We start from the raw sequence: 57,671 nt of genomic DNA on the forward strand, positions 1-57,671 counted from the left end.
AAACACATCCTGGATCTGTTTGATAAGGAACCCGCCGCGTTCTTCAACAACTGTGGTCAGAATGGTTGGCACGTTAAAGACCTTTGCGGCTTTTGCAAGGCCTGCAACAGCGTTGATAATCATAGTAGGCTCGTGGCTGTGCAGGTTAGCGAACTGGAATGGCTGGTGATCGATCAGCACAACGATACTGTCCTCGGGACGCAACAGAGCTTCAAGGCCTTTTTTCTGAATGTTTGACATGTTTGGATAGTTATTTATGGTTAATAATTTTTAATTCCTGACATAGAATCAGGAGGGCATCAATCCCTCGCCGAAAATATTTACCGTGAGCAAATTGGGCCCGGCAACAGGATACAGATGCATAGATGATCCCGCCGGGTTATAGGATTCATGTATGAGCCCGGCCCTGTCTCGCATCCTCGATTTAGATGGTGCAATTCTAACGATCCTGTGAAATCGAAAAGATGATATATGTTTTATAAAATCGTAGACATTCGTCTATTAAATTCTTAGGGTGCTTGTGTTTTATTGAGTATATAACTTATAACTATCTAATTTACAGCCACTTAAAAAATATTTTACAAGTTTAAGTTGATTAAAAAATTCATTTTGATTTATCTTTACGCGACCTTCTACAATATTTAATTCTTAATGAAACCGGGGCCTGCCTATGTATAATGCATTTTTTGACTATCTGAAAAAATACAGCTCCAAACCACTTTCGGGTGAGGACAAGGCAATGATCAGGCGAAACTTTACGCCGTTAAGATTGAAAAGAAAAGAGTACTTTTTACAGGCTGGCGATATCTGTATGGATTATGGATTTATTGTCAAAGGAGCAATGCGTATGTACTCGGTGGATGACAAAGGATTAGAACATGTCGTCAGACTGGGCCTGGAGGAATGGTGGATGGGCGATCGGGAAAGTTTTTTTAACCGCACCCCAAGCCGGTACCATATCGATGCTCTGGAGCCTTGTGAGTTGCTTATTGTTAAAAAGGAAGGGGATGCAGAGCTGATAAACAGTATTCCTGCATATACTGAAATGGAAATGAAGCTGTATCAGGCCGCGGAAATTGCAAATAACAAGCGCCTCACTTCGTCCTTAACCGACACTGCCGGCAAGCGCTATGCCGACCTTATAGAACGTTACCCGGCCTTTGCGGTCCGTTTTCCGCAACATATTATTGCTTCCTATCTTGGAATTAGTAAAGATACGCTAAGCCGTGTTATTCGTAATAATAAGCTTAAATAACACCACTTCACTGCTCGCCTTTCAGATAAAATAGACTTTTATCTACTTCTTTTTTTCACAATTGTCATCTTTTTGATTGATCCCAGGTGCTGAGATTTGTGTGTCGATTATTAGAGCGACTTGCATGCCAGGCTAGACCGGTCATGCCTTGCCTGTTCGTTCGGTAAGTCTGCAGAAACAATCAAAACTATGGAAATCCACGAGTATGCGAACGGAGAAGTAACCCTCCTCTGGAAACCCAAACTATGTATCCACTCAGGCATTTGCGTTCGGACGCTTCCGAATGTTTATGACCCGAAGGCGCGTCCCTGGATAAGGCCGCAGAATGCTACGGCGAGGAATTGTTAGCGCAGATCGCCAAATGCCCTTCGGGTGCACTAAGTATCAAAGGAGAACCCTAAATGATCTATTAGCAAGAAAATGGAAAGTACAAAAGTTGTTTTTACGGGACATGCCCGTGGCGAGGTGCAGTTATTTTCGGATGAGGCTCAGATAGGTAAAATGGATCTTGCCATGACGGGAGGTAGGCTAAAGGTGTTCCATACCGAGGTTGACAAGGGGTTCGAGGGCCGGGGTTTTGCGAAACTGCTACTGGCCGAGCTGGTCGGTTACGCCAGAGAAAAAGATCTGAAGATCATTCCGCTTTGCCCGTATGTGAATGCGCAGTTTCATCGCCATCCCTTAGAATATGAAGACGTGTGGAGTAAAGACTGGCATCAATGAAATACATATTGGCGATCAATTAATAAATACTCGGCTGATGAAAATGAAAATTGTATTATATGTAAGTCTGTTAATACTGGCAAAATTTTCTCATGCCCAAAATTTCAGGCTGATGCGTTTTGATGAGGACTACTCGGCATTAAAGGACAGTGCACGTACCTTTTACAAGAGGCTGAAATACCTACCGCTTTCGGAGAGTGGAAATACCTATGTGTCCTTCGGTGGCGAGCTGCGTGGTGAACTGGACCGGGCAATGCACGAAGATTGGGGCGCAATGAACATAGGCAGAAACATTTTCTTGCTGCAGCGTTATCAACTGCATGCAGACCTGCATTTAAGCGACAGGGTCAGGATCTTCGGGCAGTTACGAAGCGGTCTGGAGAACTGGCGAAAGACAGGACCGCGGCCCATCGATGAAGACCAACTAAATGTTCAGAACCTTTTCATAGACCTGATCCCTTACGAGTTAATGGATCGCAGAATGACTATCCGGTTGGGACGCCAGGAACTGCAATACGGCAGTGGCCGGCTACTCGATGTCCGCGAGGGTCCCAACCTTCGCTTGTATTTCGATGGAGCCAAGGTAGCCTATGCTTCCTCAAAATGGAACTTGGATGCTTTCGTCATGGCGGCCGGCCGTGTGAGGACCGGTGTATTTGATAATCCCATTAATCGAAAATCGAGCCTCTGGGGTGTTTACAGCACTTATGCCGCCACCAAAATGCTCAATATCGATCTCTACTATTTGGGTATCGACCGGGCAGAGGCTGGGTTCGATGATGGCGTTGCCGCTGAATTGAGACATACGGTGGGTTCCCGGTTGTGGGGGAACGCAAATCAACTGCTCTACAATTTTGAGATCGGTTATCAGCTGGGCAAGTTCGGGGCGTCAGATATTCGCGCGTGGGGTGGTTCTATGGATATTGGTTATCGCTTCGCTAACCTGAGCGGGGCACCGACAATGAAGCTCCGGAGCGATTTCATTTCAGGCGACGATGTGAAGGGTGACGGCAAGCTGGGCACATTTAACGCTTTATATCCGAACGGCGGTTATTTCGGCATGAACCCGCAGGCGGGTCCCGGGAACCTGCTTTCTCTTCATCCCAACCTCAACTGGAACCCGGCCAGGAAAGTGCTGATTTCCGCAGAGGCGGTATTTTACTGGCGGCAATCCCTGCGGGATGGTATTTACCGTCCGGATGGTTCTCTTAGCTTGGGTTCGTCAGAATCAGACAGCCGTTACATTGGCACAGCTTACGTTTCAACGGTATCCTGGCAGATCAGCAAGTTCCTAAGCTATAATGCCGGTGTGCAATACTTTAAGACCGGGGGTTTTATTAACGACGTGATCCCGCAGCACAAAGATGGTTTTTTTATCAGTTCTCTCTTAGCATTTAAATTTTGACCGGAAATGCATGAGAACCTGCTTTTTATCCTGGGACTTCTTTTTGTAGCGATGCTGCTGGTCATGCTCGCACAAAAGTTACGTATAGCCTATCCGATCTTTTTGATGATGGCCGGATTAGGCATTGGCTTTATTCCTGGCATACCGTTGTTAAAGTTGGAGCCGGAACTGATTTTTCTCGTTTTTTTGCCGCCATTGTTGTATGAAGCTGCGTGGTATACCTCTTGGAAAGAATTTAAAAAGTGGAGCAGCGGCATTGCCATGCTGGCTTTTGGTTTGGTATTCATCACTTCATTCGTCGTCGCGTATGCCGCCCATTCCTTGATTCCCGGATTTACATTGGCCTTAGGATTTTTGCTCGGCGGCATCATTTCCCCGCCGGATGCGGTAGCCGCTACTACGGTCTTAAAGGGACTTAAAGTACCGCGCCGGACCATTACAATACTGGAAGGCGAAAGTCTGGTGAATGACGCATCCTCCCTCATTGTTTTCCGATTTGCACTGGCGGCCATACTTACCGGAGCCTTTTCCATGCAGCAGGCAACCGGGCAATTCTTTTTGGTTGCGGGTATGGGGATCGTTGTGGGCCTGGCCGGTGCGCATGTAATGTATGTAATCCATCGTTTTCTGCCCACGTCGCCTGCCATTGATGCCACGTTAACAGTAATGACGCCTTACATCCTGTTTCTATCGGCAGAGCATTTTCATTTTTCGGGCGTGATGGCCGTCGTGAGCGGAGGCTTGTTCATGTCTTTCCGTGCGCATGAAATGTTTAAGACTGGTAGGACGAGGGTGAATATGACGGGGGGTATGGCACACGCTTATTTTTGTACTGAATACCCTGGTATTTATCTTGATTGGGCTGGATTTGCCGGAGATCGTGCGTGGCCTTGGACATGTATCCATGGCAGAAGCTATCAAATACGGCATGTTTATTAGTTTCATTGTAATCGGGATCAGGCTTTTGTGGGTATTCTCTAGCGTGCATATTCTGCGCTGGTTCAGCGAAAAGGAAAAGTCAAAGCCATCGCCGGGCTGGAAAAATCCACTCATCATTGGCTGGGCAGGCATGCGCGGTGTGGTATCACTGGCAACGGCCTTATCTATACCGCTGTACATGAATGACGGGAAAGCCTTCGCTCACCGCGATCTGATCATCTTCATCACCTTCGTGGTGATCTTTGTTACCCTCGTTTTTCAGGGATTAACCCTTCCAGCAGTTATCAAATTAACCGGCATTGGTGAACTTGACCCGATACTTCCTGATCATGAGCAACATGCTGGCATCAAGCTCAGGCTGGATACCGTAGCGCTGCGGCGGCTGAACGCGCGACACACCTTGGCCAGCGGCAATAGCCTATTGAAAGGTTATGCCAAGAAACTTGAACGTGAAATTGAAGGACACCAGGAGTACCTGAGGTCTGTCGAAGTATGTATCAACAGGAATGTTGAAAGAGAGGAATTTCAGCAGGTAATGGCCGATATCCACGATCATCAGCGAAAAGAACTATCTAAAATGAAAAACGAAAAAGTCTATACAGACGAAGCGATACGCAAGGCGGAACAAATGCTGGACATTAACGACCTGCGCGTATCTGAAAGTCCGCTTTGATTGATAATTTTTAACTAACAAACCTAATGTTCTAACTGCGTTCGGTACAGTTGACTGGCCGCGCATTCCCGCCAGGGTAGTATCCCTATGTCACCTTGAACTACCGGGTCTGACCGGAATATCATTTTAAATTATGAACGATGAGCAAAAAGAAAGAACAGGTCAAATTTCTTAAAAAAGGTTTCGCAGCCGTCGTTAAGGCTTTTGAAAAAGAGAAAGACAAGAGAAAACGCAACGAGGTTTTCTCGTTCCTGACTGGGCGCATTTCTGAATTAAGGCAATATACAAGTAAGGAAACGGATATGGTTGCTTCCGATCCTGACATGGGTACCGTGGTTGCAGCTCACCCTGCTACCCATTTGGTACCTTCTCCGGCGCTGGTGGAGGAGATCAGGATCGAGCGCCTGCATAAACAGAATTGATATGGAAAATCCGGAAAAGATCCACGAGGAGGCCATAGGCTACCTCGGCAGCTATTATGAGTCCTTCTCTGAAGGGAACTTTAATTTTGGGCTATCTATTTGCAGGCAGTTATCGTTCGCGGGCTCATCGCCCGTAACTGTGAGAATGCGACACCGGCAAATCTGTTAGAGAAAGTAGTCTGGGATGCGCTAGATTACCGCCTCGCTATGGATGATCTGTTCATGCACATATTATATCTCAAAGAGGAGATGAACCGGATTAACGGCGATCATTTCGACGAACTGCTCATCCTGAACAGGCTACGTGAAGAGTTCTCCGGCGAGCATTGCTTTACCGATTACGCAAAACGGCATTACGCAGAGGAAATGGCCAAAAACCAAAGCAAGCTGCTCAAACGCATCCAGCGCCTTTCATCAGGCAATGGTGCGGGCAAGACGAGCGCACTGGTCATGTCGGACCGAGAGACCGAAGACCTGTTCAAGATCGCTTTTCGCAATTATGTTAAACTGGTAGATGTGGCCGATTCCAAAGCAGGGTTGCTTATTCATGTGAACTCCATCCTCATTTCCGTGGTCATCGGGTTCACGATGAGCCGTACTGAGAAATACCCGATGCTGGTCGTGCCGATCTTTATCATCCTCGGAGTGGCCTTCGTTACCATTCTGCTGAGCATCCTGGCCAGCCGGCCACAGCGTAATTCTTACATACAGGACCGCTCGTCCAAAAGCTATCAGACCTTTTTCTTCGGCAGCTTCGACCTGGTCGGGTCGGAGTTCCGTGATGCCGACTATGACACCTATGCGGGTGAACTGGACAGTTTTCTGAAAGGGGGTAAACAACAGGTGTATAGTGAGATATACAAAGAGGTCTTCAATGTCCGGAAGGTGCTGATTAAGAAGTTTACTTTTCTTTCTTACGCTTATATTGTATTCATTGGCGGCCTTGCGGTCTCAATCGCGGCCTTTTTTATCGCGACGAGGTAAACTTGTCAGGATAGACAATTGTCGACGTCATTTTTTACCATATCTCATCGTCTTCCCACGCCTTTCGATAGCATTTTTACAATGTGAATCAATACAACAGTTAGCTCTGCTGATCAGAGATAACTTATACCAATTTAATATCAAACCCAAGAATTTGACTAAATACATTATGAAAGCAGCGGTGCTAAACGAGTTCGGCTCGGTTGAAAAGTTTGAAATATTAGATGTCCCAACCCCAAAACCAGGATCTGATGAAGTACTTGTAAAAGTGCTGGCAACATCAGTGAATCCGCTGGATTTTCAGGTCCGCCGGGGGGATTATAAAAATGAATTGCAGCTTCCGGTCATCACCGGGCATGATGTTTCCGGCGTGATCACAGATATAGGAGCAGGTGTCAAAAATTTTAAGATCGGTGACGAGGTGTATTATACTCCGGAAATTTTCAACGGGCATGGAAGCTATGCAGAATATCATGTTGCCAAGGAATCTATAATCGGTATCAAACCGAAAAACGTAAGCCATCTAGAAGCCGCGACATTTCCTTTGGCAGCCGGTACTGCCTGGGAAATGCTTTATACCAGGGCGCAACTTAAGATCAATCAAACGGTCTTGATACATGGTGGTGCAGGCGGCGTCGGAATACCCACCATTCAAATAGCGAAGGCTATGGGTGCGACCGTTTACACGACAGCAAGAACAGTGCACCATAACTTTCTCAAAGGACTTGGAGCGGATCATACCATTGACTATGAAAAGGTAAATTATATAGATGCGGTCCTAGATCTGACAGATAACAAAGGCGTGGACGTTGTGATCGATACTATTGGCGGTAACACGCTTTCGGACAGCGGTAAGGTTTTAAGTCAAATGGGACAGGTTGTAACATTAGTTGACATTGAACAGCCGCAAAACCTGATACACGCGTGGGGGAAAAATGCAACTTACCATTTTGTATTTACCAGGCAGAGCAGAAACAAATTGGACGAACTTACAAAGCTGATAGAGGCCGGCAAGCTGAAGCCTGTGTTGAACAAAGTTTTCCCATTGTCAGAAATAGGTAAGGCGCACAGCCTGCTGGAATTTAGGGACAGTGATGAAGATTTCTATGGAAAGATCGGTGTAGAGATAGGTAATTAAAATAGTCATTTTAACGAATATCAGGTATGAATAATCAAGATATTTTTATAAAGGCGAACAAAGCTTTGGCGGAAGGAAAATACGTCGAATTCATCACATACTGCACCGAAGATATCAAATGGGAAAACGTCGGCGAAAAAACCTTCAATGGAAAGGCCGAACTTTATAAGTACATAAGTTCAGCTTATGAGGGGATAACATTTACAACAGAAAATCATATCAAGGAAGATGATTTTGTAGTTGAGCTTGGTCAGATAGTAGTCGAAAAAAACGGCGAGTCAAAAAGGAGTTCCTATTGCGACGTTTGGAATTTTAAGGCTGGAATGATCAGTCAAGTAACTTCGTTTGTGATCTGAGAAAGCACGCCAATTGAAATCAACCCTGCGGAGACTGGCGTGGATACTTGAATTTATGGAGGCCTCGTGATATAAAATCACATAAACATATTGTAAAAAAATGTATCACTTCGCAGTCCAGCGCGCATACACAGAAACAAATCTCTATCACTAGTCATTTGTGCCCTTTTCTCCCTTCAAGTATACTTGCTACACACGCTCATTACAGCACATTAACCAATTGGTTTGGGCTAAGCCTAGTATCGACGCCTCCCCTCACAATTGAAAAGGTATATATTTCCACTGTTGGCATATACAAAACACCTGTTCGAATAATATTTTTTTTCGCCTTTGCTTGCCAAGCTACCTTTGTTTAAAATAATAAACATTTAAAATGAAAGTATTAATTCACTTACTGGTCATCCTGTTCATTACTTTATTAACAGCATGCTCCAAGCCATCATATTTTGGGAAGACATATTCGCCAACTCATAATGTAGATATTTATCTTGAAAAGGCAGATGTAAAAAGAAATTACATTACGATAGGTTCTACTAAGCTAGCAAAAGGGTTCGGTTCAATAGACGCTGCGCAGCAAAAAGTGATAGAGTTGGGTAAGAGCAAAGGTGCAGACGGCGTAATTATGGATCTTACCGAAGAGGTGGTATCTACCCAGCAGAACGGCACAGCAGTAGCGTCCAAAACAAAAAAAGAGAAAGTTATTGCTACCAATTCCTCATCAACAACGGATATTAAGCAAAAAAGCATTGTAGCCACATTCATTAAATACGAATAGGATGTTAAAAGCGGCCTTGAACTTTTTTAAAGTGAACTACAAGCGGTTAGTATTATTAGCCTTATTCTCTTTACTGGTTTATGGTTCGTTTTTTTTGCTTTCTTACGTAATAAACCCGGCACAGACCGCACGAAACTTTGCTGGCCGGACCGGGTTGCTTTTCAATACCCTGATTTTCGTTATTGAGTCGGTAATTACGCATTACATTCTCATTTTCATAGTAATACTTCCTGCGATGCGTAAGCAACGTAGTTTTCGCAGCGCTGCGATTATCGGGCTACTGTTCTTTATAGTCAAGTTTGCGTATGACTACATTTTCTTTTTGATGGAGAGAGCAGAGCAAGCCCGTAACATGGCTCATTCTTCCCCGGCTGGTTTGCCGGAAGATAGTATGAGATGGGTGTTGATCATGTCTTATATATTTGTCCTTGTTATAAGTTTTTCAGTAGCACTACTGGTTGAATGGGTCCACAAGGGCAGAGAGCGCATCATGCTTGAAAAGGAAAAGACTGAGGCGGAACTCAAAGCCTTAAAGCACCAGATTAATCCTCATTTTCTATTTAACTCATTGAGCTTTATTTATGGAAAGGTTATCAAACTCGATAAAGAAACTGCGGATTCGGTGCTGATGCTGGCTAACATTATGCGCTATGCTTTGGGAAAGAACACCCGCATCGACGGGACCGTCAATATTATGGATGAATTGGAGCATCTGAAAAATGTGATTGAGATCAATCAGCGTCGTCATAGTCATCAATTAAATATCCGCTACGACGAACAGATTGATGACCAGTCTACCAGCATCGTCCCACTGGTATTGATCACACTCGTTGAGAATGCTTTCAAGCACGGTGACCTGCATGACCCAGCCCATCCCTTACGGATCAGGATTGAAACATGCGTAGATGAATTAACATTTAATATCAGCAATAAAAAGGGAAAAGGATTGAGAGAACTCTCAAATGGGGTCGGACTTCATAACATCGGACAGCAGCTGAATTTGACTTACGGAAACCGATCTGAGTTCTTGATAGAGGATAGTAAAACCCATTTTAATGTATCATTAAAGATAACATTTCCGGTATGATTGATTGCATTATCATTGACGATGAGCAGCATGCCATCGATTTATTGAAAGAACATATAAGCCAAGTTCATTTTTTAAGATTGATAGGCTCAGAGACAAATCCTATAAAAGGTTTGGCAATGATCGGTGATCTCAAACCAGGGCTTGTGTTCTTGGACGTTCAAATACCCAATCTGAATGGAATAGAAATATTGAAGCTGATCAGCAACGATTGCCATGTGATTATGACTACGGCTTATAAAGAATATGCCCTTGACGGATTTGAACATGCCGTAGTAGATTATTTATTAAAGCCGATCCCTTTTTTAAGATTTCTAAAAGCCGTCAACCGTTTATGGACCATGCAAAATAATGTTCGCCCGGTTAATGATCAGGATCATTATGTTTTTGTAAAAACAGAACAAAAGGGCAAGCTTTTAAAAATTGACTCGCGCAGAATAACTTATATCGAAGGGCAAGGCAATTATGCAACAATCCACATGAACGATCAGCGTAAGATTACCGCCTATCTAAAATTAAAAGAGCTGGCCGAGCATCTTTCCTCAATGGGTTTTGTACGCATACATAAGTCTTTTATCATTTCGCTGAGCCACTTAACCGCAGTTGAGGGCAATGTAGTCCGGATCGTCGATGAAGAACGACCTATTACAATTGGCGAATCCTATCGCAAGGATTTTTTTGAAATGATCAATGCCAAATTGCTTTCCATGCCTCCTAGTAATTCAATAGAGTAATTTAATAAAACTAGTAATTTTATGAAAAGTATTAATCTTTTTGCAGCGATTTTTAGCCTCTCACTTGTGCTGCTTTTTGGTTGCAAAGAGATCATAGATCATCCGGTTAATCCGGATTTGCCAGAAGTGGTTCCCACGCCATGTGAAGGTATTAGTCCTTCAAATCTCTGGCTTTTAAAGCAAATCAGTGGTTGGAGTAAAGGGGCCGTAAGCATACTTAGTAATGAGGAGGCGGCGAAGATGGCCATTTTCGTTGCAGTATTCACTGAGGAAGATTCTGAAAATCAATATTATGGTGTGAAAGGTGAGTATACCGCTCAGCTAAAAAAGACCTTTAAAAATCTGCAAGATTTCTGGGACATCAATTCAGACAACATCATTATGGTTGCTGCACATGGCTCTATGTTGCAGGACCGGGATAAGGTGATAAAAGTCTATCAAGCGGAATATGGGTATCGTTTTGAGAAGGCCAATAAATATGCTGATTCGCTGGCTACCTTGTTCAAGACTTATCCGGAATATCTGAACGGAAGTCATCCTTTTTTCACTTTTAATGCATACGCCCATCAGCAGAAAAATTATCCTGTCGTTGGTCAGGTAAAGGATAAAATCATTTTTGGAGATGCAATTTTGCAGCCTTTCGACGCGCTTGGTTACGGAGATATTGCTCCGCAGGCTATTCTGGCTCATGAATATGCCCATCATATCCAGTATGATCTGGGAATAAAAGATTATGGTATCCCGTTGACCCCGGCAGGTAGCCGCCGCACCGAATTAATGGCCGATGCATACGCGGCTTACTTCCTCTCGCACCCTCGGGGAGCAGCTATGCAGTGGAAAATCGTGCAGCGAGTCGCGGAGGTGTTTTCGTATCTTGGCGATTGTGATTTTGAAAGCGAGCTGCACCATGGCACTCCTATTCAGAGAAAGGCTGCGACCGAGTGGGGGTATAAGCTGGCTAACAATGCAGACAATAAAGACCATATTATAAGTAGCCGGGAATTTGCGGTTCTGTTTGATGCAGACTTAAAGAATATTGTCAAAAATTAGCTTACGCGCACCATTCTGTAATATTTTTTCAATTACAATTAACTTCAATTCCATGTCCACATGAAAAACATGATTATTGCGCTGTGTATGCTAACAATCAGCTACGCGGCAAGTGCACAATACGACCCAGCGGTTAGATTCGGAATCAAAGCAGGTGCTAACTTATCCAATATCAACGGCAGTAACGATTTAAGCCTTTCACCAGGCGGTAACGTATTTGAGCAGCGGTGTGTGATACAGGCTGAAGAAAGGAAGACACTTGCTGGAATTTAGCCTGTAAATATTGCGGTCAGATTAAAAGCGTATATAGATAACAGTGATTTTTAACGTATGTGCATATACGCCTCAAAACTGCGAGATAGCATATCATTGCCTCGTAGCTCGTTGTCTATATAATACGCACGCCCTCATAAAGACCAGCACGATTATTTTTTCAACTGTATGGTTTTTGTATTAAATTTATATGACATAACAGTGGATAAATGTTTCAGAAACTAATTAGTTACGTTGAAGGGTATTCAGGCTTACAAGTAAATTGCTCGGAACTAGAATTGATTAAAAGTAAATTTCAAGCAAAAAGCCTACGCAAAAGGCAATACTTGTTAAGAGCGGGTGATGTAGCAAGGTATACTGCGTTCATCACAAAGGGAGCTATGCGCCAGTTCTGCATAGATGAAAAAGGAAACGAGAAGATTGTCCAGCTTTTTGTTGAAAATTACTGGGCAGACGACCGTGCAAGTTTGATCTCGCTCGAAGCTTCGGAATACAATATTCAAGCTTGGGAAGACACAGAAATGCTAGTCATCTCACCCAAAGATATCTATGAGCTTAGAGATAATATCCCTGCGATAGCACAAATGCTAAGAGTGATGGATGACCGTCACGCAATAGGATTGCACCAAAGAATAAATTCAATGATATGCACTACAGCAGAGATGCGGTACCAGGAATTTGAAAGAAAATATCCGCATTTTCTACAACGGTTTCCACAGCATTTCATTGCATCTTATCTAGGGATTACAAAAGAATCATTAAGTAGATTAAGAAGACAAAGCTGCGTTTAGTGTTTGATTAGGATTGCTATCGTCCTGAGGGTGATCTCCAGATTCCGGCATTTGCAGACCTGGTGCAGGTGTTTTTGAATGCCCTTAAACCACATCTCACAAGCTGTTTTCGGAAATTCGGTTACCCAATATTACGAAGTGTAATGGGTAAACCGAATGGATCACTGTCCACCAGCGCTTACCCCGCGGTACCTTGTTGCTTGCTAACGGGGACGTCTGCAGAGAATTTCACTTTTTAGCCTCAGGGCTTGCACGGGTGTTCTACTATAAGAACGGCAACGATGTTACAGCATGGTTTGCCGCGGAAACGGCAATTGCGAGTGCAATAGATAGCTTGTTTTCCGGGAAGCCTTCGATGTATAACATTGAGTTGTTGGAGGATTCAGAACTTTACAGCCTCCAATACCATAAGCTTGAATCGGTTTTGAAGGAACACCATACCGTAGAACGTTTAGGCCGACTTTTGGTTACTCATAACTATTTGCTTTTGGATGAGAGGATGAAATTGTTTGCTTTTTGTTCGGCGGAAGAAAGATGGATCGGCAAGGTCACCAGCAGGCGATTGACCCGGCCGGTTAAAATCAGAAAGCCCTCCGGAATGGACATCGATGGGCTTTCTGTCGGGATTGCCTTTCCCGTTATTAGGGGCTACTGGCCCGCGGGTTTCTGGGGTGGGCAGCTCAGAACGGCATCCCGATGTTGGCTGTCACGTAGGCGTACGACTTGGTATCGACCAGGCTGCTACCAATCAGTTTGTACTGTTTTCGTTGGGTCACGTAGCCATCCGCGTCCAGAACGTAACTGTAATAATCTCCGTCGAGTGAACCCTGCTTGGTAACGAGCGTGACCAGGTGCTTACCCGGCTTACCGAAAATCCGCAGGTAAGCGTCGTGTTCGTTCACCCCTAGCACGTTCAAAGGATATTTATCGTTCATGATCGGGTCGCCTCCTGCCGGAGTGTAGCCAATTTTTGTATTATCACTGCTTCCTATTCCTGTAAATTCACTCACCGAGGTCACATCGCCGTCAGCATTGTAACCATACCCGAATCCACCGACGCAGCTGTTTTTATTTTGGAAATTCAATAACTGGCCTTTCTCATTGTAGGTAAACTTCCACTCCCTTAGGTAAGTTAAGGGAACATTGTTGTTGACAACGGTAATCACTTCTGCTGATTCCTTGCAGCGCCCGCTGGCATCCAGCATAAAGGTTTCATCCCGGAGTTTGACCTTTCCCTGATGCGTAAACGCTCTGATCTTACCGGGGCTGTAGGTGTAATCGGTCTGGATAGCCAGACTGCCACGTACGGGGGTGGTCACGTTCATGAGTCGGCCATCGTTGTTATAAGTCAGGGTTGCCTGACCATGTTTAGTGAGCTTGTGCACCTGGGGAAAGTTAGGTGAGTCAACATCACTTCCGATCCGTGCTGTGGCTGCCGAGGCTGCGTCAGTCGGCATGGGATCCACCGGATTGTCATTCTGGCAGGCAAAGGAGCCAATTGCAAGGGTAATAAAAAGGGTACTTTTGAAAAAATGTGTTTTGTTTAACATGGCTTTGTTGGATTTAAAAAAAAATATTTTTTTGTTCGTTTTTGCCTACTCAATTTCAGGTTTTCGGCGTCCCCTGCTTTACTGTGTTACTACAATGGTTTTGAATAATGAATATTCCGAAGTCCAGTTTGAATGTCTCCCGGAAGACGATACAAACGTAGGCTGGATTAAAACCGCCCGCAATTTTTGGAGGTATACAAAAGGTTTCCGATGAGAAATTTTTAGTGTACAAAAGGTATACAATAGCCGGAAATGATGCCTAAGAGCCTAATATTCCAATACTTTTCCAAGATTATTGATAATTACCTGCCCCATTCTGAGTGTTTGCAGATGAGGATCGCTTTGTTCCCGAGGGGTAGTGGCCGGCTGTGTGGCTAAGTCTGGAAATGCCGGGTTGTTTGTGATACATTCAGAGCGATTCGTGCAGTGCGGCGAATCCGGTTGGGAATGTTTTGTCTGAAATGGTTCGACCAGACAGATCAAAGAGCATCAGCCTTACGGTTTCACCCGCAGCTCCCTGATCAGTGGGCTGGTCCAGTTACTTCCATCAGCAGATTTTGGCTTATTTGATACTATTGACCTGCCTTTTTGCAAAATGTGCTGATTATCAATGCATTGTAAACAAAAAAAAGCACACTTTCGTGTGTCTTCTGTGATCCCGCTAGAAACAATATAAATATCGAAAGCGCTTGATTGTCAACTATTTATATCCCCTCAGAACAAGTAACCGAAAAGGTAACTAAATTGTTTTGCCTGTTTTGATACGTTTTCAGTATATATTCGTCCTTTAGATTTACGAAATGTTTATGAGATTCACTGTCAACTCTTTGCCTGCGTGTCTCCCTTTCTAGGTAGCCCGATTTGAACTGCTTTCAAGGGATGGCCGTGGTTTGTTTTGGCACCACCTGATTCATGATGCTGGGTAGAGACAGACTTGATAGTGGTGCTCTTTTAAAAGTAGTGTGCGTTTTCTTAACCAATCAGGGTATCGAAGACGTTGGTTCCCAGATAAGGTAAATTTACCTATCAATATACCAAGATCGCGGTATTGTTTGGAGGCAGGCAAAGAATCAATTTTGTATCGCTTCGGAAGCGATCTCCATCACCTAGTGTAGCGTTTGTGGCTAATTTGTAAGTCAGTGATGTGCCGAGCAATTTCATCTTGCTATTACCACTGTCAATATCCATTGAACAAATTCAAAGTATACCCATAAAAACAGCTGACAGCAGTACCTATTTCGGGACGACCTACAAAGACCCTTACCGCTGGCTGGAAAATTTCAAGGATACATCAGTGGTATCATGGTTCAGCCAGCAGGCCATCTTACAAATTCCGTTTTAAGCAACCTGAACGGCGGGGACGGACTAGTTGCCAAATAGAAGGAAATGGATAGGTTTCAACCGCCCTGCATAAACGGCCGCAAATACGAAGCGGGTAAACAGACAGCAAAAGCGATGTCGATTTTTCAGTAATGCCAGCTATCCAGAGTTAAAAATAGATAAGAATGTGTACCCAAAACCTGTCTTAGATTATGCAAACGAAACCTTCCTATCAAATACAAAAATTTTTTTGGTTACTATGTTTAGTGCTTCTGTGCTCGGGCAAGCTACTTGCTCAGGAGAAACACGACGCCGCAATCATCGAAGTCCTGACAGCAGCATCCGAGGCATTTTTCAAAGGTGATATTGAGAAATGGAAATCTTGTTTTATTCACGACAGCCTTACAAGCAGATCGATCATTGACCGTTTCGAATACCAAACACAGATAGGATGGCCAAACGTGGTGGCAGCGATCATGAAAGACAGCCAGAAAATGTACCCTGGTTTTGTGAAGGCCACCTACGAAAACGTCCACATCAGGCTTTCCGGAAATTTTGCATATGTGGAAGCCGACGAACGACAAAAGTGGATTCAAAACGGCGCCGAGTTTAACCCTCCCCTGATTCACACCCATTCCGTGCTAATCTTTGATAATCAAAGCTGGAAGATTGCCAATCGGATCAGGATAGCGGGAGAATCATTCGAAAGCAGTGCACAAAATCGCGAGTATACACTAAACGCAATGGGGTACGAATTGCTGAAAGAAAAGCGGATAAAAGAAGCAATAGACATTTTCGCATTGACCGTAAAGCAGAACCCGGAATCCTGGAACGCCTACGACAGCCTTGGTGAGGCATATGAAATGGCTGGTGAAACAAAACTTGCTATTGCCAATTACGAAAAATCCGTAACGTTAAATCCTGAAAACGAGAACGGGAAGAAGAAAATCGAATCTTTGAAAAAGTAGTTAATCTGCGAGACCCGGTCTGCGCGTCCCCCGCATAAACGACTGCAAATACGAAGCGGGTAAAATCTTTTATCGTAAGCCCATGCCCGGCGAAAAGGTGGGCAAATTATACTACCGTGGCCGGTACAGACGGAGCAGAGCAGTTGCTATTTGACCCGATAGCCTAAGGTTTCATATATCAAAGTAATGGACGTTTCTACAAACGCTTTCATAAGGACAGCTTGAACTGCACCCAAAACGTTAGACAGATTAACATTTAACTCTCAATATGCCCTGAGCCCCTCCCAAGTTTTCAGACGGTTGAAAGTAGAGTTTCCGGTGTTTCTTGATGTAAATTAACAAATTCCTTCGGGGTTAAATCATTCAGTGCGCTGTGCGGCCTGAAGTGGTTGTATTCCCATCGAAAGTCCTCGATTTTTTCTCTGGCATCGTCGAGAGATAAGAACCAATTGACGGAAAGGCATTCATCCCGGAACTTCCCGTTAAATGATTCAACATATGGGTTGTCGGTCGGTTTTCCAGGCCTCGAAAAGTCGAGAGTTACACCGTTTGAATATGCCCATAAGTCCATTTCTTTTGATATAAATTCACTACCGTTATCACATTGTATTCGTTCTGGACGACAGCCTTCAATCAGGCAAATCCTGGTCAGTTCAGCTGCAACATCAACGCCTTTCAAGGATTTTCCAGGCAGCAAACCGTGGCAAATTTTACTGCAATTATCCACTACAGTTAAGACCCTGAATCGTTCGCCATTGAAGAGCGCGTCCTGAACAAAATCCATACCGCGCGGCGTCCGCTCCACACCTTGTTTATTCCTTGAGTGTCCAACCGTTCCAGTCGGTGCTCGGCGCTACGGCTTCGCCTTGGCCTCATCGTTCGCAAATTCAGCCCACAGGCCTTATAGACACGATAAACTCGTTTGTGATTGTCGTTAAATCCTTCTCTTTTCAACAGCACGAAAATCCGACGGAATCCGTATCTGACCCTGGTGTTCGCGATCTCTTTCATGCGCATTGTCAACAAGGTGTCATCGCGCCGATGGGATTTATAATAATACATCGCCCTGACCAACCTTACGCACCGGCACGCCCGTTGAATTGAGACACGATAGTTCGAGATAAGCCAATTGGCCATTTCCTTTTTGTAAGGCGGCCTCACAGCTTTTTTTTAATAACATCCTGAAGCATTTGCTTGTCTAGGCTCAGATCTGCGACAAGCTTCTTCAACTGGGCGTTTTCTTCTTCCAATTGCCGTAGTTTCCGGAGCTCTGCTACGCCCATGCCGCCGTACTTCTTTTTCCAGTTGAAAAAAGTGGCCTGGGAAACTCCCAATTGACGGCATATCTCCTCGACACGTGTGCCGGTCTCCGATTGTCTAAGCGCAAAAGCGATCTGCGCTTCCGTGAATTTTGACTTTTTCATAGTGACAAATTACAATTTTGACCTGTTTTTGCCACCGAAAATCTCTAGTTTTCAGCTGTCTCGTTTGCCGGGGGGAGGTCAGCCCGGCTGCATTCCTGCAAGGATGGACTTTGATAGCCACGACGGGATCATGATCCCATTGTCCATTATCCATAAAAAAGGTTTGAAAATGGATGGCAATAATGTTGCACGGCTGGGGCACTTCACAGAAGACAAAAATGTGACCTTCGCCAACTTCGCAGACCAATTGTCTTTCCGGATGTGGCAATGCGCCCACCCTGATTTTCAGCTCAAAAAATAGATTTCAAATTTGTCTGGTAAAAACCACGTAGTTCTACGTGCCAATATACCTGGATCATGGTATTGATCTGAGGGTTACAAAATGATCAAATTTGTTACATCCCGTTATCCGTTTTTTGTCCATAAACCATATTTAAAGATGAAACACTACTACCACCTTCGGACAGGCATGACCCTGCTCGCCCTTTTCATCACCAGTTTTACTTTTGCGCAGGTCACCTATTATGTAAGTACCTCAGGGAATGATGGGAACACTGGTCAATCTGCCGCGCTGCCTTTCCGAAATCTCAACAAAGCGCTTTCCGAGGCAAAAGCATCCGCGGACCCTTCTGTAACCATTAAAGTAGCAGCCGGAACCTATTTCCCAACCGAGGCAGAAGCATTACCTGAGTTGTTCGGCACCGGCCGTCAAGCTTCTTTCCAAGTTTACCGAGGCGACGGGCTGGGCAAGGCGCTCTTCGTGGAAGGCGGCTATAATGCTGATTTCTCAGCCCGTGACATCGCCGCAAATGAAACCATTCTGGATGGGGATGTTGGGGTAGCTGGCGATAAAACGGATAACAGTTATCACGTAACGCTCATAGCCGACCAGGCCATTGGTGCGGAAGATCTGGTGTTGGATGGCTTTACCATCAGAAACGGATATGCTTTCGGTGGTACAAACATAAGCCTTCCCAGCGGCACTCCCATATATAACACGCAAGGCGCGGGGATAAATATGACCTCAAACCGAAGCGACAAAATTCTGATCAGCAATAACACAATAACAGCAAACGAGGTACAAGAATATGGTGGTGGCATCTATTTCTCCTATGGTTATCCTAATGATGGCACATTTGCCGGACATCCGGTACATATTAATAAATGCATTATCAATAGTAATGTTGCGCAATTGGGTGGCGGTTTTTATGGAACCGAGGCAATTGATTTTATATTGACTGAATGCACCTTTTCAAATAATCAGGCAATCCAATATGGCGGTGCAGGTTATGTAAGTCGTTTCGCGAATATAAAACTACAAAAGAGTACTTTTTCCAGTAATTCTGCGGTTGAACAGGGCGGGGCAATATATGGATATGGTTCGACCGGCAATATTGTAGAAGTAGATGAGTGTGCCTTTTCAAACAACTCAACCAACGGAAATGGGATTGGAGGTGCCATTAAGCAGGATGGCGGTCTATTTTCTATTACCAACAGCTCCTTTACATCAAATAACTCCGTCAATGGAGGGGCCATCTACAATGGCTTCGGTTCCTTATCTATTAATAACACTTCATTTACTTCCAACACTGGAAGTCGTTCAGGAGGAGCTATCTGGCAGTGGGGTGGAGATTTAACCATTGACAACAGTTCGTTTGCAACCAATACTTCCAGTACCACCGGAACTGGCGGTTATCCGGGAGGCGGGGCAATATCGTTTTTCGGCGGATATTCTGGCGTTCCTCAGTCGGTTGTAAATATTGTGAATACCTCCTTTGAAGGAAATACAGTTGGAACATCGCAACCTGGTAATGCAGGAGGTGGCATATCTTTTATGGGAACACCTGTCTTAAATCCGGAGATCTTCTCGGTCACAATAGATCAGTGCCGATTTATTTCAAATTCTGCTGATAAAGCCGGGGCTTTACATTTAGCTGCTGGTGGCTTAGGGACTTACACTATTTCGAATAGCGTATTCAAAGGCAACGCTTCTACATCTGCTGATTATGGGTCAGGAGGAGCTATTTATGCGAACTACGAGAATATTGCGCTTACAAATAATCTTTTTCTGCAAAACCAATCTGCTTCAAGTGGTGGCGCCATCTGGTCTTATGTATTTGATGGCCAGACGATTACCAATTGTACTTTTTATGGAAATACGGCAGCAGTGGCTGGCAGCGCCATCCATAATTTAAATGCAGCCCTGAAACTTCGTAACAACATCCTCTGGGCTCAAACAACACCTGTATTAAACGGAAATTACGATTTGGCCAACAGCCTTGTTCAGGGAGGGTTCCCCTCGGGCACGAATGTCCTGGACACCGATCCGCTTTTCAAAGATGTGGCCGATCCGGACGGGGCCGACAATATCCTGGGCACTGCTGATGACGGCTTACGACTTACAGCCTGCTCCCCGGCGGTTGACTATGGAGATGCCACCGATGCACCTTCCCTGGATATGTTAGGGAATGCAAGGGTAAACGGTAATAACAGCGAAGGGGCCGAGCCCGATTTAGGGGTCTATGAAAGTCAGTCCGTTGCTATTTCTTCTGCCGTCATTGCCGGTAGTGCAACGATATGTAGCGGGAGCACGACAAACCTTAGCATTGCCATTGCCGATGGAATAGCGCCTTATACAGTAGTTTATAACGATGGTACAAATGATGTGACTGTCAACAATTATGTCTCCGGAGGCAGTATTCCGGTGTCGCCTATTTCCACTACTACATACACACTTGTATCTGCTACTGATCAGGACGGATGTGTGAGCGCCTCCAATAGTGGGTCGGCGGCAGTGACGGTTACTCCGCCGCCAACGGTAGCCAATGCAGGAACGGACCAAAATGGCGAGGCGACGTGCGGATTAACGACCATAACCCTTTCAGCCAACGTGCCGACTGTCGGAACCGGCCAGTGGAGCGTTGTTTCGGGTAACGGCGGCAGTTTTGCAGACATATCCAACCCGGCTTCGACATTCACAGGAACTGTCGGCACAAACTACCTTTTGAAATGGACGATCAGCAATGCGCCCTGCACAGAATCACAGGATGAGGTTACAATAGAATTTACCCCTGTCACAATACTTGCAAACAACAATGACACCAAGAGTGCATTTATCCCAGATGATACGGATTACAATCTCACAAGTACTGACTGCGGTATGATTGCCTCAATCAATGGTCAGGGTTTAAGCGGTACCAATCCTTTCATCGCCAAAGTAGCCATTGACGGCAGCGTACTAAATTACTCCGGGCAACCTTATCTTCAGCGACATTTCGATCTGGAACCTGGTGTGGCCGATCCGTCTGCCTCAACAGCGACCGTAACCCTCTACGTCAGCCAGGCAGAATTCACCGCTTTCAATGCCGCCAGCACAGTGAAACTCCCGGCAAATTCGACAGATGTTGAAGACTACAAGACCAACCTGCGTATCTGGCAATGGCATGGTACGCCCACCACAACACCAAGCGCTCCTGGAAGTTATACCGGAGCTCAAAGCTCGCCAATCGATCCCGCTGATCCGGACATTACCTGGAATACAGCACTGTCTGCCTGGGAAATCACATTTAATGTTACCGGCTTCTCCGGCTTCTTCATTACCGCCGAAAATGCAGAACCACTCCCGGTAACCCTCACTCATTTCTCAGCCCAAAAACAGGAAAACTCCGTGACCCTGAACTGGCAAACCACCGAAGAGATCAACAGCGATTATTTCGAAATACAGCGCAGCAGCGACGCAAAACAATGGACCGGAATTGGCGAAGTAAAAGCCCAAGGCGAAAGCAAAGTATTCGCCAGCTATTCCTATGATGATCCGCTTTCTTCAATCGCAAATCTGACAGCCAATGGCGGACAGCTAACAACTATTTATTACCGTCTCAAAATGATAGACCTAGACGCCACATTTGCCTATTCCCGGATTGTAGCCATGCCGATGGATGGCCTGGCTGAAATTAGGGTATTTCCGAACCCGGCAACCAGGGAAATCAACTTAACCGGAGTCGAACGGGTTACCGGCTACAACATTATTAACCTAACAGGGCGCATAGTTGTGGAGAAAACAGGGTTTGAAGCAGCCACCGGGAAAATAACATTGCCTGACTTACCATCCGGGATTTACCTGCTCCAACTAATTAAAGAGGATAGCGCTATGGAAACTAAGCGAGTGGTGATTGTACGATAACCGTCCTGTATTACATAACTGCAAGGGGCAGCTGTTTGATCAAAGGTTATTATTTCCATCTGGCCGTTTAATTAACGCGAGACATATAAGAATTAAGGATCGACGCTTTAAAGGCTCAGGTGTTCTGAACATTAAATTTGAACTTTCAAAAGGATAACTAAAAAAGAATTGAAAAATTTATCAATAATTTCGGTTCTATGTTTGATCGCCAATATGGTAGTGGCGCAAGATACCGTCTTCTATAATCAGCCAGTAGCCATCTATATAGAAGGTGGAGGTTATCTTGCTTATAAGGATAAACATCTTGGCATTAATTTGGGCTGGGATAAATTCCCATCGTTTGACTGGCTTATTAAAGATAAGGCGAGACTGGCGAGGTAAAACCAAACATTCCGATAGAAATATTCAATATCAAAAAGGAATTGAATGCTAAGGGGGAGAATATACCCAGCGGAAAGGTGAATATTTCAAAGGTCACAGTATCAAAGAGCGGTGAACGCAAATCATCCACGTCTTCAAGAAACCTTATTAAAAATTAGCAGGGTTACCCATTTAATTCTCAATATATGTATCATGACTATTTTATTTTGTGGATTATGTTAAAAGTCAGGTACGATGAAATCACTTGAAGAGCTGGACAGGGAAATATTTAAAGCCCGTTTTTTCTCGGGTAAAGATTGCTATTATTCAAGCTCAATTTGAAATGGCCGGATGGTTATAGATGTAATCATTACGAGTGAGGTTACTTGGTACAAACTGTCATCTGTAAATGGGCAGATCAATTTAGATACGCAGAAGTTAAATGCCGAAACTACTGAGGTGGATCTAAGTAACGCTTCCCCCGGATTGTATGTCCTCAGGCTTTTGTTTGAAAACGAGAAAACGGGTATCGAAAACTGGTGGTTGAGTAAGAAATCCCTGACCCGGAATACCAATATGCGGACAAGAAAACAAAAATTGGAGTTGGTATGGCTGGTCATTTCCTTGCTGGCCATACTGGTCGCCATAGCTGGCATTTTCATGCTGTAACTTATTGAACGGTACCGTTGATCAGTTAATAAACTCTATTTTTAGCGAAATACTATTCCTCAATGAATAAGCTGCTCATCGTTGACGATCACCGCATTTTCACAGACGGCATCCGCTTTCTGATCGAACATTCAACGGATCTGAAAGTGGTCGGGGTTTTACATTCAGGTTCGGAAGTCATCCCGTTTTTGTCCGGGAACCCGGTTGATATCATGCTTCTGGATATCGATCTGCCCGATATGCAAGGTTTTGAGGTGGCCAGTATGGTAAAAAAATACCACCCTCACGTCAGGATACTTATACTTTCTATGCTTGACGATGCAGAATCCATGGGACGTATGTTTGAGGTTGGCGTTAAGGGATATTGCATTAAAAGCGATGGAAGAGATGAAATTTTTAAGGGTATCGAAAAAATCCGAAAAGGGGATTCCCACTGGCCAAAATCTTATTTAGAACTATTGTCCAAACAAGCCGGGAAAACCTCTGACAGCAGATTGACGCAACGGGAGAAAGAAATCATCGCTTTGATCTGCAAAGGGAGTACCAGCGGGGCTATCGCCGAAAAGCTTTTTGTGAGCGTGCGCACCGTCGAAACGCACCGAAAAAACATCTACCGGAAACTGAATGTCCACACCAGTGTGGAGCTGGCCCATCATGCAAAAAAACACAGAATCACATGATACGTGGTGCAAGAGCTTTTGCAGAATGCTGTGAAGCATTCGGGGGCATCCAAGTTTCAGTTAAATTTCGTTTGCGAGCGAGAGAGGCTTTTTTTATCATATAAGGATAATGGCGTTGATTTTGACACGTCCATCGCTTCGAGGGGTAACGGGCCGTCCTGCTGGTTCCGTGGTAAACTGGCCACAATTTCGACACCCATATTTAAGAGAACGCAGCTCTCTAAAAAGGGAAACGGCTCAACATTTAAATATCTTCTAAAGCTATGTTTCGCTCCTGTCTGCTTGTTGTCTTCCTATTAAACACACTTCGCATCTGTGGCCAGCATTCGGCGGGTACAACGGCAGTTTACTCCCAAAATCAATTCTCTTTTGAACATTTTTCTCAGGAAAGGGGCCTCTCGCAGGGGACTGTGTATGCCATTGCCAGTTACGATGGCTACATGTGGTTTGGAACACAGGATGGATTAAACCGGTTCGATGGTCACAATTTCAAGACGTTCAGAGCAAGGCGAGGAACAGAACATACACTGAACAATAGCTGGATACAGGCTTTGCTAGCCGATAGCAAAGGGCGTCTTTGGGTTGGTACAGTTGGCGGTTTATGTTTGTACGATGCCGAAAGGGAGAATTTTCAAAAGGTCAGAATCGTACTAAAAACGGATCACCTGATTGATTCTGTTTCTATAGAAGAATTGATTGAGGATAAACAAGGGAATATATGGGTTGTGACCGATGAACATGGTCTATTTCGGATAAATATTGAAAACCAAAAAATTCACTCTTTTTTGTCAGGAAATAATAAAATATACGGTTCCTGCATTGCGCGGGACGGAGTGTTGTGGGTATCAACTTATGATGAGATTTATTATTATAATCCTAAAAAGGATATTTTGGAGCCGATGAATATCAAAAAGCGGTTAAAAAGGTATCTACCGAAAAACGCTCTTTTTCAATCGATTCTGATTGACTCGCAAGGTGATCTGTGGATTGGGACTTATCAGGAAGGTGTATTTAGGATTAAACAACCATTTCAAGACGATGAAATCTCACATTATGTCAAAGGAAATACCAGTGCCAATATTACCAGCAATGAGATCCGCGATTTTATGGAGGACAGAGACGGACGGATATGGATGGGAACCAAGGGTGGGGGCGTATCAATATTTGACAACGTAAGTAAAGCTTTTATTCATATAACAGGCACTGATACACAAAGCAACAGACTGGGAGAAGATCATGTGATGTGTTTGTTTCAGGATAGGCAAGGAATTATCTGGGCGGGATTAAGCAATACGGGTGTTGACAAGTACGATCCGGCAAAACATTTTTTTGGACATATTGGGCAGGAAACCGATAATTTGAGAAGTAGCTCGGTTTATTCTATATATGAAAGAGAATCTAATCTATACATTGGAACGGAAAGCAATCTTACGGTATATTCAATGAAGGACCGTAGATTTAACAAAAACCTTGAGCAGAGTTTTTCTGGAATAAGTTTTGAAGCGTACAGTATGTCTGAGGACACCTCAAAAAACCTGTGGATCGCCACCACCGATAAAGGTCTGTACCGTTTTGGCCGGGAAAAGGGAGATGTTACTTCTTTAAACAATATCGAGAATGACAGGATGCAGTATTTTTTGTATGCTGTCAAGGCCTTAAAAGGCATACCGGAGGTGTGGGTGGGTGGACACCGCGGACTTGAGAGATTTGATTTGAATGGCAATAAGCTGAAAGGCTGGAGGGATATACCTTCAATGGAGGCTGTATCAGACTATACCGTTCGTTTGCTTTATGAAGACTCCCGACGAAACGTCTGGATAGGAACTCTCGGCCATGGACTTCTCCACTATGGTCACCAAGATAAGCGGGTAGCTACCTTTGACAAAAAAAATGGCCTTCTCTGTGAGAATATCCGCAGCGTATTGGAAGATGGATCGACTCTTTGGATAGGGACAGACTGTGGACTTTTTGAGCTTGATTTGAAACAGTCTCATGTAAGAAAAAATTATTCAGAAAATACTGCTCCCCCTTTCCAATTACCTAATGATGTCATTTACGGTATCTTAAAAGACGATAGCGGCTACCTTTGGCTAAGCAGTAACAGGGGCCTTGCACGATTTTCTCCAAAAAGTGGAGTTGTAAAAACCTATGATGTCAGTGATGGTTTGCATAGTAATGAGTTCAATACCAACTGCGCCTATAAACATACTGACGGCACCATGTATTTCGGTAGTGTTGATGGTATCACTTATTTTAATCCTAAAGATCTAAAAAGCAACACTTTTGTCCCGCCTGTCAAAATAACCAGCATCATGGTAATGGATAGCGTATATCCTCCTAATCTAAAAGAGATTACACTGCCTTACGATCAAAACTTTATAAACCTTGAGTATGTAGCTCTTAACTTTTCAAATTCTACAAAAAATCAATACAAGTACCGGATGACCGGGATTGACGAAAAATGGATCCATGCCAGGAGCAAACGTGAAGCCAACTATACCAACCTTCCATGGGGAGAATTTACATTCAGAGTCATTGGCAGCAATGACGACGGGCTATGGAATAAAACAGGGGCTTCTGTGAAAATTACCATCCTCCCCCCCTGGTGGGGGACCTGGTGGTTCAGGACATTGTTGGTACTTCTGTTCGCGGCGGGCATTTACGGCTTGTTCCGCTACCGCTTCGCTCAGCAGCTACGCCAGCGCGAGGCCGAAATCAGGGCTTCGTTAATGGCCCAGGAGGCGGAGCGCCAGCGGTTTTCGCGTGAATTGCACGACGGGATAGGGGCTAATCTTTCTTTGCTGAAAATGTACTTGTCGTCCTTCGGGGAAGCCGACATTCCAATGGCTGAATTAAAAGAACGCTCGGAAAAATTGCTGGCTGGTTCGGTTGATGAAATACGCCGGCTGATCCACGACATGCACCCGCGTAATCTGAGAGAAATGGGGCTGGTGAAAGCGGTGGATGATATGGTAGGACTGGTGAACCTTGGGAATGGTCTGAAGGTCATTTTTGATGCAACCAATGTCCCGGAGCATTTGCCAGAACAATTGGAGATCAATCTTTTCAGGATCGTGCAGGAGCTTTTGCAGAATGCTATGAAGCATTCTGGCGCATCCAGCGTCTGGCTGAATTTTGTATGTGGGAGGGAAGGGCTTTTTTTATCATATAAGGACAATGGTGTGGGTTTTGACACGTCCATCGCTCCGGCGGGTAATGGGCTTCTCAATATTAAAAACAGGGTGATGCTGCTTAAAGGGGAGATGCGAAGCAAATCTTCTGCCGGGCAGGGGACTGCTATTGAAATTGATTTTGAGTATATCACTCTGTAAGTTTTAACATCGGTGTCACACACTACCGCCGGACGGTTGGTTGTAATGAATTTAAGGACTTTCAACCGTCGGAATACCCGGGAGGAGGTCAAACCCGGACTTTAAATTAGTTGTTTCGCCTTAAAAATAGGGAGTACTTCATAATTCCAATATTAGTGTTTGATGAAAACCGACGACCAGTTAAGTTGCTGCGACGAGCCTCTGATTGTTAGGATGTAGGTTCCCGATGGCACCTCTCGCAAGTCAAAACGGACCGTTTCATCTGCTCCCGCCTTTCGCTGCAATATAACCCCACCCAGCTTGTTGGTAATTAAAATGTCGACGGGTTTCTTTACCCCGGATAAGATTAATGTCTGACTGACCGGATTAGGGAACAATTGATAGCTGGCAGCCACATCCTGGCTCTTAAGAAAAATAATCATTGAATAACTGAATGTCCCGTCATAATCCACCTGTTTCAGACGATAATAAGAATGCGGCAAAGGTTCTCTATCATCAAAGCTATAGGTTTTGCCGATGGAACTGTTTCCCGCTCCCGGCATTCGTACCAATAAATTAAATCTCAGCCCGTCCGGCGACCGCTCCACATCGAAATGATCATTGCTTATTTCCTCGGAAGTTGCCCATTTGAGCTCATTATGAGCAGCGGTTGCTTTACCGCTAAAATAGATCAGTTTGACGGGAAGTGACGCAAAATCGTTTGGCTGCAACACCCCCTGAGAAAGAATAGTGGCCGGACTGGTAGCAGTTTCCACGGAAGTCATCTCGCCAATGCTCCAGTCGAGGTAAACCGTCCCTGCATTTCCTTGTCCGCCACCCGAGTTAATGACCTGCGGAGCTATGCTTTGCGCGTATACAACAAGCGACATGCCGGCCATCGCGATAGTTAGTAAGTATGTTTTCATAGTGCAGCGTTAGTAAACAAGGATGCTTGTATAACCCCATTCGCTGTTGATCCAGTTAGGACTGGTTGTAACGCCGCCCATTGCGAAGTCATAAGTACCGGCGGGTAGGTCTTTAAAAACACCGTTAACGGAAAAAGTAATCCGTGTATTCGCGGGAACCTGAAGCCCGAACATCCCTAGATTCAGTTCTATTATCGGGCTGCCAGGTTCTATATTTTGGCAGACTGGTTTAATGCCTAGCTCATTGGCCGCGAAATAACCGCCTAAGGCACGCGAGGCAGTTAAAAAAACGCTTTGACCCTCCTGGATGGTTACGCGGACCGGTTTAGTGATAAATGCCATTGTCGAGGAAGGATAAGGCGCCGTTCCGGCTTCATAATAACTTTGTATAATGCCCGCCTGCCCTGTCGGCCCCTGCGGACCTTGCGGGCCTGTGCCTCCGAGCATGATCCAGTCAGGTGATCCGGCAGTTCCCCTGTTGTAATAGAAACCTTTGGGCGATTCGGTTTGATACACCAGTAACCCTGTTGCCGGATTCGATAGCGAAGTTCTCTGGGCCGCATTCATTCTTGGGGTCAATAATCCTTTTGAATCACTACTAAGATCCAGTAATGCACTTCCGTCAGGGTTATTGGTGCCTATGCCGACACTTCCGTTGTTCTTGTTGCTGATGTTATTGCCGTCTGCTCGCCATTGATTATCCGCGCTGCTCAATGCATAAGGCACGCTCAATAATGGCGACGAACCCATATCAGTAAACGCGTTGCCTCCCTCGGGATCCATTTCGACTTTCAGGAATTTCTCACCATCCCCCCAATTGGTTGACTGGACAGACCCACTTACGTCCGAAGCGCCGCCGCTGCCTATGGCGACAGAAAAGAGTCCGAGGTTATTGGTCGTAACTGTCCTGGTCTCGCTGTACTGGGTAGCTCCTAAAGGGCTGCCCTGGTGAATACTAAGCCTTAATTTAATATTCTGATTCACTAACGGAATGCCAGCATTGTTCCGCGCGATTGCCTGGTAGTTCATCTGGTTGGGTGCCTGGGCCATGACCGTAACCCGTGAGAGCAGGCATAACGATAACGTGAGTGCAAATAAGCATTTCATAACACGATGTTTATAGGTGATTACATGTATAACATAAATGTAGGCCTACCTGCTGGTTCGTTGGAATGCGGTTGAGCAGACTGCTTTGTGTTTGAGTGTGTTGCTATTTTGTTGAGTCTGTGATTATACGGTAAAGCGGTTGTTCCCGACGAGTCGACCGCGATATCGTGCAAATTCTCACCATCTTTCTCAATACGCTTCACATTAGACGGTCAGCGCTCCGCCATCCGGCAAGCCGCTCAATTTATAAGCCAGCAGTCAGTAGGTCCGCTCATTAGCCCTGCTGTTTCGTTAACAGAAAAGGATTTATCGAACCCAATTGACCCACAACTACCAGGCGATCAACTCACAGAGACGGCAACTCTTTATCGGAAAGTAGAGTTATGGGATCTTATGGATACGCTTTTATACATTTTAAGAACCGGTTGTCGTTGCGGACGGAGCGCGGGCTAAACTTTTCTGATTGTTACCCATATTGCAAAACTGTATTTTGGTAGGGTTTTAATGGGAGAACAGTCTTGCTGATATTATTATCAGTTGCGTGGGGAATACAATTTTACCTTAATTAAAATACTTTTTAACGTGACTGTTTAGGCTTTTTGAGGAAATACTTACTTTTACTTTCTCAATAAAATAATCAAACGCGTTGCGAAATATCTGCCTGGCATATTTTCTGATCATGTCACCTTGTGCGGTATTGGCCCAGAAAATCAATGTCCCGACTAGTACAGATCTGTTCCACCTAAGCGATTATGCCATATTGCCAGACAAAGGATATACGTTTAACCAGGTCCGTTCTGATTCGACGCTTTCATTTACAACAAACGATTCGCTTCGTCCCGACAGGAGTGCAGTCTATTGGTTAAAAATGATCGTGGCCAATCCGAGCCCCAATGCCGAATCATTCGACTTTTCAGTTGACCCTTACCTGAATAACACATTTTATCATTTCGATGCCAATCAAAAAAAGTGGGTTTCGCGCCGCATGGGAGTCGGAGCGGTTGTGTATCAGGCGCGGCGTGACCGCCTTGTGATACCCATCGTTTTACAGGGTTCTACGGTGAATACTTTCTATGTCAGGTTTGATCTTCACGCTCTTGAAAAACTAAAAAAAACGCTTGCCCCGAAGGTTACCTTTGAACGACAATCTTCTATTGAGCATCGGGAACAATTGTTGTGGGTTGCCTGGGTTTGCGGGATCACGGTGCTCTTTATCTTTTTCCTGAACAACCTCTACATCTACATCGGTTTCAAGTATAGGATCGTCTTTTACTACTTAATCTCTCAATTGGGGTGCATCATTTTTCTGACCGCGTACAGGCACTTTTTTCATGTGCTGCTCGGCAGGGTTGTCTTCACAATGAAGTTGGATGCCCAAGGCACGTTAATCCATTATGATTTCAATAAATTAATGATGCACATCGGGATCGGGCTGCTGCTTTACGGCATTACGCACCTTGTCCGATTGTATCTGAATACCAAGAAACGGCTGCTCGTACTGGACAGGGCACTTAAATATGGGCTGTATGCCTACCTGCTGTTTTCTGGTATCCTGGCACTGATCAATACCAGCTTCTTTTATATCGAATCCCAAAGCCTGATATACGATAATATTTTGGTAATGATGCTGATCGGCGTGACCATCTACACCTGTATCATGGGCTATCTCCGGGGCATTCCGGCAGCTGGTTCGCTATTGCTGGTGAATATCGTTCCCTTTGCGCTGATCCTCGGGACTTCCTTCATCCATATATTTTATGACCTCGACGACGTCGTTAACCTGCTGCTGCCGACCGTGGCCATCCTGTTCCAGGCGCTGGGCTTTTCCATTGCATTGGTGGCGCGTACGAAAAGCATTCAGGATGATCTGACGGCCAAAGAAACAGAGGCAAACCAATTGGAAACGGACCTTTTAAAAGCTTTCGCCAGGCAAATTGAAATAGAGACGGAGAACCAAAAAATAACAGCGGAGATACTGGACGAGAAAAGCCGCATCGAATCGATCTCTGAAAAGCTGGAAGCGAATCAACGTGAGCTGGCTTCGACAGCCCTGTATGTGATGAATAAAAACAAAATGCTTTCCAGGCTGAAAGGCCAGATACAGGAATTGAACAAAGAGGGCACCGAGCAGGGCGAGCTGAAAGAAATCGCGTCCGCATTGCAAAGCAACCTCTCCCTGGACGACGACTGGGCGAGGTTTATCATGCACTTTGAAAAGGTACACCCCGAATTTTTCAGCAATGCGCAGGCCAAGTATCCCACCTTTACCAAAAACGATCTACGGCTATTTGCCTATACCCATATCAATCTTTCCAACAAAGAAATAGCAGCGATGCTCAATATCGATCCGGGGAGCGTCCGGCGTGCCAAAACCAGACTTTCCCAGAAAATGGCGCAGATTGAGGCTGTTTAGACTTTTCGATCAGACGTTGTCATACATACTTGCTTTTTGTCAGGGACCGGGCCACGAGCCGGCCAGCTAAAGTCGACGGTTAGGGTTTTATGGATTTTTCTCGATTTTGTCTACACTTTGTCCACTGTCATTTTTAGGTTTTCGGGAATGAATGCCGGTGCTTTGAGGGAATTTTTATGATCTTCTCTCAACGTGATATGATTCAAAATCTACTTCCGGTGAAAAATACTTTTTACGTATTTCTAGTCGCCCGGCGAATATCAGCGCCCTTTCTGCTTTTAGTGCTCGTTAACATTTCATCCGGTGCTTTCGCAACAACACGTTATGTAAAGCAAAACGCGGTAGGTACAGGTTCTTCCTGGGAAGATGCGAGCGGCGACGTTCAAGCCGTCATCGATGCATCCGCGAGTGGAGATGAAGTTTGGGTAGCCGGTGGCACATATAGCGTTTCCTCCTCTTATTTTTCTTTCAAAATGAAAGAAGGGGTAAAGATCTACGGCGGGTTTGCAGGGACAGAAGCAATCCTTACCAGCCGCGTTTTGACGGGTACCATCAATGAAAGCATTCTGCAAAGCAACATAGTAAACGACTTTTACGGCGAAAGGGGCCTTACGAATGCAACTGTATTGGATGGCTTTACACTGGCTTCGGGCATTCGCAATTATGAGTCTTCCCCGATGATGGTTAATCTGATTATCACTGGTGGCTGGGTCGGCGGCGTATATAACAGTTACTCTTCTCCAATCCTGATCAATTGCACTATAACCAAGAATGGCCAGATTTACGGAGGAGGTATTACCAATATAAGCTCCTCGCCAATCCTGATCAATTGCACCATTACGGGCAATTCAGGTCTTTCTGGCGGAGGTATGGCAAACATCTCTTCTTTCCCAATCCTTATCAATTGCACCATTACCGGCAATACCGGTGGTTCTGCCGGAGGTATTTGGAACAAGTCTTCCTCACCTATCATCACAAATTGCACGATTAGCGGAAACGCCGCTTCGGATGAGGGGGGAGTGGGAGGAATACTCAATGGAAATTATAATGGTTCCGGTAACTCCTATCCTCAGCTCCGTAACAGCATTGTTTTTGGAAATGGCAGAAATATAAAGAACGAGACAGGGTCATCTATGATTATTCAATACAGCCTGGCAGAAGGCGAAACCAATCTGAACCCGAATGATCACAACCTTCTTAGTATTTTGGATCCGCTTTTTGTTGATCCTGCCAACGGCGATTACCGTTTGCAACGTTGTAGTCCGGCAGTGAATACGGGAAGTAACAGCTTCTATGACCGTGAGCAAATACCTGATTTATCCGCAATCACCACAGATCTGGCCGGTGATCCCCGTTTTTATGAAAATGGTCTGGCTGATGTGGGAGCGTATGAATATCAGGGTAATTCGCCAGCTTACATCAAAGGTATATGGTACGTAAAAGCCGGTGCAGAAGGTCCAGGAGTAAGTTGGGAATGTGCAAGTGGCGATTTACAGTCGGTTATCGAGAAAGCAGCAAGTGGCGATGAAGTGTGGGTAGCGGGCGGCAGATTTGATGTCGGGGCCTCTATTTCGTCTTTCAGAATGAAGGAAGGTGTGAAGATCTACGGCGGATTTACCGGGACAGAAACATCGCTTGCCAACCGGGATTTGACGGTCGCCACCAATGCAAGCATCCTGCAGAGCTCAATAGTTAACGACTTTCACGGCGAAAGTGGTCTTACCAATGCAGCTGTACTCGATGGCTTTACACTATTAATGGGCATTCGCAATTATGATTCGTCGCCGAAGCTGGTCAATCTGATTATCAGTGCTGGCTCAGCTGGCGGCGTGTACAATGACAATTCTTCTCCGACCCTCATCAATTGCACTATCACCAAAAACGACCATTTTTACGGGGGAGGTGTAACGAATATACACTCCTTGCCAATCCTTATCAATTGCACCATTACCGGCAATACGGGTGGTTATGGCGGCGGTATAGCTAATTTGTCCTCCTCGCCAGTCCTTATCAATTGCACCATTACAGGAAATACCGGTGGCTCTGCCGGAGGTGTATGGAACGGGTCCTCCTCACCGATCATTACCAATTGCACGATAAGCGGCAATACCGCTTCGGATGAGGGGGGAGTGGGAGGCATATTCAATGGCAATTATTATGGTTCCGGCAATTCAAATCCTCAGTTCCGTAATAGCATTGTTTTTGGAAATGGCAGTAGTATCAAGAATGAGAGAGGTTCTTCCATGATAATTCGATACAGCCTGGCAGAAGGCCTGACCAATCTGAATCCGGACGATCACAACCTTCCTGGCGATTGGGATCCGCTTTTTGTAGACCCAATAGGAGGGGACTATCGCCTGGAACCATGTAGTCCGCTCATTGATATGGGTAATGACTATTATACAAGTAACCAGGTGCCCGACCTGTCTTATATTTCCACTGATCTCGACCATCACCTGAGAAAACTTGGAATAGCCGTTGATTTAGGAGCATATGAATTCACGGGTACCCCCACGACCGTCTCGCTGATTGTGGACGATGGTGAGTTTACCGGAGCGATTTCCGGAGATTTCACCCTCAAAGTAAATGGTTCACCTTGTTTGGTTATAGCTAATCTGCAACCCAATGGCGCAGCCCCCATCGGTGGAGCATTAAGCGCGAAAGTGTGGGTAGAGGATTCTCAGCCAACCAATTTTCTAAAACGACATTACCAGATTACCCCAGAAACAAATGCAGAGAATGCAACTGCAAAAGTGACACTTTACTTCACGCAGCAAGAATTCACGGATTTCAATGCGGTAAATTTGACGAAATTACCTGTTGACGCAGAGGATACAGAAAATTACAAAGCAAATATTTTAATCGAAAAGCGTTCCGGGGTGAGTAATGATGGCTCGGGCTTGCCCAACTCATATACCGGCACGCCCGTCACGATCAATCCGTTCGAAGCCAACGGGAAAGTGGAATGGAACGCCGGTGCCAATCGCTGGGAGGTCAGTTTTGATGTGACAGGTTTTAGTGGATTTTTTGTAAAAACAACAGAATCTTCGCTGCCGCTTCATCTGATCAGTTTTACTGCACGAAAAGAGGAGGGAAGCAACCTGCTGCAGTGGAGCACGGCCAGCGAAGTCAATACGAGCAACTTTGAAATCCAGGGTAGCGGTGATGCAAAGCAATTCTCAAAGATCGCGACCGTGGAGGCAGCCGGCAGCGGGGACCATCAGTACAGCTATGATGACCGGACCACGTATAGCGGAACCGTTTATTACCGGTTGAAAATGTCAGATCGCGCGGCGAACCGTTTGGACGGGACTTTTACTTACAGCGAGATTGTTTCGCTTCGCAATGAGGATAGGCCTAATGCCGTATATCCCAATCCGGCAGGAGCAGCGGTTACTTTCCGGGTAAGTAATGTTTTGCTGAAAAGCACAGTAAATTTATATGATCTCACGGGACGAAAATTGCAAACGATCGTGATCACCGGCACCCAGCAGCAGATCAATACCAAATCTTTGGCGCGCGGGCTGTATGTTTTGAAATTTGCGGATGGGACCGCGGAGCGGTTTGTAAAGGAGTAGGAAGTTCAGAATCAAATGATTTGGTCGACGGCTACTACTAGAAATATTAGGTCAGATAAGAATTAGGCGCACTTTTTTTTGCATAAATTTGATGCCTCATTGAAACACCGGAAACTCTACTTTCAACCGTCTGAAAACCAGGGAGGGGCTCAATTAAACTTAATTTCATCCGTTCGCTGTCCAGTGAAAGGGGAGTATTTCATGTCGACAAAATAAATTTCTCCGAATTGATCAAGATTACTCTAACTTTCAACGCCTAATAACGCGGGATAAAGTCATGAATGGATGGCGAGATACTGAATGAGTATTTGTCCATTTGCTTATTGACCCTGATTTTGATTGCGTCCATTGCCAGAAAGTTTCGCATCCAGATATAGAAATTTATAGCCTTTCTCCCCTGCCTCCTTCCTCCAAAAACCTCCTTTTCCGACCCAAACCCCCACATTTCCCAATTTTGTCTACTCTTTGTCTACTGTCGTTTTTAGGTTTTGAGTGGTTACTATTGGAATCTTTGCAAGATTTTAATACCAACCTCTCTCAACGCTCATGAAAAAAATCTTACCTCCTTCAAAAAGTGCGTCCCAGTTACTTTCAGCTACGTTACGTACCAAGTCGGCCCTGTTGCTTTTGCTGCTGCTGACCCTGTTTTCGTCCGTGGCGTTTGCGAAGATACGGTATGTAAAACCGGGTGCGCGAGGTAGCGGAGATTCCTGGTCTGACGCGCACGGCACGCTGCAGACGATGATCGATGCCAGTGAAAGTTCGGACCAGGTGTGGGTTGCAGGCGGGACGTACCGGCGCCCGAATATACTTGAGCCTTTTACATTAAGACAAGGTGTAAGTGTATATGGTGGCTTTGCAGGCAATGAGAAGGAACTGTGGGAGCGAAATCTTATAAACACCGCAAACAAAAGCACATTACTGGGTCATGACTTTTGTACTGTTAGCAATTATGGCATCACAGAAGCCCTGCTGGACGGGTTCACTATTACTGGTGGGAGCTGGGAAACAGGTGCGGGAATTCGCAATCAGAAAGCCTCTGTGACAATTGCCAATTGTATAATCGCCGGTAATGAAAGTACTTCTGGCTATGGGGTGCAGGGTTGGGGTGGCGGGGTTTACAACACTGATGACGCAAAACTAACGCTTATCAATTGTGTCATCAGTGGCCACGCCGCGCAATATGGAGCCGCAATAGATAATTCCCGGAGTGATTTGGCACTTTATAATTGTACCATCAGTGGAAACTTAGCACATGATTCCAGAGACGGAGTCATTGAGAATAGCGGCAGGTTAGTCGTCCGAAATACCATCATTTATGGGAACTCAGGAGTTTCTATAAAAAATTTCCCAAACTTCGGAGGCGAGATTGATATCCAAAGCAGCCTGGTCCAGGGAGTGACCGGTACGGAAAATGGGAACATAAGCGGTAATACCGACCCGCTTTTTGTCGCCCAGATTGTACCAAGCAAAACTCCTTCGACTGGAGGTGACTACCACCTTCAACACTGCAGCCCTGTTCGCAATATGGGCAGCAACGCATTCTACAAGCAGGCAGAGCTCGAAACTGGTTTTTCATCAGCCACAGATGTTGCCGGTGGGTTTCGCATATTTGGTGGATATGTGGATATGGGTGCTTATGAACAGCAAATTGATTATAACGGTCCAAGTGAAGCGGGGATCATTTATGTAAAAGCAGGGGCGGGCGGCACTGGCGGGAGTTGGGGCTGCGCGATGGGTGATCTGCAGGAAGCCATTAATACAGCAGTCAAAGGCAACCAGATATGGGTTGCCGGCGGTACTTATGTGCCGATATATCCCGCCAATAACCGGGGAGACGGAGATTACAAACCGGGCAACCGCGACAATGCCTTTGTGCTGAGAGACGGTGTGCAGATATACGGGGGGTTCAGCGGTAACGAAACCTCACTGGCCAGCCGGTCTGTCAGTTCCAGTCGCCCCAGTATCTTAAGCGGGGATTTAAACGGGGATGACGGTTCAGCGAAATATGGCGATAATGCCTACCACGTTGTCGTCCTACCCGGTGGTACGGTCCGCCTCGATGGTTTTACGATATCGGGCGGGAATGCCACCGGGGAAGGTTCGCTCAATATCACAGGGGAAATCAATGGATTACTAGTCGAGCGGGGCAAAGGCGGCGGCATGAATATATACTCCGACGGGGAGAGTTCTTTCAGCAACCTGATCATAGCGGGCAATAGTGCAAAAGAAGGCGGCGGTATCTCATTACGTAGCTCAAAGGCGCTGACGATAACGGGTTCGGTCATCACGGGCAACACGGCATCGGTGGAAGGAGGAGGCATGTTTATTGATAATATTGCGCCGGTACTGACCAATGTGACGATCAGTGCCAATGTGGCTCCCAAAGGAGGGGGTATTGCGCTGGAATTTGTGTCATCATTCCAGACATTCCGTAATAGCATTGTATATAGTAATTCGGGCGGAAGTGTTTTTTTGGGTAATCAGAGTGCCGGGTTTAATCCGCAATACAGTTTGGTCCAGGATGTTACCAATTCGTCTGACAATAATATTTCCGGCGGCACGAACCCTATGTTCAGAAGCCCTCTGGCCGCCGGACTGAGCACAAAAGGAGATTACAGGTTGAACACTTGCAGCCCTTTAATTAATTTGGGAAATAACGCATTGTATGAGGCAGGACAAACTCCGGGCCTAACAGAAATTGCAAAGGATGTCGTCGGCATCGCCCGGATCTTTGACAATACTGTCGATGTAGGCGCCTATGAGTCAAGCAGTGTCAAACAGCCTTCCGCAGGGCAGGGTAGCTTATCTGCTACTCCTGAAAGTTGTTCGGGAAGTTTCTTTGTCCCGTTCACATTTACGGCTACATCGGGTACAGGTCCATTTAATTTAACCATTAATGATGTCATCTATGCCAAAGTAGTCAGTGGTGTCCCGTTCCTGTCCAAATCGGAAATCACTAGCACCACCACCTTCACGGTGACCTCCATTGCCAGTGAAGGCAGCTGCCCGCGCACCATCGACATTACCGGGCCGTCGGTGGAGGTAATCGCAGGTAGCTACCAGGCCAGCCTGACGGGCAGTTCCATCTGTGCGGGAGATAACGGGAGGCTGACATTAACGGCAACAGAAGGCACGGGCCCATTGACGGCGGTTGTCAATGGGATAACCTATAATAACCTACTCAGCGGCGTAGCTTTCGAAGTGAGCAGTCCATTTGATGAAAATTATAAGTTATCCTCTGTAAAATGGGCTAATGGCTGCACACGCACTGAAAATTTTAAGCAAAGTTTGGCATCTGTTGTGACCAGGCAAGGCATTGTGCATTACGTAAAACAAGGTGATTCTGGCGATGGCCTGAGCTGGGCCACAGCCAGCGGCGATTTGCAGGGGATTCTTAATCAGGCTTGCGCGGTAGACACTATTTTTGTTTCTGGCGGGACTTACAAACCCAGCGGCGTACCGTATTTTGTGTCCACAACGGACAATAGGGATTTTACTTTTCTGCTGATCAACGGCGTGAAACTGTATGGCGGCTTTGCCGGAACAGAAACTAATATCAACCAGCGCGTCAGGGGGAATGTCACCACATTGAGCGGGAATATCGACAATGACGACAATCTTAGTGACGATTCTTACCACGTGGTACTTTCAGTGGGGGACAATGCGAATGCGGTCTTTGACGGTTTTACAGTAACTGGCGGGAAAGCGGAGGGTGAAGGATCATTGTCAGTCGGGTCTGTATCGGTTTCCAGAAATGATGGTGGGGGAATGTCCGTTATTGGCAATGCCCCGAAGATCAGTAATGTTACTTTTAGTTCAAATATTGCCCGGCGCGGCGGCGGCTTGTCTTTGGAATCGGGCACTGCTTCCATTTCCAATGCGAACTTTACAAGCAACACTACCTATGGCGATGTGGGCGGAGGGATTTTCCTGGATGCCGGTTCGTCATCGGTCCTTACCAATTGTGTGATTGACCATAACACCGCAGGAGGCAGTGGGGGAGGGATTTCAAGTTACGCCGCGACACTTACGCTATCCAATTGCATCGTCAGCAACAATATGGGAGACGAAGGAGGCGGCATGTTTTTATTTCTCAGCACAGCCAATGTTTTCAATTCCACCATTATTGCGAATAAAACTTTGAAAGAGGTCGGCGGGGTTCTTGCCAAAAACTCGGCATTCCGGGCAAGGAACAGTATCTTCTGGCGAAATGTGGAAAAGGAGCTCGTGGTTGATATAGAACCTGGCGCTTCTGGTTCCGACGATGTGGGCTACTCGCTGGTGGACGGAGGGTATTTGGGGGAAAGTATTGTAAATGCGGCCCCGGGATTTGTAGATGCTTCTAATCCTGCCGGTCCCGACGGGATCTGGCGGACCGGCGATGACGGTTTGCAGATTAATTGCGACAGTCCGGCGGCAGAAGCGGGCACGGGCGATACGCCAGCGTTGGATATCCTCGGGATAAAAAGGGCCAATCGTCTGGACCTGGGTGCTTATGAAGCCCCCAGCAGCGGGATAGCAAGTAAAAACATCAGCCTGACCATGGAACAAGCGCCCAATAGCATTGTGACCTATGGCGATTGCGCCAACCAGGTTGCAACCATTGATGGGAACGGACCTGCTTATAATCTCAGCGGAGAGGTGACGGCCAAAGTGTGGGTGGAAAGCAATCAGCCAGTCCAATACCTCAAACGTCATTATCAGATCACCCCTGTCGAGAACAGGGAAACCGCTACAGCCAAAGTAACGCTTTATTTTACCCAACAGGATTTTACAGATTTCAATACTCAAACCCCCGCACCTGCATTGAAACTGCCTATCAACGCAGAAGATGCAGAAAACTACAAAGCGAACCTGCGAATCGAAAAGCGCGATGGTACCGGCGATGAAAATGGCACGCCCGGTTCTTATTCAGGCACCCCGGTCACCATCGGCCCGTACGAAGCCAATGGGAAAGTGGAGTGGAACGCCGGTGCAGACCGCTGGGAGGTAAGTTTTGAAGTGACGGGTTTCAGCGGGTTCTTCATAAAAACCATAGAGTCTGCATTGCCGCTTCGTCTGATCAGTTTCACCGCCCTTAAGGAAGACGGGGGCAATTTGCTCCGGTGGAGCACGGCAGGTGAAGTAAACACTGGCAATTTTGAAATCCAAAGCAGTACCGATGCGAAAAGTTTTAAAAAAGTAGCCTTGGTCGGTGCCGGTGGCAGCGGTGACCACCAATACAGCTATTATGATTATGCGACATATAACGGCACCATCTATTACCGGTTAAAAATGTCGGATTTGGACAGGACTTTTACTTTCAGCAGGATTATTTCGCTTGGCAGTGACGGTAGTGCCACCAACATTTATCCCAATCCGGCAGCAGATGCGGTTACTTTCGAAGTGAGTAGTGCGCTGCTGAACAGCACAGTCATTTTGTATGATCTTATGGGACGAAAGTTGCAATGTATAGTTATCACCACCAACCCGCAACAGGTCGATATCGGTTCTCTGACGAGTGGGTTTTATATTTTAAGATTTGCAAATGGGGCATCAGGGCGATTTGTGAAAGAATGAGATATACAGAGGCATGATGGGCATTTGATTTTATTGATGGCATTGTAACCACCGCTATGGCTTGTAGTCCGATCCCGTTTGCAGGTAACGGTACAGTCAGCTCGAAGAATCCGCCTTCGGATGCCAGCGAGGTAAATGGCGATTGTAGCAAAATCGCTGGGTTTACTATTTGCGATCAAATCACATGGAACCTTTTACCTTGGGAAGCATCAGCAATCCATTACCGGTGACATTAATAAGTTTTTAAGGGTGAAACAGCAAGAGTAAATACCAATTACATCAATTTGTCTGCTCCCGTTATTAAGTTTTTCAAACGGAATGGGTGCACTTCGTAATATCTTCGACAAGCCTTCTCTCAAACTTGTATAAACAATTTCACTATCGTGGTGACCGATGACGAATTCTCCGCCTCCATGACCACTTGTTAATTGAAAATTGGGCCGTTCTTTTAAATGTGCATCACCGGTTAATAAACCAATAATCAGTGTAAGAAAGGGTACATTGCTTACGGCAATAATGCATAATATTATTGCAATCCGTATTATTTTTTTTTGTAATTATCATTCACAAGCTCTCATTAAATACCGACTAGTTTTAAACGTAATTGCGCTGCTGCCAAACTTGGCTGGAAAAATAGCGAGTTGTGAAATGTCCGCACAATGTATTTAAATGGCACCAATTTCGACCTTGCATGGAACTGTTTCCTAATTCAAAATAAGGTAGAAGGGTGTCAAACTTTATGATTTTACAATCTTCGCGTGGCCTTTTTGATTGGCGGTCACATGATACATCACCGGCCCCGACCAGGAGGCGCTATCCTGGTGGCTGGCAGGATCATGAAAAATCTTTCCGACCTGGGCTGTCAGATAGCCATTGTTCTTGAAATGGTGAGGCAGGGTTATGGCACCGGGCGTCGAAGTCTATGGATAGACAAATAAGATCTCAATTTGTCTGTCAGTTTTACAGAAATGCGTAAATCAGGTGATTTATCGGATAAGCAACTTCTGAAAGCATTTCAGGAGGGTTCGGTAGTGGCTTTTGAAGTTTTTGAGTAGTCAGCTGCCTTGAACGCCTACGCTCAGGCGCAGTCAGCAGCAGGGAATTGCCATTCACTCAAAAAATCCGCAACTGACTACAATTATTTGGTATTCAATTGCTTAAATGTGATTTTATTTTCTACTTCCCAAGCCGTTTCCGGCCCTCAACATTCGTACGATGATCTATAAAAAAATTGCGCCCTGCATTTTGCTGAAACCATTCGTGGAAACTTTTTTCGTATGGGAGACCTCGATCAATCACAGCTCAATTCCAAAAATTGAATCTCCGCCGACAGGATTTGCCTCGATGGTGTTTAATTATGGCTCAACTTATAAGGTGGATAATATAAAAAAGGGAGAGATCACTGTTCCTGCCAGCTTCGTGACCGGGCAGCAAACAAAAAAATATCAGATCAGCCTCCTCGGAGATCTCGGTATGATCGGCATTGTGTTTAAACCTTCGGCATTGTTTACGATACTTGGTATTCCAATGTATGAGTTTAACGACGAACGCATTAGTTTGAGTGACATTCTTGGTGTCGAGGCAGACTATTTATTGCAGCACATTCAGGACAGCACGTGCCAGCTTCAGCGCCTTGAAATTTTAGAAAGGTACCTGATCAAACTACTCCAAAAGTCCCCAAGGTCACCGGATCGGACTGATCACATTGCCAATCTCATTCACGAAAGACACGGTGTACTCTCGACCCAAGATCTAATGAAGGAACTCTATGTCTGTCACCGGCAATTTCAACGGCTGTTTCTAATGAAAGTAGGTGTCAGCGCCAAGTATTTCGCCAGGATTTGCAGGGTGAGCGACTTATGTGCCCGAATGGCCGCCAAAAAATGGGATATCGCTGACTGGAATGACCTTGTTCATCACTATGGTTATTACGATCAGTCTCATTTTATCAAAGAGTTTGCGGAATTTATGGGAAAGGCCCCGTCGGGATACATCAGGTCCAATCAGGAACTAGCAAACTATGTTGATACGTCCAAAGTTCGGATGGACTAATCACAATGTCGTTTTTTTACAATACTGTCTTTCTTGCTCCCGGTAGCTTTGTGACAATATAATCATTCAATCACAAGCACATGAAAAAGTTAATAGTACCATTTTGCCTGCTTCTTCTGGCAGGGTTTACAGCATTCAGGCCGGTCAGTAAAGTAGACGGCGTATTTATTAGGTCGGCTTACAAATTTGGCGACATGAAGGATTGGGGGAAGGACGATTCTTTAACGGTGATCAAGGTATTGCGAGACGGATTTTGGATGGTCGCCTACTATGACGACAATAGAAAGGGCCGTGCTTCCTTCAACGGCCTTGCAGGAGGAACATATGAGATCGCAAATGGAAAATACGTGGAGCATATCAGCTTCTATTCCTGGGATTCCACGGCTGCCGGGAAAACATTCGCATTCGATTTCGAGGTGAGCGATCAGTCTTTTGAGCAGCACGGCCAGATCAATTCGGATAAGTATAAAGACTATCCGATTCATGAGAAATTCAAACGGCTGCAAGCTGATGCGCCATTGGCAGACAAGCGATTGGAAGGCATCTGGAAAATGACGCAAGGAGAATGGAAAGGGACCGGTCGACTTGGAGAAGGCATTTACAAAAATACGACTACCATAAAGATATTCTCCTATCCGATCGCCATGTACGCGTACTACAATGAGGCGACCAGAAGCTTTCAGGGCGGAGGCGGAGTTCGTTATAAGTTTAATGGCGAAACACTGACGGAAACCAATGAGTTTTGGTCATGGAAGCCGGATGGCAGTCGAAAAGGATTGTTACAGACACACCAGATCGCTTTTGATAAAAACAAAATGACGCAAAAAGGCTGGGAAGGCAAGCTGCATGAAGAATACGAAAAACTACGGTAATCAGATCAATAAAAAAAAACGGAAAATATGGAAACCATTAAAAAAGAAAGTCTCTCAGAACTGACCCGCAAAGGAACCTGCGTCGAATTTTTCTCCGCCTACCAGGACCTTGATACAGACAGGATGATCAGCCTTGCCACCCCGGAAGCGACAGTATCCTTTATCCCGCTGGGCGAGGATGGAAAGGGATTGTTCCGGGAATTCGGAAAAAATGTGTGGAGCCTGCTCATGGATTGCTTCCCCGATCTTGACAATACAGTCGATGCAATGGTTTCTGAGAACGAAGCTGTTGAATGCAGGGTTCTGATCTTTGGCACACAGCAAAAAGACTTCCTGGGCCTGCGTGCAAAAGGGCTGCGGTTCGAGAGCGAGCACATTTTTGTATTCCGATTTAACGCGGATGATCAGATCGTTGACCTGACCATTGATTGGGACCATGCTGGTTTCGTTGCCCAGCTGAGCGGACAATAACAAGCTGTGGCATAGAAAGGAAAAATGGTTAAAAAGCACCTTGTCAGGCCTGCTTTTTAACCATTTTAAATATCCCGGCTCTCAAACCGTCACAGAAAATCGCAATTATCGGATTGTCTGTAAATTGAATGTTGACTTTTTAGTCAGCCCGAACTACTCCAAAACGATGCGATCTGGCACCTGGTCCAGCTCGTAATATTGGTGACTTACGTTGTTTCCTGAAACCTTCACAATTCGAAAGCCCGACGGATCTTTCCCCAACGGTTTCCCTACCGGCCCTGTCGTCACCATCTCGATGTCCCCTGATTTACCGAATGCATTTCGGTGATAGTGTCCTGCGAATATGTGACTGACTCCATATTGCTTAAATAGAGCCATATACTTCTCTCTTGTTGATATGGGGATGTTGAAGTATTCGTCCTTTTCGCCGGGATCATTCAGGAACCAGCTGTGATGCTGAAAAATCAGCAGCGGCCCGTCAGATGAGCGCCTGGCTTTTTTAAGCTGTTTATTCAGCCACTTCGCTTGAGCAGCCGCCTCTTTTTCAACACCGCCGGGGCTTTTAAAATACAGCGAATTCAGAACGATGCCCCGCATGTTCTGATGGCTGATAAGATAATAATCCTTCCCGAGCTCATTCCGGTAAGTGGCAATATCGCTTTCCTTGGGATCGTTGGTCACGTCGTGGTTGCCGGCCACGTGATAAATCGGAATGGCGGGATCAAGCAGTGCTACGATCCGCTTATATTCCTGCATTTGTGCTTTGTCTGCGGGTTTGTTGATCAGGTCTCCTGTGATTACAACGAAAGCGGGACGAAGCCGGTTTGCGGCTGTAATGGCCTTTTCAAAGTTTTCGGTTTCCTTTTCAAAGCTCTTATTATCCGTAAAAAAACCAAACTGGCTATCGGTCATCTGGATAAAGAAGAAAGGCCGCTGTTTCTGCGCTGATGCCACCAGGCTAATGAAGCAAAAAAAGACGGCCAACGCCTGCATTCTAATTGTTTGTACCATTGGGATATGACTCATTGAGTTGATTACCTGCCTTCATTCTGTGGCCGAAGTTTCGGGTTTGCATCCATCTCACTTTGCGGGCCTGGGCAGAGCATATATTGTTCGTTGAAAGTTACGCCACTTTCAGCTGTCCTTAAGGAACTACACTAATTTCGCCACTACGTGTCGTTCGTTTGGGGTACTAACAGAGTCCTATGATATGGTTAAGAGTCCGATAGAGTTCAAATGGCGATTTTCTCAGGTAAACCGGCTTTGTAACCTCAAACCGGTTAAAACTAGTTTCCCAGATTTGTGCCTTAGCTTTTTCGTCAGTTTAGTTCCCGGCATCATCCAACCACCGGATGAGGTTTCTCAGGAATCTCAGATTGTTTTCTGCGCCTTGTGACCGAAGTCCAAAAGGGATCTTTTCCGGCCCTTTTAATTGAGAGGAAAACATGGCGGCTTCTCCGAAAACGGCGACCCTGCCCTTATGAAATTTTCGGACCGCTCCCTGAGAAAATCCTTTTATGGCTATTCTGGGGGTATTTTGATGGAACTTCCATGCCGTGTCTGGCAGCAGGATCTTGTATTTGTCATCAAAGGTCAGCAGTGAAACCGCTTCCTTGGGGACTTCGAAGCCCTGACCGGTGAATGTGGCGACCTCTTCGATCGTTTCATTTTGCTTTTTCCCGGTTGTGGTCTCATGGACCGCCAGGGTCTTGTTGCTTTTTTTGAAAACATCGAGCTCCCGCTTAGCGCCAGGATATAAACCTGCGGTCGTATCGGAAGCAAATCCATTGTAAAACTTGAAACCAAATGCTGCTGCCAACGTTTCATTTGCTCCGGGCATGGGCATGTGGTCGGAAATCAGAAAAAGTGACCCGCCCTCACGCACCCACTCGGCCACAGCCAAAATTTCTTCGGGGGTAAATGCGGACGGCGTCGGTTTGCTCCACTGAGTTTCATTCGACGCGTGCAACGCGTTGGCGATCACTAAAATTTTGACGCCTGCCAGGCTTTGTTTGGAAAATGGCTCGGTACCTGGCTTAACATCAAACCCGTCACGGCTGAGAACCTTGGCAAAGGCATTGTAACGCCCGTCGATCCTGTGAAAATTATGGTGCGCCTGATCGATTACAACTGTCGGGCCTTTCTGGGATGGATAAAGCGGGTCAGTGATCTGGGGATCAAAATCGTAATCCGGCACCTGTTGCGCAAGGACCGGGCCGACGCACAATAGTAGCAGTAGGATGGTGTTTGGGAGGAGTCTGGTCATTGTGTTATTCAAATATCTATCAATATGTTTCGCAAACGGGCGCCTTATATGTGGATTTTACCTTCCATAACAATGACAGCCGGGCCGCTGATCCAGGTCCCGTCATGCCCTGCATTAAACTGGATTACCGATGGACGGCCAATCTGTTCACCTTGCAGTATTTTATAATCTTTGCCAGCCTTCACATAACCCTTTTGCAGCAAGTAGCCCGCCAGCGGCCCGGCGGCGCTGCCTGTTGCAGGGTCTTCGTCGATTCCGATCCCCGGATTGAAAAAGCGAGTATGGGCTAAATAATGCGGGTCATTTTTTAAGATCGTATAGCAGTAAAACCCTTCAAAACCGTACTGTTCAGCGATTTTGATCAGGAGCTGTTTTTCTACCTTTGCAGCTGCGAGCGCAGCGGCATCCTTCAAGGGTACCATCAAGTGCGTGGTTTCTGTCGACACTACGGCCGGATACAGGTCTTCAAACAATACGTGTTCCGTGTCTAGGGAAAGTGCACGGGCAACATCTTCCGCGGGTACTGACGCTTCAATCCTGGCAGGATTCTGATGCATACCTACTAAGGGCGCGTTAGGTTGTGATTGGTCAACCGATAATCCGATAACGTCATCCTTGATGAGCACAAACTGCTGGCCTTGCTGCTCTGTAAAAATATCCAGCTTGATCAGCAGCGCGACAGCTACTGCACCCAGCAGGTTATGGCCAGCTCCACCGACCTCTACCCCGGTGGGTGTAAATGAGCGCACCTTTAAAGCCTTGTCTTTTTGGGAATAATAAATGAAGGAGGTTTCGGAATAGCCAAACTCACGGGCAATGTCCGCGTAGCTTGCAATATCCAGATCAGTATCTGTGTGCACAACGGCCAGAGGGTTGCCTTTGTAGCGCACATCGGAAAATACATCGACGACGTAATATGGATAGCTTTTCATAACGGCAAGTTATTCATTAGTCTCGAGGCAAATGGTGGTAAACTTGTCAATATTTCTGATACAACTGCGAGTGGAATGTATTCCTGCGAAAGGCCATCGGAATTTTGCCCTCCTAACATTACTGGATCCGGGCTCTTTGGCCTTTGAAAACAGCCTTCGGCAACACCCGGATAATGTTTTGGTGAGTGAATAGATTTAAGGCTACTTTGGTTTTTAGTAACAACTAGACTTAATAGCTATTAATGGAAACTGTCTATAAAAAAGACAAGGAAGAAACAAAGAAGAAACTGATCCAGGCAACCGGGGAGATTTTTATGACCAAGGGTTACCAGGGACTGAAAGCCGCCCGGATCGCCTACGTTGCAGGAGTAAGCAAAACTTTGATTTATCGTTATTTCGGAAATGTAGAGGAGCTTTTTAAAACTTATCTGGCGCAAAACGACTTCTGGCTGTCCATGGAAGGTCAGCTGGGGGCGCTGCTCGAAGCCGGCCGGCACGACTTCGGAAAGCAGCTTGCTAAGCAAACGCTGGAAGCGCAAATCGCCTATTTTTTCCAAAACAGAGAGATGCAGGAAATTATGCGGTGGCAGATCACCGAGCCCAACCAGATTGCCAGGACTCTGGCCGACTCGCGCGAGCTCTTGGGCGAAGAATTGCTCAGCATAAGCGATCCCTACTTCAAAAATTCCGAGGTGAACCTCCGAGCATTGCTTGCCGTGATCATACCCGGCATTTATTATCTCGTGCTGAATGCGAAGGTCAACGGCAGTTCGTTCTGTGGGATCGATATCAACAGCAAAGCGGACATGGAACAGCTGCAAAAGGCAGTAAAACTGGCCGTGGACTGGTGCTATGAGAAAGCCGGATCCTGAAAAACACAAGCTATATATCCCCAAAAGCATACATTATCGGCAATAAATATAATTTTACATGTTACGGTTTGGTAAAAAAAGGAAACATAGATTTCAAAAATTTTTGACAATCTATGAAGAGAACTTTTACCAACGTTTTGATCGCCGCCTGCATGCTTGCTGGTGGCTTGCTGTTTTATCAACAAGCCGAATTTGTCAATCTACCCGCTGGCAGCAATGTGGTAATCATCGATAAGTCCCTGGAAGATTACCAGGAGCTGGCCCGCAGTTCCAGGCAAAATACACGGGTGATCCTGGTAGAAAATACGGATACCGGGTTTGCCGACTTGGAAAAGGAAATTGGTACACTACATGACGTAGCACGGTTGCATATTCTGACTCATGGTACAAATGGCAATTTTGTATTGGGCCGACAACAGCTGAACGAAGACAATATCAATCGATTTAGCCGATTTTGGAAAGCTGTCAGCCAAAGTTTTGCCTCAGAAAAATCGGAGCTATTGATTTACAGCTGCCAGTTGGCTGGTAGTCGGGGCGGAAAGAGCTTTGTCGACCGGCTTCATGCCTTACTGGGTGTGTCGGTCGCAAGTTCTGACGACAATACCGGATCAAGTGAGTCCGGTGGAAACTGGGACCTGGAATATATCGCAGGACGATTGATCAAAGATCACGTTTTGAAATATCTGGATTATAAGGGTCTGCTCATCCCTTATTTCTCTGCGCTTGAAGGCAGCAACAGCCCTTTCGACGCGATGAAAATTTATACGGACGATCAACTCATTTATGGTGATTTTGACGCCGATGGCGATATTGATATCCACCTTTATCCGGCCTCAGGCGGAACTGAAAATCAGTTCTGGCGGAACAATGGAAGCGGCAGCTTTTCACAGGTCAGCGGTGCAGGGAGCCCATTTAACAATATCACAGAGAAATCTGCATTTTATGGCGCAAAATATGCCTTTGTAGCCGACTGGGATAACGATGGAGATACGGACATTTTCGTAACGAAACGTGCTGCATCGGACCAAAACATTTTCTACAAAAACAACAATGGCGTTTACCAAGAAATCACCGGAAGCGCCAGCCCATTCGATGCGATCAAGATTTCCGGCGACGATCAGCTCATTTATGGCGATTTTGACGCCGATGGGGATATTGACATCCATTCTTATCCGGGTTCCGGGGATAACGAATTCTGGCAAAACAACGGCACCGGGCAGTTTACCAAAGTGACCGGATCAGCGAATCCCTTTCGAGATCTGGCCAACACAGCGGCTTTTTACACCAGCGCAGCTTTTGCACGCGTGGCCGACTGGGATAACGATGGGGATGTTGACATTTTCGTAACCAGACGAAGCATTGGCGCCGCGACGGGAGAAAACATCTTCTACCGCAACGACAATGGCATTTACGTGGAATTAGCAGGCTCCGCAAGTCCATTTAAGAACATCGCCATTGTACAGGATAATCAATATATCTACGGCGATTTTGATGCGGATGGGGATATCGACATCCAGGCTTCAAGCTCCAATGCTTCTACTACGCTGAAATTTTGGCGCAACAACGGAAGTGGCACTTTTACAGATGCGACAGGCACGGCAAATCCCTTTAACAACATCCCTAACAATGGGGCATTTTATAACAATGCAGCAAAAGCGTTTGTCGCTGACTGGGACAATGATAAAGATGTTGACATTTTCGTGACCGCAAGAACCGCTTCCGACCAGAATATCCTGTTCGTGCAATCCGACGCGCCGCCGGCTATCAGCAGCACAACACCGGCAAACCTGGCAACGGGCGTTTCGGTCAAGGCTAATATTATGCTCAATTTCAACAGGCCGGTCAATGCAGTAGCAGATAAAAACATCGTGATCCGGCGTGTAAGTGATAATTCAATATTTGCAACAATCCCGACCACAGATCCGCAGGTTTCAGGCAACTCCACAACATCGATTACCATTAACCCCACGAGCGACCTGGGAGGTAATACAACCTATTATGTGCTGGTCGACAAAGGCGCTTTCGCCGACCTGGACGGGAGGATTTTTAGCGGGATTAGCACTGCCATGAGCCTGAGATTTACCACCGGAGCAGCCGCTACCGCCCCGGCTTTGACGACTTCACAAGTAAGCATTTACAATACAAATACCGCTACGATGGGCGGAGCCGTGATCGATGACGGCGGGGAGCCTGTAACAGAATATGGTATCGTATGGAGTACCTCTCCATCGCCAACGCTGGCCAACAATAAAACGGTGATCGGAACGGGAACCGGGACTTTTAGCCAGTCGATCAGCGCTTTGCCTACGGGAATGCAAATATTCGTCAGGGCTTATGCGATCAATGCGGTTGGGACTTCATACGGAAATGAGGTTAGTTTTTACACAAAAACATCGGTTGCTGCTATTTCGAGAGTCTCTCCTTCTCCCACCAATAGTGCTGCCGTCACTTACACGGTCACTTTCGCGCAGAGTACCAGCGGAGTCGAGGCATCGGACTTCACATTGGCAGTGTCGGGATTGACAGGCGCTTTCATTTCGGAAGTGTCAGGCAGCGGGACTACCTATACAGTCACGATAGGGACGGGCACCGGGAATGGCACCATCCGCCTCGATTTCACAGGAACTGCCGGCACTGTGCCCAATGTGTCTTCCGCCTTCAACAACGCGGAAGCATATGAGGTCTACAAGGTATCCACCGCGGCCAGCTATTTCAGGACCCGAAACAGCACGGCAAACTGGAATGCGGCAGAAAGCTGGGAGTCGTCGGCGGATAACAGTTTCTGGATACCCGCGACCATATTCCCCAACGCATCCACCGCGATAGTAACCGTTGCAGCCGGGCAGACGATTGAGCTTCCGGAGGGGTTTGCTCCTGCTACCGGCAACCTGGTTAATAACGGGACGATCGACGTCAAAGGAACTGTCCTGACCGTTGCGAGCACACTAACAAATGCAGGAACGCTTAAAGGCAGCGGCAGCTTTGTAGTCAGTGATTTTACAAATGCGGGTGTGATCGCGCCCGGAAATTCTCCCGGTATGCTTTCCTTCTCTGGTAAGCTGACCAACAATGGCGTGATCAATATCGAACTTGGCGGAACAACTGCGGGGTCGGAATATGATCAGATTCAGGTGCTTGGCACGATGTTGTTTTCAGGGACGCTGAATGTGTCGCTGGCGGACAACTACATCCCCAAGCTAGGAGATACTTTTACCATCATCGACGCAGCCAACAGCACAGGTGAGTTTGCAACGATCAACTTGCCCGTGATCCCACAAAAAATCTGGGAGACAACCTACGACAACGCAAACGGGACACTGGTGGTCAAGCTGATCAATGATCCGCTACCGGTAACGCTGGTGAACTTCGACGCAGCAAGGCGCGAATCTGAGGCCACATTGCAATGGGCCACCTCCCAGGAGACCAACAGCAGTCATTTTGAAATCCAAAGAAGTGCAAAAGGACAAGTCTGGCAGCCAATCGGGTCCGTAGTGGCAAATACCGAAAGTTCGACTTTGAGAAACTACGAATTCACGGATCATACGCCGATGCCGGGCGAAAACCTGTACCGCCTGAAAATGGTAGATCTCGACGGCAGCTTCGCTTACAGCAGAATACGGAATGTCAATTTCGGTGTGCAACCGATTGAAATCAGTACTTATCCGAATCCTGCAACAGAAAGAATATTCTTCAATCTCGCCGACACCCGGACGGTGAGCGGAATAGCGATTTACAACCTTTCGGGCATGCTGGTGAGCCGCTTCGATACTTACACGACAGATGGAATCCCCGTGCAAAATTTATCCGCGGGCTCGTACCTTGTGAAGCTCGACACATCTGACGGACGGTCCAGACAATTAAAATTTGTAAAAAATTGAATTTAAATCTGCCGATAGAATCCTGATCACTGGTGGTCGCCATCAAAAATGAGTTTTCCACGGCCCCCTTAATCCACTCACCAGGCCAGAGCGAATGTTCCCCGGCATATTCTGCAAGCGCCTCCGGGGTAAGTTGCAGCTTGTTTTGTGCGGGAAATTGATATGGCCGGTCATAAATAATTCTTAGGATTTTGTTGGCATCACACGATTTTGATTTGCTTGATCGTCGTTTTCCATGTCAGTGCCCAAGGCAGTATTGGATGAAAAATTGCAAAAATGCGTGACGCTCCAGGATTATAAATACGCTGATTGCTTTCTTAGCGGATCGAGCGGAAGATTGACCGGCTTAAACGATTTAACCGAAACTCAACATCGCTTGATACCCAGCAATTGGCAGACGCAATCATTGAGCTTAATGACGGGCTGATATCAGGTTTCTCAGAACATGGCGGGTATTTCATATCGCGTCCTTACCGCTCACTTTCTTAATATGACATCTATCAGCCCGGATCAGATAAGCTTCACTTACTGCGATGGTGTCACCTCTGAGCCCGATAAACCGAAATTCCTCCTGACGTCCCTGAAACATGGGTCTGTGCAAATCATTCAATACCACGTACTGATTCTTATCGATTATACTATCCCCGTTCACGCGGATCGTGTCCGAAGTCGATAACCTGACAGTGTAAAAATCAGTAAGAGCAGGCCCTGGCACGGTCAGGGCAATGAACCTAAATTCATCCGTGCAGACCTGCCAGATCGGGTTTCCATTTTTGCAGCCTGCCAGAAACGCTGTCAGAAGCATAATTATAAAAAATCTGGTCTGGATCATTTTTTCGAAAGTTGGTTACTATAAGGGAACCGTTAATGTCTGCAATGGTTGCTTAGCCTTATAATTATGCCAAATTAATACCGGTTACAGATTACCTAGAAATGCACTTCCTGTTTAAATTTTCGCCTAGGCACCGATCTAGTTGGAAGGTATCCCACTAAAAGCATGTTAACAAATTGCCGTTCATCAATGTTTAAGAAAATTACGGTTTAAGGTGTCGAAGTTTAATTTAGTGAACCTTATGATCCCGTACCTGGCCCGACAGTGTCATTTTGAAACAAGCTCTAAATTGGGCTTTAACCACCGGATAAAATTGCGCTCTGCTGGGATAACAAATAGTTATGATCTGAGAAGTTTGATGATCGAATTTCAGATGTACTGAAAGCATTCGTACATATTACAAATCCTATACTCTTGTATCTACTAAAAAATTAGTAAAAAATTTAAGTTCTTCGTTTGTTTACTAAGTTTTTAGTAGGATATTTACGGCTCATCATGTTAATGATCTGGAATATGGAACCCCGTTCGCTTACTAGAGCCGAAGCAGAAATCATGAAGATTCTTTGGCAACTCGGCAAAGCATTCATTAAAGACATCTTGGCGCAAATGAATGAGCCCAAGCCGGCATATACAACTGTTGCGACCTTTGTGCGCATACTTGAAAAAAAAGGGATCGTCGCCCACACTACTTACGGCAATACACATGAATATTATCCACTGATCAGCGAGCAGGAATACAGAAAATACGAGGTTCAGCAACTTGTAGAAAACTACTTTGACAACTCGGTTACGAACCTCGTCTCTTTCTTCATGAAAGACGATAATTTAAAAAAGACGGACCTCGACGATTTAGCTGCCTTTATCAAAAAAAATAAAAGCAAAAAATAAACATCCTGAAAATGGAAGCACTTCCCTATCTGGTGAAAGTCAACATCTGCTGGTTGGTATTCTACGGCTGCTACTGGCTGCTATTCCGGAAGTACACCTTTTTTATGCTCAACCGGGCCTATTTGCTTTTTTCGTTGGTCATCAGCTTTGTGATTCCGACTATCGAATTACAGCAAACCGTTACATTAGTTGAAAATGCGAGCATTATGGCAAGTGCCAGCGATTCATTTGCCGTTGCAGAAGCGACCGCCAGCACCAATTCCACAGGATATTTCCTGCCCGCCTGCTATTATGCGGGAGTTGTTGCGATGCTAATTGGGCTGATCAGAGCTATCCACAACGTATTTCGAATCGTGCAGCATGGGATTCGCATTCCCATGCAGGGTTACAATCTCGTTATCAGTCAACGTCAGTATGCCCGGATCGGATCGTTTTCATTTCTTAAATGGATTATCATTTCCAATGACGACTACGAGCAAAACTTCGAACCTATTTTCGCGCATGAAATGGTTCATATCAGGCAATGGCACACCCTGGATATCCTGCTGGTTGAAATGTTAAAGGTCGCATTCTGGTTTAATCCGGCCCTCTGGCTTTACAAGCGTGCGTTGCAGGATACTCATGAGTTTCTGGCCGACGAACAGGCCACTGATCGGGATTACTACGCCACATTCCTGCTCTCATATGCAAAAAGTGCAATAGCGACTTCCGTTGCAAATCAGTTCTTCAATTCTTCGCTGCTCAAAAAGCGGATTCATATGATATACCAGAACCGGACGGCGACTTGGCTAAGGAGTAAGTATCTGCTGCTACTGCCGGTGTTCGCTTTGGCAGTTGTCCTGATGGCTGCGAGAAAGTTTGTATATGAAGAAAGAAACATCCGGCCAAAAAATGCACATACTTTTGATTTGGTAACGGTTAAAGGAATTGTAACCGACGAATCCGGTGTGCCGGTGTCCAATGCGGCAATTACTTTCTCAGGCAGCTATGAAAGTGCGGTAACTACCACAAGAGGCGGCTTCGAGGCAAATGAGATCCCTCGGGGCTCTACAATGACAGTGGAACATGATGATTTCCTCCGCTACACACAGAAAATACGCAAATCGAACGATGAATGCCATATTCGATTGGAGAGCAACACAAGTTCACTTTTAACAAAAAAAGATAGGCGTGCAGTCAAGAGGACGCTCGCAACCAACGAACGAGCTAGGATTCTGTTAGACCGCTGGCCAGTGCTTCCAAATAAGAGCCATTTCATAGCGAGCACGCTAAGGTATCCGAAGCAAGCACTGATCGATGGGGTTGAAGGGCAGGTCTCTGTATCATTCCTAATCGATACGGTGGGAAATGTAAGCGATCCTAAAATCGAAAAAGGCGTAAGGAACGATCTTGACAATGAAGCGATGCGCGTAGTTCGCCTGATGCCTAGATGGCGCCCAGCCGAAAAAAACTTTAAACCAGTGGCTGTTCGGTATACGACGGGCATCGCTTTCAACATTGCAGTTGACTCATTACCGCTTGCCGTGAAAGAGAAAACTCCTGGCTTTTGGGGAAATAGATCCATCTATTCCCCTGCAAAAACTGGGCCGATTGGCGACAAATTAGTTAAGGAGGTTTTTGAGCAGGCTACCATTGATCTGCGAGACAGCACTGCGCCAACTACTACCTTGCATCGGTATGGATATGGATTTGTACATCGTCCACTCAAAGAAAAGCCTCTGGACATGAGAGTTAAACTGCCAAAAAAATGACACGCGCCCTGTTCTTTCTGCTGGCACTATCAGTGGTAATGTCAACAAACGCTTTTTGCCAAAAAAATAAAATCGGCACTGTCGACCTCGAATACGTATACGCCAACCTTCCGTCGCACAAAAAACTATTGGCTGAGATCGATAGCTCATCTTCGAGATATCAAAAAGTCCAAAAAGAGAAATTAGCAGAATACCAACAGAAACTGCAAGCTTACCAGAAACTTGATAAACAAACTCCTGAACCCGTGTTAAAGGATAAAGCGAATGAGCTGGAAACGCTCCAAGCTGCAATTCAACAATTTCAGGAAAATGCAGATAAAGACTTGCGTACAAAGTATGCAAACAAATTTCCCGAGATAGAGAGGTTGGTCAAAGCTGCCATAGCAGAATGTGCAACGGAGCTCCAAGTGACATACGTTGCCAGAAACTCCGCAGATTACAGTTCCGGTGAGTCGATGCCGTTCTTAATTTATTCAAGCGACACTCAAACAGATCTAACAGATCAAACCCTAGCTAAGCTGGGAGTTGCAAGTCATCCTGAAAAGGGGAAAAACCGCAAAAGTGGAATCATTAAGTGATTTCCGTTTTCGAAAGCACGAATCGGGAACACAAACATCCAGCCATCCCGAGAGATAAAAGAAAGGCTAATCAAATTACACTTTAAGGTGCTCGTTTTGCAATTTTTGAACTAACTACCGTCTCGAGACCATCTGAGCGAATTCTATATGTGACCCGGCAATGACCTGCACAGGACAGGGAAGCGGAATCCAAGGGGGCATTTAGTTAAGCCGGTGGATTTAGGAGCTTTACTCAACTCGCTTACAAACTTGCAGGATGACGGTAAGGAACCTTTAGGGTAGCCCATAATCGACACCTGTCTCAATAGTCCCATAAAAACGCTTTTGTTCCGAGACGCTATTTTTTTATTCTCATTAAATGTGTCAAGGTAAGCCTGCTCACCAATGAATGATTTGGTGTCTCGCAAAACTCAGAGGTGATGGGCGGACATTCATGTTCAGATTCGGACACATCTACCGTGAAATATATCGTTTCAGGCTATATAGAGTGGTTTTTGATACCGGGTATAATTGTTGCGAATGCATAGACAAACTGGCTTAACTATGCTGCTCAACTATACCATCATTGCTTGGCGGAACCTGTGGAAAAGCGCCACTTTTTCACTGATCAATATAGGCGGCCTGGCCATAGGTCTGGCGGTCGCACTACTTGTTTCACAGTATGTCCGCTTTGAGCTGAGCTACGAGCATTCGAACCCCAAAGCCGACCGGGTTGTGCGGTTGACAATGGACTATCTTAATGGCAAGACCCTTGATTCGCAGGATGCCGAAACCTACCCGCCGCTGGGTGCAAAAGCCCTGCGCGAAATGAGCGAAGTCGAAAACTATACGCGTGCCTATCATCTCCGCGATCGCCATTCAATGGTCAAGATCTCAGACAAAAATTACCAGATTGACAATGTCTATGCGGTCGACTCTTCGTTTTTCAAAATCTTCCACTATCAGCTCATCCGGGGTGATCAGAAGGAGATTTTCGCAGGGCCGCGGCAGGCAGTTGTTACCGAGAAAATGGCTATGACCTATTTTAACACCTTAGACGTCGTAAGCAAAACACTCACTATCCCCAGATCCAACAAAGATGTCATCGTTGAAATTGTGGGCGTAGTGCCAAATCCTCCTTTAAATACACACCTCAAATTCGACATGGTTATATCCTACCCAACCCTGCTTTCCGACTTTGGCGAAAGCGAAGACAACTGGGATAATAATAATATCTACACCTATCTGCTACTGAGTCAAAAAACTACCTATCAATCTTTTACCAGCTCATTGTCCAAATTTAGCGACCGGCTGCTTAGTGAGAAACGGATCAAGAATGAGCGTGTAATCGGGCAGAAAATCGGTGATATCCACCTTTATTCCCACAAGACATTCGAGACCGAGGCCAATGGAGAAGCCCGCTCGGTTTACTTGCTGCTCGGTGTGGCTGCTTTGGTACTGCTGGGTGCCTTTGTCAACTACGTCAATCTGACAACATCCAGGGCGCTGGACCGCGCGCGAGAGATCGGTGTCAGAAAATCTGTCGGCTCGACCCAATTACAGATCAGGACGCAGGTGCTGGTGGAAACCGTGCTGGTTAACCTGGCGGCAGCCGGACTGGCCATCTTGCTGGTGATGCTTTTT

42 protein-coding genes and 3 pseudogenes (1 of these 45 running past the window's edge) are annotated in these 57,671 nt (G+C 45.9%); 36 read left to right on the top strand and 9 right to left on the bottom strand.

All coding sequences use genetic code 11. From position 1 onward, the window contains the following. A pseudogene (locus LZD49_RS30570) lies at positions 1–240 on the bottom strand (hypothetical protein); the annotation flags it as partial. A 430-nt stretch (positions 241–670) separates the two neighbouring features. Here LZD49_RS30570 and LZD49_RS30575 point away from each other — a divergent pair. The 17 genes and pseudogenes from LZD49_RS30575 to LZD49_RS36175 form a co-directional block, all read left to right on the top strand. Then, the gene (locus tag LZD49_RS30575; RefSeq protein WP_234671865.1) at positions 671–1,255 is read left to right on the top strand and encodes a Crp/Fnr family transcriptional regulator; all 585 of its coding nucleotides are present in this window, start codon (positions 671–673) and stop codon (positions 1,253–1,255) included. Between the two features lie 189 nt (positions 1,256–1,444). Continuing rightward, positions 1,445–1,603, top strand: a complete 159-nt coding sequence (locus LZD49_RS30580; protein WP_234671866.1) for a (4Fe-4S)-binding protein — start codon at positions 1,445–1,447, stop codon at positions 1,601–1,603. A gap of 72 nt (positions 1,604–1,675) precedes the next feature. Further along, positions 1,676–1,978, top strand: coding sequence for a GNAT family N-acetyltransferase (locus LZD49_RS30585; protein WP_234671867.1), 303 nt, complete (start codon positions 1,676–1,678; stop codon positions 1,976–1,978). A gap of 43 nt (positions 1,979–2,021) precedes the next feature. Then, positions 2,022–3,383 carry an alginate export family protein gene (locus LZD49_RS30590; RefSeq protein WP_234671868.1) on the top strand — a complete coding sequence of 454 codons (1,362 nt, stop codon included), beginning with the start codon at positions 2,022–2,024 and terminating at the stop codon, positions 3,381–3,383. Between the two features lie 6 nt (positions 3,384–3,389). Continuing rightward, positions 3,390–4,322 (top strand): cation:proton antiporter, encoded by a 933-nt coding sequence (locus tag LZD49_RS35865; protein ID WP_310590515.1) that lies wholly within the window; start codon positions 3,390–3,392, stop codon positions 4,320–4,322. Beyond that, the gene (locus LZD49_RS35870; RefSeq protein ID WP_310590516.1) at positions 4,252–4,995 is read left to right on the top strand and encodes a cation:proton antiporter; all 744 of its coding nucleotides are present in this window, start codon (positions 4,252–4,254) and stop codon (positions 4,993–4,995) included. The genes LZD49_RS35865 and LZD49_RS35870 overlap by 71 nt, the downstream gene beginning before the upstream one ends. A gap of 140 nt (positions 4,996–5,135) precedes the next feature. Further along, entirely contained in the window at positions 5,136–5,417 is a 282-nt protein-coding gene (locus tag LZD49_RS30600) for a hypothetical protein (RefSeq protein WP_234671869.1), read from the top strand. A gap of 99 nt (positions 5,418–5,516) precedes the next feature. Next, entirely contained in the window at positions 5,517–6,401 is an 885-nt protein-coding gene (locus tag LZD49_RS30605) for a Pycsar system effector family protein (protein WP_234671871.1), read from the top strand. A gap of 154 nt (positions 6,402–6,555) precedes the next feature. Then, a complete protein-coding gene (locus tag LZD49_RS30610) occupies positions 6,556–7,539 on the top strand; it encodes a zinc-dependent alcohol dehydrogenase family protein (RefSeq protein ID WP_234671872.1) in 984 nt (327 codons plus the stop codon). Between the two features lie 26 nt (positions 7,540–7,565). Further along, positions 7,566–7,895, top strand: a complete 330-nt coding sequence (locus LZD49_RS30615) for a nuclear transport factor 2 family protein (RefSeq protein ID WP_234671874.1) — start codon at positions 7,566–7,568, stop codon at positions 7,893–7,895. Positions 7,896–8,268: 373 nt separating this feature from the next. Further along, positions 8,269–8,670 carry a hypothetical protein gene (locus tag LZD49_RS30620; protein WP_234671875.1) on the top strand — a complete coding sequence of 134 codons (402 nt, stop codon included), beginning with the start codon at positions 8,269–8,271 and terminating at the stop codon, positions 8,668–8,670. A gap of 1 nt (position 8,671) precedes the next feature. After that, on the top strand, positions 8,672–9,757 hold the full coding sequence (locus tag LZD49_RS30625) for a sensor histidine kinase (protein WP_234671877.1): 1,086 nt from the start codon (positions 8,672–8,674) through the stop codon (positions 9,755–9,757). Beyond that, positions 9,754–10,491, top strand: a complete 738-nt coding sequence (locus tag LZD49_RS30630; protein WP_234671880.1) for a LytTR family DNA-binding domain-containing protein — start codon at positions 9,754–9,756, stop codon at positions 10,489–10,491. The genes LZD49_RS30625 and LZD49_RS30630 overlap by 4 nt, the downstream gene beginning before the upstream one ends. A gap of 21 nt (positions 10,492–10,512) precedes the next feature. Further along, entirely contained in the window at positions 10,513–11,541 is a 1,029-nt protein-coding gene (locus LZD49_RS30635) for a hypothetical protein (RefSeq protein ID WP_234671882.1), read from the top strand. A gap of 60 nt (positions 11,542–11,601) precedes the next feature. Further along, the gene (locus LZD49_RS30640) at positions 11,602–11,814 is read left to right on the top strand and encodes a hypothetical protein (protein WP_234671884.1); all 213 of its coding nucleotides are present in this window, start codon (positions 11,602–11,604) and stop codon (positions 11,812–11,814) included. Between the two features lie 209 nt (positions 11,815–12,023). Continuing rightward, positions 12,024–12,605 (top strand): Crp/Fnr family transcriptional regulator, encoded by a 582-nt coding sequence (locus LZD49_RS30645; protein WP_234671885.1) that lies wholly within the window; start codon positions 12,024–12,026, stop codon positions 12,603–12,605. Between the two features lie 160 nt (positions 12,606–12,765). After that, positions 12,766–13,029, top strand: a pseudogene (locus LZD49_RS36175) (Crp/Fnr family transcriptional regulator); the annotation flags it as partial. A gap of 256 nt (positions 13,030–13,285) precedes the next feature. On the opposite strand, the gene LZD49_RS30650 reads toward LZD49_RS36175, so the two are convergent. Continuing rightward, the gene (locus LZD49_RS30650; protein WP_234671887.1) at positions 13,286–14,155 is read right to left on the bottom strand and encodes a DUF4595 domain-containing protein; all 870 of its coding nucleotides are present in this window, start codon (positions 14,153–14,155) and stop codon (positions 13,286–13,288) included. A 1,532-nt stretch (positions 14,156–15,687) separates the two neighbouring features. Between LZD49_RS30650 and LZD49_RS30655 the strand changes: the two genes are divergently transcribed. Beyond that, positions 15,688–16,443: a hypothetical protein gene (locus LZD49_RS30655; protein WP_234671888.1), complete on the top strand. Its 756-nt coding sequence runs from the start codon at positions 15,688–15,690 to the stop codon at positions 16,441–16,443. 292 nt (positions 16,444–16,735) lie between these two features. On the opposite strand, the pseudogene LZD49_RS30660 reads toward LZD49_RS30655, so the two are convergent. Continuing rightward, positions 16,736–17,867, bottom strand: a pseudogene (locus tag LZD49_RS30660) (IS3 family transposase). A gap of 103 nt (positions 17,868–17,970) precedes the next feature. Between LZD49_RS30660 and LZD49_RS30665 the strand changes: the two are divergent. The 6 genes from LZD49_RS30665 to LZD49_RS30690 all read left to right on the top strand — a co-directional run bounded on the left by LZD49_RS30665 (position 17,971) and on the right by LZD49_RS30690 (position 27,091). Then, the gene (locus LZD49_RS30665) at positions 17,971–18,168 is read left to right on the top strand and encodes a hypothetical protein (RefSeq protein ID WP_234671891.1); all 198 of its coding nucleotides are present in this window, start codon (positions 17,971–17,973) and stop codon (positions 18,166–18,168) included. A 138-nt stretch (positions 18,169–18,306) separates the two neighbouring features. Beyond that, positions 18,307–22,050, top strand: coding sequence for a T9SS type A sorting domain-containing protein (locus tag LZD49_RS30670; protein ID WP_234671894.1), 3,744 nt, complete (start codon positions 18,307–18,309; stop codon positions 22,048–22,050). Positions 22,051–22,218: 168 nt separating this feature from the next. Continuing rightward, positions 22,219–22,431, top strand: a complete 213-nt coding sequence (locus LZD49_RS30675; protein ID WP_234671896.1) for a hypothetical protein — start codon at positions 22,219–22,221, stop codon at positions 22,429–22,431. A 330-nt stretch (positions 22,432–22,761) separates the two neighbouring features. Further along, positions 22,762–23,079 carry a hypothetical protein gene (locus LZD49_RS30680; protein ID WP_234671898.1) on the top strand — a complete coding sequence of 106 codons (318 nt, stop codon included), beginning with the start codon at positions 22,762–22,764 and terminating at the stop codon, positions 23,077–23,079. Between the two features lie 62 nt (positions 23,080–23,141). Continuing rightward, on the top strand, positions 23,142–23,759 hold the full coding sequence (locus LZD49_RS30685; RefSeq protein WP_234671899.1) for a response regulator transcription factor: 618 nt from the start codon (positions 23,142–23,144) through the stop codon (positions 23,757–23,759). Positions 23,760–24,022: 263 nt separating this feature from the next. Continuing rightward, positions 24,023–27,091 (top strand): two-component regulator propeller domain-containing protein, encoded by a 3,069-nt coding sequence (locus tag LZD49_RS30690; RefSeq protein WP_234671900.1) that lies wholly within the window; start codon positions 24,023–24,025, stop codon positions 27,089–27,091. Positions 27,092–27,243: 152 nt separating this feature from the next. On the opposite strand, the gene LZD49_RS30695 is transcribed toward LZD49_RS30690, so the two are convergent. Continuing rightward, positions 27,244–27,996, bottom strand: a complete 753-nt coding sequence (locus LZD49_RS30695; protein WP_234671901.1) for a T9SS type A sorting domain-containing protein — start codon at positions 27,994–27,996, stop codon at positions 27,244–27,246. A gap of 9 nt (positions 27,997–28,005) precedes the next feature. Next, entirely contained in the window at positions 28,006–29,103 is a 1,098-nt protein-coding gene (locus LZD49_RS30700) for a hypothetical protein (protein ID WP_234671902.1), read from the bottom strand. A 679-nt stretch (positions 29,104–29,782) separates the two neighbouring features. On the opposite strand from LZD49_RS30700, the gene LZD49_RS30705 reads away from it, so the two are divergent. From LZD49_RS30705 to LZD49_RS30730, 6 genes are all read left to right on the top strand, one after another. Continuing rightward, entirely contained in the window at positions 29,783–31,516 is a 1,734-nt protein-coding gene (locus LZD49_RS30705) for a 7TM-DISM domain-containing protein (protein WP_234671903.1), read from the top strand. A gap of 218 nt (positions 31,517–31,734) precedes the next feature. Continuing rightward, a complete protein-coding gene (locus LZD49_RS35730) occupies positions 31,735–35,094 on the top strand; it encodes a right-handed parallel beta-helix repeat-containing protein (RefSeq protein ID WP_234671904.1) in 3,360 nt (1,119 codons plus the stop codon). A 546-nt stretch (positions 35,095–35,640) separates the two neighbouring features. After that, positions 35,641–40,656 carry a right-handed parallel beta-helix repeat-containing protein gene (locus LZD49_RS30715; RefSeq protein WP_234671905.1) on the top strand — a complete coding sequence of 1,672 codons (5,016 nt, stop codon included), beginning with the start codon at positions 35,641–35,643 and terminating at the stop codon, positions 40,654–40,656. A gap of 1,215 nt (positions 40,657–41,871) precedes the next feature. Then, positions 41,872–42,708: an AraC family transcriptional regulator gene (locus LZD49_RS30720; protein WP_234671906.1), complete on the top strand. Its 837-nt coding sequence runs from the start codon at positions 41,872–41,874 to the stop codon at positions 42,706–42,708. 80 nt (positions 42,709–42,788) lie between these two features. Then, complete coding sequence (locus LZD49_RS30725; RefSeq protein WP_234671907.1) at positions 42,789–43,580, top strand: hypothetical protein; 792 nt, start codon at positions 42,789–42,791, stop codon at positions 43,578–43,580. 27 nt (positions 43,581–43,607) lie between these two features. Beyond that, a complete protein-coding gene (locus LZD49_RS30730; RefSeq protein WP_234671908.1) occupies positions 43,608–44,051 on the top strand; it encodes an ester cyclase in 444 nt (147 codons plus the stop codon). Positions 44,052–44,204: 153 nt separating this feature from the next. On the opposite strand, the gene LZD49_RS30735 is transcribed toward LZD49_RS30730, so the two are convergent. The 3 genes from LZD49_RS30735 to LZD49_RS30745 form a co-directional block, all read right to left on the bottom strand. Continuing rightward, complete coding sequence (locus tag LZD49_RS30735; RefSeq protein WP_234671910.1) at positions 44,205–45,062, bottom strand: metallophosphoesterase; 858 nt, start codon at positions 45,060–45,062, stop codon at positions 44,205–44,207. A 313-nt stretch (positions 45,063–45,375) separates the two neighbouring features. Beyond that, the gene (locus LZD49_RS30740; RefSeq protein ID WP_234671911.1) at positions 45,376–46,317 is read right to left on the bottom strand and encodes a DUF4350 domain-containing protein; all 942 of its coding nucleotides are present in this window, start codon (positions 46,315–46,317) and stop codon (positions 45,376–45,378) included. Positions 46,318–46,361: 44 nt separating this feature from the next. Then, on the bottom strand, positions 46,362–47,249 hold the full coding sequence (locus tag LZD49_RS30745) for a PhzF family phenazine biosynthesis protein (RefSeq protein ID WP_234671912.1): 888 nt from the start codon (positions 47,247–47,249) through the stop codon (positions 46,362–46,364). 242 nt (positions 47,250–47,491) lie between these two features. Between LZD49_RS30745 and LZD49_RS30750 the strand changes: the two genes are divergently transcribed. Continuing rightward, entirely contained in the window at positions 47,492–48,121 is a 630-nt protein-coding gene (locus tag LZD49_RS30750; protein ID WP_234671913.1) for a TetR/AcrR family transcriptional regulator, read from the top strand. Between the two features lie 113 nt (positions 48,122–48,234). Next, positions 48,235–51,999, top strand: coding sequence for a DUF4347 domain-containing protein (locus LZD49_RS30755; protein ID WP_234671914.1), 3,765 nt, complete (start codon positions 48,235–48,237; stop codon positions 51,997–51,999). Positions 52,000–52,456: 457 nt separating this feature from the next. On the opposite strand, the gene LZD49_RS30760 is transcribed toward LZD49_RS30755, so the two are convergent. Beyond that, a complete protein-coding gene (locus LZD49_RS30760) occupies positions 52,457–52,831 on the bottom strand; it encodes a hypothetical protein (protein WP_234671915.1) in 375 nt (124 codons plus the stop codon). A 513-nt stretch (positions 52,832–53,344) separates the two neighbouring features. Here LZD49_RS30760 and LZD49_RS30765 point away from each other — a divergent pair. From LZD49_RS30765 to LZD49_RS30780, 4 genes are all read left to right on the top strand, one after another. Then, entirely contained in the window at positions 53,345–53,719 is a 375-nt protein-coding gene (locus tag LZD49_RS30765) for a BlaI/MecI/CopY family transcriptional regulator (RefSeq protein WP_234671916.1), read from the top strand. 11 nt (positions 53,720–53,730) lie between these two features. Continuing rightward, positions 53,731–55,470, top strand: a complete 1,740-nt coding sequence (locus tag LZD49_RS30770) for a M56 family metallopeptidase (protein ID WP_234671917.1) — start codon at positions 53,731–53,733, stop codon at positions 55,468–55,470. Beyond that, positions 55,467–56,048: an OmpH family outer membrane protein gene (locus LZD49_RS30775; protein WP_234671919.1), complete on the top strand. Its 582-nt coding sequence runs from the start codon at positions 55,467–55,469 to the stop codon at positions 56,046–56,048. The genes LZD49_RS30770 and LZD49_RS30775 overlap by 4 nt, the downstream gene beginning before the upstream one ends. Before the next feature lie 543 nt (positions 56,049–56,591). Beyond that, a protein-coding gene (locus LZD49_RS30780) for an ABC transporter permease (RefSeq protein WP_234671922.1) crosses the window boundary here: on the top strand, positions 56,592–57,671 show its beginning. Its footprint extends 1,347 nt past the window's final position; only the first 1,080 of its 2,427 coding nucleotides appear in the window; the start codon lies at positions 56,592–56,594; the stop codon falls past the right edge of the window.

Origin of the sequence: Dyadobacter sp. CY261, assembly GCF_021440085.1 — a bacterium.
Classification (GTDB): domain Bacteria; phylum Bacteroidota; class Bacteroidia; order Cytophagales; family Spirosomataceae; genus Dyadobacter.

Bases quoted from the DNA above. Each gene is read 5' to 3' on its own strand.
- LZD49_RS30575 (WP_234671865.1), top strand. From the start codon at position 671: ATGTATAATGCATTTTTTGACTATCTGAAAAAATACAGCTCCAAACCA.
- LZD49_RS30580 (WP_234671866.1), top strand. From the start codon at position 1,445: ATGGAAATCCACGAGTATGCGAACGGAGAAGTAACCCTCCTCTGGAAA.
- LZD49_RS30585 (WP_234671867.1), top strand. From the start codon at position 1,676: ATGGAAAGTACAAAAGTTGTTTTTACGGGACATGCCCGTGGCGAGGTG.
- LZD49_RS30590 (WP_234671868.1), top strand. From the start codon at position 2,022: ATGAAAATTGTATTATATGTAAGTCTGTTAATACTGGCAAAATTTTCT.
- LZD49_RS35865 (WP_310590515.1), top strand. From the start codon at position 3,390: ATGCATGAGAACCTGCTTTTTATCCTGGGACTTCTTTTTGTAGCGATG.
- LZD49_RS30600 (WP_234671869.1), top strand. From the start codon at position 5,136: ATGAGCAAAAAGAAAGAACAGGTCAAATTTCTTAAAAAAGGTTTCGCA.
- LZD49_RS30615 (WP_234671874.1), top strand. From the start codon at position 7,566: ATGAATAATCAAGATATTTTTATAAAGGCGAACAAAGCTTTGGCGGAA.
- LZD49_RS30620 (WP_234671875.1), top strand. From the start codon at position 8,269: ATGAAAGTATTAATTCACTTACTGGTCATCCTGTTCATTACTTTATTA.
- LZD49_RS30625 (WP_234671877.1), top strand. From the start codon at position 8,672: ATGTTAAAAGCGGCCTTGAACTTTTTTAAAGTGAACTACAAGCGGTTA.
- LZD49_RS30630 (WP_234671880.1), top strand. From the start codon at position 9,754: ATGATTGATTGCATTATCATTGACGATGAGCAGCATGCCATCGATTTA.
- LZD49_RS30635 (WP_234671882.1), top strand. From the start codon at position 10,513: ATGAAAAGTATTAATCTTTTTGCAGCGATTTTTAGCCTCTCACTTGTG.
- LZD49_RS30640 (WP_234671884.1), top strand. From the start codon at position 11,602: ATGAAAAACATGATTATTGCGCTGTGTATGCTAACAATCAGCTACGCG.
- LZD49_RS30645 (WP_234671885.1), top strand. From the start codon at position 12,024: ATGTTTCAGAAACTAATTAGTTACGTTGAAGGGTATTCAGGCTTACAA.
- LZD49_RS30650 (WP_234671887.1), bottom strand. From the start codon at position 14,155: ATGTTAAACAAAACACATTTTTTCAAAAGTACCCTTTTTATTACCCTT.
- LZD49_RS30655 (WP_234671888.1), top strand. From the start codon at position 15,688: ATGCAAACGAAACCTTCCTATCAAATACAAAAATTTTTTTGGTTACTA.
- LZD49_RS30665 (WP_234671891.1), top strand. From the start codon at position 17,971: ATGGACTTTGATAGCCACGACGGGATCATGATCCCATTGTCCATTATC.
- LZD49_RS30670 (WP_234671894.1), top strand. From the start codon at position 18,307: ATGAAACACTACTACCACCTTCGGACAGGCATGACCCTGCTCGCCCTT.
- LZD49_RS30680 (WP_234671898.1), top strand. From the start codon at position 22,762: ATGGTTATAGATGTAATCATTACGAGTGAGGTTACTTGGTACAAACTG.
- LZD49_RS30685 (WP_234671899.1), top strand. From the start codon at position 23,142: ATGAATAAGCTGCTCATCGTTGACGATCACCGCATTTTCACAGACGGC.
- LZD49_RS30690 (WP_234671900.1), top strand. From the start codon at position 24,023: ATGTTTCGCTCCTGTCTGCTTGTTGTCTTCCTATTAAACACACTTCGC.
- LZD49_RS30695 (WP_234671901.1), bottom strand. From the start codon at position 27,996: ATGAAAACATACTTACTAACTATCGCGATGGCCGGCATGTCGCTTGTT.
- LZD49_RS30700 (WP_234671902.1), bottom strand. From the start codon at position 29,103: ATGAAATGCTTATTTGCACTCACGTTATCGTTATGCCTGCTCTCACGG.
- LZD49_RS30705 (WP_234671903.1), top strand. From the start codon at position 29,783: ATGTCACCTTGTGCGGTATTGGCCCAGAAAATCAATGTCCCGACTAGT.
- LZD49_RS30715 (WP_234671905.1), top strand. From the start codon at position 35,641: ATGAAAAAAATCTTACCTCCTTCAAAAAGTGCGTCCCAGTTACTTTCA.
- LZD49_RS30720 (WP_234671906.1), top strand. From the start codon at position 41,872: ATGATCTATAAAAAAATTGCGCCCTGCATTTTGCTGAAACCATTCGTG.
- LZD49_RS30725 (WP_234671907.1), top strand. From the start codon at position 42,789: ATGAAAAAGTTAATAGTACCATTTTGCCTGCTTCTTCTGGCAGGGTTT.
- LZD49_RS30730 (WP_234671908.1), top strand. From the start codon at position 43,608: ATGGAAACCATTAAAAAAGAAAGTCTCTCAGAACTGACCCGCAAAGGA.
- LZD49_RS30735 (WP_234671910.1), bottom strand. From the start codon at position 45,062: ATGGTACAAACAATTAGAATGCAGGCGTTGGCCGTCTTTTTTTGCTTC.
- LZD49_RS30740 (WP_234671911.1), bottom strand. From the start codon at position 46,317: ATGACCAGACTCCTCCCAAACACCATCCTACTGCTACTATTGTGCGTC.
- LZD49_RS30745 (WP_234671912.1), bottom strand. From the start codon at position 47,249: ATGAAAAGCTATCCATATTACGTCGTCGATGTATTTTCCGATGTGCGC.
- LZD49_RS30750 (WP_234671913.1), top strand. From the start codon at position 47,492: ATGGAAACTGTCTATAAAAAAGACAAGGAAGAAACAAAGAAGAAACTG.
- LZD49_RS30755 (WP_234671914.1), top strand. From the start codon at position 48,235: ATGAAGAGAACTTTTACCAACGTTTTGATCGCCGCCTGCATGCTTGCT.
- LZD49_RS30760 (WP_234671915.1), bottom strand. From the start codon at position 52,831: ATGATCCAGACCAGATTTTTTATAATTATGCTTCTGACAGCGTTTCTG.
- LZD49_RS30765 (WP_234671916.1), top strand. From the start codon at position 53,345: ATGGAACCCCGTTCGCTTACTAGAGCCGAAGCAGAAATCATGAAGATT.
- LZD49_RS30770 (WP_234671917.1), top strand. From the start codon at position 53,731: ATGGAAGCACTTCCCTATCTGGTGAAAGTCAACATCTGCTGGTTGGTA.
- LZD49_RS30775 (WP_234671919.1), top strand. From the start codon at position 55,467: ATGACACGCGCCCTGTTCTTTCTGCTGGCACTATCAGTGGTAATGTCA.